Origin of the sequence: Arthrobacter sp. CAN_A214 (assembly GCF_015751955.1) — a bacterium.
In the GTDB taxonomy this organism is placed as follows: Bacteria; Actinomycetota; Actinomycetes; order Actinomycetales; family Micrococcaceae; genus Arthrobacter_D.
On sequence record NZ_JADOUU010000003.1, the window covers coordinates 170,972 to 226,057 of the forward strand.

A 55,086-nucleotide genomic window follows, 5' to 3' on the forward strand; every position below is an offset into this window, starting at 1 on the left:
CATGGACCTGGTGTCCAAGTTCCTGCCACCGGTAGCATTCGCGACTCTGGTGAGCGGGATTCTCGAGGCCCAACGCTACCTGCACTCGGTGGGTGTGACGGGGTGGCAGGAGGCAATCCTCGGCGACTATGCCGGTTATCCCGATGCCAGCCCGGCGTACCGCGAGCTCAGCGCGAACGGCCGGCTCACCGGCCGCGCGACCGGGGCGCTCTGGGTACCGCGGACGACGACGGCGGCAGAAGTGGGCGCCCTGGTCGAGGAGTTCCGGAAGCGACGCCGGGTCAACGCCGACGCGGGCTTCCGGACCTCCAGCGCCAAGATCATGGTGGACGGCGTACCCGAGAACCGCACGGCAGCGATGCTGGAGCCGTATTGTGATCGGCAGTCGGACGCTCATCCGGCTCCGCAAGCTCTCCCAAATCAGAATCAGAATCCGGATTCACGTTCCGCTGCCGGCCCGGCGTCCTGCGCGTGCAGCAGGAACGCCGGCCCCTCCTCCGACCGCGGCTTCCTCTACCTCTCCCCGGAAGTCCTCACGGTACTTGCGGTGGAGCTTACTGGCGCCGAGTTCGACCTCCACCTCCACGCCATCGGCGACCGCGCCGTACGCACAGCGCTCGACGCCGTAGGACAATCGCGCCGTGCCACGGAGTTCACCCACGCTGCCGGACCGCACTCCGCCTGGGAGCCGCGGCACCAGATGGCCCACCTGCAGGTGGTGCATCCCGACGACATCCCCCGTTTCGGCGCCCTCGACGTCACGGCGAACCTGCAGGCCCTCTGGGCCTGCAATGACGACCAGATGCTGGGCCTCACCGTGCCCCTGATCGGTGGCGAGCGGGCCGGCTGGCAGTACCCGTTCGCTGCGCTGGAACGCGCGGGGGCCCCGCTCGCCATGGGGTCGGACTGGCCCATCTCGAGCCCCGACCCATGGCAGGCCATCTCCGTTGCCGTCAACCGCGCGCACCCGGCCCACCCCGACGCCGGACCGCTCGTCGCAAACCAGGCACTCACCCTGCAGGAGGCCCTCCGCGCCTACACCTCGGGATCTGCCTCTGTGAACCGGCTCGACGACGGCGGGACGATCACGCCCGGCGCCCTGGCCGACGTCGTCGTTCTCAGCACTGATCCCTTCAAACTGGATCCGGCCGACCTGCACACGGTGCGGGCCGGGCTGACGATGGTGGGCGGCGTCGTGGTGCATGATGCCGGAGGCCCGTGAATCGAATGCTCAGCGTAGACGGAGAACGGTCACCGTCAAGCTGAACCTGGTGCCCCGCGAGCAGATTTTCCAGAATATCGACGACCAGCTCCAGGCGGGCACCGCGCCGGACCTGTTCCGGGTGGACTACGGAACCATCGGCGCCTACAGCAGCCAGGATCAGCTGCTCGACCTCAGCAGCTATTTTGACACCGCGGATGCCGAAGCTTTCCTCCCCGCCATGTGGCAGGCCATCCAGTACAACGGCATGCCCTACGGAGTGCCGCACCAGACGGATACCTCCGCGATCGTGTATCGCCGGGACCTGTTCGAGCAGGCCGGCATTTCAAGCGTTCCGGACAGCCTCGATTCCGCCTGAACCTGGGAGGAGTTCGAGGGCGTTGCCCAGCAGCTCGGTCGATCCACCCGCTGGCTGAGCTGGCTGTTCCAGGCAGGTGGACGGCTCTTCAACGAAGACCTCTCAGGGCCCGCCATCGAGTCCGAGGCCGGAACGAGGGCCCTCACTTCCACACAGAACCTGTTCCGGGAGAACCTGGCGCCGCCCAACCGCTCGGTGAAGTCCTCCACCTACGCCGATAGTGCCTTCGCGGCCGGCACCACGGCTCTGGCGTCCGTCGGTGATTTCGTGCTTCCCAGCCTGGACGAAACCATCACCGACTTCGAATGGGGCGCAACCTACCTGCCCCGCGACGAACGTGGGGCATGTGATCTCGGCGGGAACGCGCTTGTCGCCACCAAGAACGCGAGGAATCCGGAACTCGCAGCCGAGTTCCTCAAGTTCATAGTGCAGCCGGACCAGATGTCCGATTTCTGCGCACGCGCCATGGAACTGCCCACACTGCAGTTCCTGGTAGGAACCGATCTCGACTACCAGACACGCCCCGATATCGCCGGTATCTTCGTGGACCAGGCAACCACACTCCAGCCCGAGGATGTCCAGCAGCTGACGAACCCGGCGATGGCCGAGATCAACCCCAAACTGCGTGACCAGCTCGAAGCCGCCTTCACCCAGAACCAGTCGGCCGAGGAGACGCTGGCGAACATCGCAGCTGCGGTGGCCGAGGCCACCGGCTGATGTCCGCGGGCACCTCCGAGCGCGAGGGAGCCGCTGTCCCAGCGACCCCGGCTTCGACGTACGCCCCAGGTGCCGGGCGGTCCGGGAAGCGGTTCCGCTCCACCAGCACGGCCTACGGCTTCCTCACCCCCAACCTTGTTCTCCTCGGGCTGTTCCTCTTCCTCCCATTGGGCTGGGCCTTCCTCATCAGCTTCCAGGAGTCCAGTGGTTTCGGAGCCAGCGGATGGGTGGGCCTTGACAACTACCGGCGGCTGGTCACCGACCCCACGTTCTGGCAGTCCACGGCGAATACCGGATTATGAACCCTCATCACGGTGCCGCGGCAGGTGCCGCGCACGCGGCACGACTGGGAACCGCCGTCGTCGTCGGACTGGTGATGATGTTCCCGCTGTACTGGATGATCACGCTTGCGTTCTCACCGAACGTCGATGTCTTCAGCCGGGAACTGAACCTGTGGCCCTCGTCGTGGACCCTCGACAACTTCCGGCGCATCTTCACGAGCTTCCCCACCGCTCTCTGGTTCGGTAACTCGGTGGCCATCACGTCGATCGTCACTCTCCTCACCGTCACGGTGAACCTGCTGGCCGGGTATGCCTTCGCGAAACTCACCTTCCGCGGCAAGGGCGTCATCTTCCTGCTGGTCCTGAGTACCATGATGATTCCCGTCCAGGTGCTGATGGTGGCCCAGTTCCGGCTGGTCACGGAACTGGGGATCTATGGGACGTTCTGGGCCGTGATCCTGCCGGCGGCGGCGTCGGCCTTCGGAATCTTCCTGGCCCGCCAGTTCATCATCGCGATACCGGATGAACTCATGGAGGCCGAAAATGGACGGCGCCGGCAACGTCCGGATCTTTCTCCAGATCGTCCTCCCGCTCTGCAAACCCTTGATCGCGGTGCTGGTGCTGCTGACGGTGATGTACCAGTGGAACGATTTCGCCTGGCCGCTGATCGCGCTGAAGGACAGCGAGCTTTTCACCCTGCGGATCGGGCTGATCTTCCTGCGGGGCAGTACGGGGCGGACTGCGGGTCCATCATGGCCCTTGCCCTGATTTCGATCCTGCCCATCGTGTTGATGTTCCTGTTGTTCTGGAAGTACTTCGTCCAGGGCCTCGCCCGCAGTGGTATCCGTTGAAGTCCTGAGGGGTGCAGAGACGCAGCCCTCGAGGAACCGCAGTGCCCACCGAATAGGATGGGAGACCCATGGAACATTTTCGGCTTGTCCGCACAGCCGCAGGGATCCTGCTGGCCCTGCCGCTGCTGACCGCGTGCGGCGATGCGCCGGCCCTGGAAGTCTTCGAACAGGCACAGGCAGAGCACGACATCGTCACGATCCAACGGGATCTCGAGGGGATCGACCTGTCCTCCACCCGCTTCCTTGCCGACCGCGACGGCATCGAATATTTCGTGGCGGCACCCACGGATTCCGACGGGCGCAGCGCGTGCCTCCTGGTGGAGGAGGGCCTCGGGGTTGCACTCGAGTGCGGCCCGATCACTCCGGGTGAGCCCGGCGTGATCATCCGTGACAGCAGGGCCACGGTGGTGCTGCTCCCCGACGAGTACAACCGCGATCTACTTGACGCCGAGGGCTACCGGCTGCTGCACCCGAACCTGGCGATCCGGGAAGTCCCCGAAGTCTGAGAGCCCCTACGCCTGGATCTGCGGTTCAGCGACTATCACCCGGTGGTTCCCCTCACACTGGAAGACGCCGAGGGTCCCTTCGGGAACGGGCCCCTCGGCGGGCCACTGGCTTTCATCCAACTCCTGCAGCGGCTTTCCGCAGGACGGGCAGGATGCTTCCATGGTTTACCTCCTCGTTGAACGCACGTACTTCTTCAATTAGACCCCGCCCACCGATGGAGGAACAGGAATATCTCACCTCGCACAGCAGCAGTAAAGAGCAGGTTCGCGCTGTCCCGGCTGTTGAGGCCGGGGACAACCCTTCCTAGGCTTAGGCACATGAAATCCGCCACCGCACCGCGCAAAGCAGAATCCGGGGAGCTCACCCTCTCCAGCCTCGCTGAACTCGCGGATCTCGTGCCGTCCGGCGACTACCTCTACCTGCGGTACTCCAAGGGCTTCGAAGCCGATAGGGATTCCAATAGTCTCGACGCCGAGAGCGGGCTGACGCTGCCAGGATTGTCCGTCAACCCCCTCACACCGGAGTCGTGGTGGACCCGGCCGCTCAAGGACTGGCTTGCACGCCAGATCTGCCAGTACGAGCACCTTGCGGAGGACGAGGACCGCTACGCATGGGTACTCACCGGGGCGTGCGTGGGCCGGGGCCCGGACTGCGAGCCGCTGCTCGTCGACGTCCGTCCGCTCGGCCGGCTCGATCCAGAGGTGCTGCAGGAAGCAAAGCGGGTCTACGAGGAGCAATTCGATGCCGGCGAACGGCCGTCGCAGGACTGAACTCGATCCAGCCAGGACCGGATCGAGACTGAACCGCCAAAGCCGAGCCGGAATCGATCGGATTGAGCGTTCAGCGGCGGGTCCGCCGGGTGAGCGAGCGGAACACCAGCTCTCCCGCTACAGCTCCCCCGGCCGCGACAGCGACAACGCCCGCGACAGGAGGCCGGCGTCGTCCGCTCCCATCGGACCGTCGGCCCACCCTGCTCGTGGTTGGGTCCTCTCCGCGTGTCAGGAGCGGGAGGTGCTCGATCGAATGGGCTACCCGCGCCAGCAGGGTGCTCGTGCGATGGAGAACCGGTGAAACGGCTTTCGGCCTCTGCAGTATTGCGGTGTCGACCGCGTCGCGGATGCGGTCGATGAGTGAAAGCGGAACTGCCGCGACGGCGTTGCCTGGCGGCCGCCTTGCCACGACCGGATGAGCGCGGGTGGGGGCGGTTCTGCGGACCACCTCCCAGGAGATGCCCATCAGCTGAAGCAGGCGTTTGCTCACCACTTCCTGCAGCCGGGGGAAAAGCTTGTCCTCCTCGTCGCGTACGTCCTCCCCCAGCACCTCGACCAGCCGGTCGAGTACGCGTTCCCGCTCCGGGTCCCCCTCCTCGAGGGTTTCAAGCCGCGTCACCAGTTCATTGACCTCCTGGTGCTCCTGCTCCACCTCAAGGGTGAGTTGTTCACCATCGGGCAGGACCCGCCGCACCACGGGCCACAGCACCGCCTCCTCGGCGAAGGCGTGGGGAAACACCAGCCGGTAGATGCGCCGCAGCACATCGCCCTGCTCGGCTCCTCTCGATCCTTCCAGTTCCTTCAGCAAGGCGTTGAGCTTGACGTGGTCGTTCTTCTGCCGAACCAGGACGCTCGTGGGGCCACCCAGCTCCGCAACGGTCTGGTGTGCGACTGACGGGTACATGGGCGTCCTTTCGGAGGGAGTTTCCGGTATCAGTACCCCGGAGGACCCGATTCGAAACACTTGCCGCTACACCAGCGACGGCTCCGGCAGCCGGTGGAATTCGGAGGCGTGGAACACGAGCGGCACGGAGTCCTTGTCCTCGAACTGCAGGCCGTGCACCCGGAGGAGCACCACCTGGTGATCTCCGGCGGGATACTCCGCCTCGACCGAGCAGTCCAGCCACAGTACGGCGTCGGAGAGCAGTACGGCGCCGGCGGGCGTGACTTCGATGTCGAGTGCTGCGAACCGGTCGGCTGACTTCGACGCGATCTGCAGGCAGGCATCCTTCTGCCCGGAGGCCAGGACCGAAACACCGATACGGGGTTGCTTTCGCAGCTCCGGCCAGGTGCGCGAGGTGTTCTGGATGGCGAACATCACCAGTGGCGGATCGAGCGACACCCCGACGGTGAACGAGGAAGCAACAATGCCCTCGGGAACTCCGTCCACCCGGGCACAGAGCGCTGCGATCCCTGAGGGAAAGCGCCCGAAAGCCTGCCGTAGAACCGCCGGCTCCAGATTGACATTCAACGCCATGCCCACTTCCTTCGAAAAAGGCGTCGTCCCGCGTACCGAAAAGCAGAAGGCAGCGGGGGAAACGCCGTACTTGCCCCTCGGGCGAAAACTGCCCAGCGGCCGAATCATCACCTGGAGCACCCCGCTACGACGAGAGGGTTGCTGTCCAGCCGGCCAGGGCCTGTGGCTGGAACTCTTGATTGCGCCTCCCACGCTAGGGGCATCCCGAGCCCGCCGTCAACGCCGGGCACGACACAGAACGTAAGAAAGCTGCTGTCCGCCCTTTATGACCGTCTGTGACCTGACCCGACTGGACAGCGGAAAGATCCGGCATACAGTGGGGTCAGCTTCAAGAGATGCGGCCGTCAAGCTCCGACTTGGCCGCGCACCAACCCCATGCTTTCCGGGTGGTTCGGATGACGAAGTGGGCTGCACCCACCGCATCTGTTGCGGCGTCCGGTGCGGTCAAGAGCAATCGGAAGGATGACGCATGATGCGTTTCCACAGCTGTCCACTTCTCACCGCCTGACGCCACCCCGCCTGCGGCACCGGCCCTGCCGGCCACCGTCGCCGCCATTTCCCATTGCGCAGTCCCTGCCGCGATGACCCATGCCCGCTTCCTCGCACAGAAGGAACCTCATGTCCCTGTCTTTTCATGCCCGCTTCCGGGTCCGCCGCACCCTGACCCGCGGCGCAACCCTCGCCGTCGTCGCCGGCCTGCTCGCGTCCTGCGCCTCCCCTGCCGGGACACAGACCGTGCCCGCTGACGCCACGCCCGTGGACGGCGGGGTCCTCAATGTCTCGATCTCCGCCGAGCCCGGCTGCCTCGACGGCCACGGCATCTCGGCGACACAGCAGCAGTTCCTGGGCCGGCTGATCTACGACAACGTGGTCACGCTCGACGACGACGGCGAGATCGCCCCCTATCTCGCCGAGTCCTGGGACATCTCCGAGGACGGCAGGACGTACACGTTCCACCTGCGTCAGGACGTGACGTTCAGCGACGGGTCGCCATGGAACGCGACCGTGTTCCAGCAGAACCTCGAGCACATGCGGGACCCGGCCACGAAATCTCCGCTGGCCGCCGCCTACATCGCACCCTACGTCGATGGAACGGTGATCGACGACTACACCTTCGAAGCGCACCTCGAGTACGCCTACACCCCCTTCCTCTACACGCTCGCGCAGTCCTGGCTGGGCATGAACTCGGGCAAGGCCATCACCGAGTCGCCGGAAACCCTGTGCCAGAACCCGGTGGGATCCGGGCCCTACGTCCTCGAGGCCTACCAGCCGGGACAGAGCATCAGCTACGCCAAGCGGGAGGGATACGGCTGGGCTCCCGACTGGCTGGGCGGATCCGGCGAGGCCCACCTGGACGGCGTCGAAGTCACCGTGGTCGCCGAGCCCGTGATCCGCTACCAGTCCCTCGTGTCGGGCCAGTACGGGCTGACGGAGAACCTCGCGCCGCAGAACGCGGCCGCGGTGCAGGCGGACCCGGCGTTCACCTACGAGAACCTGCCGCGCACCGGCAGCCCGTACGTGCTCGGCTTCAACCTGAACCGGGAGCCCTTCAGCGACCCGGCCGTCCGGGAAGCCTTTACCACCGCCGTGGACACCAGGGCGGTCACGGAAAGCCTCGGCTTCGGCACCTACACCCCCATCGACTCGTACCTGTCGAAGGAGAGCAAATACTACGATCCCTCGGTGGAAGGCACACTGGCCCACGATCCCGAGCGCGCAGACCAGCTGCTCGACGACGCCGGTTGGGACTCCCGCGACGCCGAGGGCTTCCGCACCAAGGACGGCGAGCGGCTGACCGTCGAAGTTCCCACAGTGGAAGCCTCGGCTCCCAGTCCCCTCCTCGTCCAGCTGCAGGGCGAGGTCCGGAAGGTAGGGATCGAGCTGGAGATCATCCAGCTTCCCCAGGCACAACTCACGGAACTGAGGTACGCCGGAGACTATGACGCCCTGGCCGGAGTGTGGCACACCAACACCACGGACGTCCTGTTCATCCGGTACCACTCCTCGGAAATCACCGGCGAGCGCATCGGCCAGAATTCCTCCTACGTGAACGACCCGGAACTGGATGAGATCCTGCTGCGGGCTCGCGGCGCGGCCGATGGCCCGGACGCGGCGGAGGCCTACTCCCAGGCACAGCACCGGCTCACCGATCTGGTGCCGGGGCTGCCCCTCTACGAGAATCCGAGCCAGTTCGCCTACTCGAACTCGGTGCAGGGCGTAGCCACGGACACGTCCCACCCCGTTCCCGTCCTCACCTACGCCTGGCTTGCGCAGTGACGGCAACCTTGGCCCCGGGAAGCACGAGAAAGACCGGCCGGCCCGGTGCAATGGCCCGCCGCGTCGCACTCCGCCTCGTCGTGGGAGTCGGAGTGCTGTGGGGAGCCGCAACCCTCACCTTCCTGGCGGTGTACCTCATCCCGGGAGACACGGCGCTCCTGATCCTGGGCGGACCCGATGCCCGACTCACTCCGGAGGCGATCGACCGCGTGCGCCAGGACTACCTGCTCGATGAGCCCCTGGCCATCCAGTACCTGCACTACCTGGGCGGGCTGCTCCAGGGAGACCTCGGCCAGTCCTACCGGCTGCGCATCCCCGTCACGGAGGCCATCGGGCAACAGATCGGTTCGACGGCGCAGCTCGCCGGTGCCGCCGCTCTTCTCGCCCTGCCGCTCACGTTCGCCGTCGCCCTTGCCTCGGCACAGCGGCGCCCGTGGATCCGCTCGCTGGTATCCGGTGTGGAGGTGGTGTGCGCCGCGACCCCCACTTTCGTGATCGGCTTCGTCCTGCTGATGGTGTTCTCGTTCAGCCTGCACTGGTTCCCGATCGGCGGCAACCAGGGGCCGGCGTCGCTCGTGCTGCCCGCACTGACGCTCGCACTCGCGGTATTCGGTCCGCTCTCGCAGGTACTCCGCAACGAGCTCGACGACGTGCTGGAGCAGGCTTTCGTCCTCACCGCCAGGGCGCGTGGAATGCGCGACGCCCAGGTCCGCGTGATCCACGCGCTCCGGCATGCCGTCATCCCCGTCCTGACGATGTCCGGGTTCCTCATCGCCGCCCTCCTCGGCGGTTCGGTGATCGTGGAAACCCTCTTCAGCCGGCAGGGCGTGGGAAGCCTGGCGCTCGCGTCCGTGTATGAAAAGGACTTGCCGGTGATCATCGGCGTCGTCCTGCTCTCAGCAGCCGTGTACGTGGTGGTCAACCTCGCAGTCGACCTCCTCTACACGCTCATCGATCCTAGGGTGGTAACCGCATGAGCATCGACCTCCGACCAGGCACGGCCCCGGTGGTCCAGAGTCCCCCGGAGATCCCGGCTGCCGCCACACGGGACCGGGTACGCCCTCCCCGGAGGCGGCGGCGCTTCAGGCCCGGCCTCATCCTCGCCGTCGGATTCCTCGTCTGGCTCGCCCTCGCCGTCGCGGCCCCTAACGTCCTGGCTTCCACCGATCCCTATTCCGTGAACCCTGCCGAGAGCTTCCGCCCGCCGAGCGCTGCGCATTGGTTCGGAACCGACGAGTCCGGGGCCGACGTCTATAGCAGGATCGTTCATGGAGCCCGGACCTCCCTGTATATCGGAGTCGGCGCCACGGCGATCGGGCTCGTCGGCGGGACGCTCCTCGGACTCTTCGCGGGCCTGAGCAAACGGTTCGTCGAGGCCTCGGTGATGCGCTTCCTAGACGTCACGCTCGCGGTGCCGGAGATCATCCTCGCGCTGGTGGTCATCGGCATCATCGGCGGGGGTACCGAGAACGCCATCCTGGCGATCGGCGCGGGCAGCATCGCCTACTACGCCCGCATCACCCGGACCCAGGCGCACCTGGTGCGGCGGGCGGCATACGTGGAGGCGGCGGGCGTGCTGGGTTTTCCTCGCCGGCATGTCCTGCTGCACCACGTGCTGCCCAATGTCGTGAAACCGGTGCTCGTCCTGGCCACGATCGGGGTGGGGTCCGCCATCGGCGCGGGTGCCTCACTCAGTTTCCTGGGCCTCGGCACTCCCCCACCTGCACCTGAATGGGGAGCCATGCTCTCCATCGGACGGAACTTCATCTCCAACGCGCCCTGGCTCATCACGCTGCCGGCCACGTTCCTCGTCGGGACCGTCCTCGCGATCACCGTCGTCGGGCGTGAACTGCGCCACCGTTCCGAAGGAAGGACAACCTCATGACCAGCACACCCATCGTCGAGGTGAAGAACCTCAGCGTTTCCTTCGGTCCGCGACGCGCCCCGCGCACCGTCCTCCGGAACGTTTCCCTCGCCGTCCATGCCGGTGAATGCCTCGCCCTGGTCGGCGAGTCGGGCTCGGGGAAATCAGTGACGGCACGCACGCTCGTCGGGTTGACCGGGCCGCAGTCGCATCTCAGCGCCGATGCCGTCTCCTTCCGCGGGAAGGACACCCGTGGCTGGGGCGAGCGCGAGTGGAAGTCGGTGCGCGGCCGGCACATCGGCTTCGTCCTTCAGGATGCCCTGTCCTCGCTGGACTCACTGCGCCCGATCGGCGACGAGGTAGGCGAAGCGCTGAAACTCCACACCGACCTCGGAAAGGCCGCCCGGCAGGCGCGCGTCCTCGAACTGCTCACCGAGGTGGGTGTGCCGGAACCGGGGCTGAGGGCCCTTCAGTACTCGCATCAGTTGTCCGGCGGCCTCCGGCAACGGGCGCTGATCGCCTCGGCAATCGCCGCGGGCCCGGGATTCCTCATCGCGGACGAACCGACGACGGCGCTTGACGCCACGGTGGCGGCGCAGGTGATGCGCCTGCTGAACCGGCTGAAGAAAGGCTCCATGGGCATGCTCGTGGTGAGCCACGACCTGTCCGTCGTGGCCGGCCTCGCGGACCGGATCGCGGTGATGCGCGACGGCGAGATCGTCGAGCAGGGCCCTACCCAGCAAGTACTGCAGGATCCTCAGCACCCCTACACCCTCGAGCTCCTGGCTTCGATTCCCTCGGCCGCCTCACGCGGATCGCGGCTCGGCGGGCACCGGGCCGTCGTGCAGGGGCGCCCGGTAGCACCCGTTGCCGAGCCTCGATCCGCACCACACGCCGACGGGCAGATGGGCGGCAACAGGCACCGCACCATCCTGTCGGCTAAGGACATCACCAAGACCTTTCCCGGCCCGGACCGCGTGAACCGCACGGTCGTGGATCGGGTGTCGTTCTCGCTCGAGCGCGGTACCACGCTGGGCATCGTCGGTGAATCCGGCTCCGGAAAGAGCACTGCGGCCCGCATGGTCCTCGGGGTCGAGAAACCCGATTCGGGCAGCGTGCTTCTGCACGGTGCAACGTGGGAGGACCTGGGACGGTCCGGAAACCGCACCGCGCGCCGGTCCGTGCAGATGATCTACCAGGATCCCCTCAGTTCCTTCGACCCGCGGCACACCGTCGGCCGGATCATCGGCGAAGCACTCCTGGCCGCGGGTGTCCCCCGCGCCGCCCGTGCGGAACGAATCCGCGAGCTTCTCGGCCTGGTCCGGCTGGGGACCGACGAGCACCAGCGCCGGCCTATCGAGCTCTCGGGCGGCCAGCGTCAGCGCGTGGCCATCGCCCGTGCCCTGGCCGCCGAGCCTGAAGTCCTCATCTGCGACGAGCCGGTCTCCGCCCTGGATGTCTCGGTGCAGGCGCAGATCCTCGACCTCCTTGCCGACCTGCAGCAGGAGTTCTCCCTGAGTTACCTGTTCATCTCCCACGACCTCGGCGTCATCCACCACATCGCCGACACCGTGCTGGTGATGAAGGACGGTGCGGTGGTGGAATCCGGTCCCATCGACCGCGTCTTCCTGCAGCCCGAACAGGCGTACACGCGGGAGTTATTGAGCGCCATCCCGCAGCTTCCCTCCCCTCCACTCCCTTCCATCAAGGAGCAGATCCACTCATGACCAAGAAGATCGCCTTCAACCTCTTCGAAATGAACTGCGTGGGTCACATCTCGCACGGTTTGTGGGTCCATCCGGAGAACAACCGCCACCGCTTCAACGACCTCGACTTCTGGGTCGAGGAAGCCAAGCTCCTCGAGGCCGGGCTCTTCGACACCGTGTTCCTCGCCGACGTCGTCGGAACCTACGACGGCTACCGCGCCGGACCAGAGACGGCACTCCGCGAAGCCGTGCAGATTCCGAGCAACGACCCCCTGCTGATCATTCCTGCGATGGCGGCGGCCACGAAGCATCTCGGTTTCGCTGCGACCTTCTCCACCACCTATGAGCCGCCCTTCGCCTTCGCACGCCGCGCCTCGACGCTGGACCACCTCACGAAGGGGCGCTTCGGCTGGAACATCGTGACCTCCTACCTGCCCAACGCGGCCCGGAACTTCGGGCTGCCCGACGAGGTGGAACATGACCGCCGCTACGAGATCGCCGACGAATACCTCGATGTCCTCTACAAGCTGTGGGAGGGGTCGTGGGATGACGACGCCGTGGTGCAGGACCGCGAGCACCGCGTCTACACCGACCCCACGAAGGTCCGGTACATCAACCACCAGGGCCCCCATTTCTCGGTGGCCGGACCGCACCTGGCCCAGCCGTCCCTCCAGCGCACCCCCGTCCTCTTCCAGGCAGGCAGTTCGGTGGCGGGCAAGGCCTTCGCGGCCAAACACGCCGAGGCGGTCTTCGTGGGCGGTACCGACCTCGCGGCGTACCGCGACAACGTGGCCGACCTTCGACGCCTCGCCGAGGCGAACGGCCGCTCCCGGGACCACATCAAGACCTTCGCGAGTGCCGTCGTCATCGTGGGAAGAACCTCCAAGGACGCGCAGCGGAAGGCGGAGGAGTTCAGGAGACTCTCCAGCGCGGAGGGCTACCTCGCGCATGTGGGCGGAGGCGGCATCGACCTCGCGGCATACCATCCGAGCGAGCTCGTCGAGGATGTCCTCGCGCGCGAGAACCGGCCCGGCAGGGACCGACAGCCCAGCAACCGCCGCCTGCCGGCCGGCACCACGGTGGGTGAGGCGCTGGGGCGCGTGACGCGGTTCGACCGCGGGCCGTTCTTCGCGGTCGGCACGGCAGTCGAAGTGGTCAACGAGATCGAGCGGTGGGTCCGCGAGACCGACCTCGACGGCTTCAACCTGCGGCAGTTCCTCACCCCCGGTACGGCCGAGGACTTCGTGGAGCACGTGGTGCCCGAACTCCAGCGCCGCGGGCTCTACCGCACCTCCTATGAGGAGGGGACCCTGCGGGAACGGTTCTTCGGCGCCGGCAATGCTCGGCTCTTCGACTCCCACCCGGGCGCCCGGTACCGCGGAGGAGCGAACCTCGATTCACCGGCCCTTGCTTCGGCCTCGGTCTAGGAGAGCCTCGATGACAGCAACAGCAACCGCTGCAGCACTTCCGACAGACCAGGACCTGCTTGCCCGCTTCGGCCCGCTATTCGATCACATCGCCACAGGCTCGGCACTGCGTGAGGTACAGCGGAAACTTCCCTCCACCGAGGTCGAGTCCCTGAAGACGGCAGGATTCGGAGCGCTGCGGATACCGCAGGACCGTGGCGGACTCGGCGCCTCCCTCCCCCAGCTCTTCCTGCTCCTGACGAACCTCGCCGCTGCCGACTCGAACCTCGCCCAGCTTTGGCGGGGACACTTCGCCTTCGTGGAAGGGCTCCTGCTCGACGACGGCGGTCCTCGTGCCGAGCGTTGGTTTCCCGTCATTGCCGGCGGCGCGATGATCGGCAACGCCTCGAGTGAACTGACCGGGGCCTCGCTCAAGGACATCAGCACCACCATCTCAGCCGTGGACGGCGACCTCCTCCTGGAGGGGACGAAGTACTACAGCACCGGCAGCATCTACGCGGACTGGATTGCCGGAAGCGCGATTTCCGACGGCGAACGTGTCTCCTATGCCGTCGCTGCCGGCGCACCCGGCGTGGAGTGCCTCGATGACTGGAACGGGTTCGGCCAGAGACTGACGGGCAGTGGCACCACGGTGTTCCGGAGCGTCCGGGTGGATCCCGCCGACGTCCGGCCCTTCAACAAGAGCCAGCCGAGTCACGTGCACGCCTTTTTCCAGCTGGTCCTGGTGGCCTCTCTCGCAGGAATAGCACGGGCCGCGACGGACGACGTCGTTGCCTTCGTTGCGCCGCGCACCCGCACGTACGCGAATGCGACGTCGTCCGTGCCCGCCGGGGATCCGCAGGTGCAGCAGGTGATCGGTGAAGTTTCGAGCCTCGCCTTCTCCGCTGAAGCCTCGGTCAGCGCTGCGGCACGCGCGCTCGGGAAGGCATTCGGCGTCCTCACCGAGGCCACCGGTCCCGGTGTGAGGCGCGACGCCGTCGATGAAGCGGAGCTTGCTGTCTATCAGGCGCAGGTGACCGTCATCGACCAGGTACTCAGCGCGACGTCCCGGCTCTTCGAGGTGGGTGGGGCGTCGGCGGTGTCCATCGAGCGCGGCCTCGACCGCCATTGGCGCAACGCCCGGACCATCGCCTCGCACAATCCCGCCATCTACAAGGCTCGGTCTGTGGGCGGGTGGGAATTGACCGGGGAGCTTGACCGCTTCAATACCTGAAACCACCGGCGGGCCCGTTTCGGCGCGTCATCGGCCCGGCGAGTTATCTCCCGAGCGGTTGCCCTGCATACCTCGATGCCGGATTCGGAGGACCGTAACCGGAGACCACCACGAGGCCCCGCCGACCATTGAAGTACACGTCCCTCAGGGTCCAGTTATTGAGCGGGGCTCGCTCCCGCCGCGGAATGGAGACCGCTCGAAACGCTACTGCAGCGTGCGGTGCGCCAACCGCGTCAATATGGTGGCCTACCGCAAGCGGCAATCCGCTGACGTTGACGCTGACGCGTAACCCGACGGTACGCTGGGCATCTTCCAGTAGCCCGTTACCCCGTAGCGCCGACCGGCAGGATCTTATGGATTTCGGCACCGTTGCCACCGAACTGTATGCACTGCCGTTGGATCAGTTCACGGGCGCACGAAACGACCGCGCCAGGGAGGCCATAGGCACCGGGGACAAGGACCTTGCCGCCCTGCTGAAGAAGCTCCCGAAGGCTTCGACGGCGGCATGGCTGGTCAATCTGCTGGTGACCCATCGGCGCAGTGAGGTGGAACAGGTGCTCGAACTTGGCGGATCGCTCCGCGAGGCGCAGGAGGGCAGCGACCGCGCGCAGCTCCACGCACTGGGCCAGCAGCGGCAGCGCCTGTTGGCCGCAGTGGCCCGGCAGGGTCTCGACGTCGCCGGGGACCTCGGGTACGACGTCGGCCCGGCCGCCCTTGAAGGGGTGGAATCGACGCTGCGGGCGGCGATGACCGATCCCGCTGCGGCAGCCGCGGTCCTCACCGCGCGTCTGGTGCGTCCGCTGGAGGTCTCGGGTTGGGAGCCTGTTTCCCTCGACGGAGCAGTGGGTGGCCCCTTCGACGCACCCGGCGACGGCCCGGCCAGTCCGGAACGGAGTGAGGGGAGGAAGTCCGGCGCTGGCCGGTCCACTTCCCCGGAGCAGCTCCGCCTGCTGGAGCAGGCCCGCGTGGACCTCGGCCGGGCCGAAACGGAAGCGGAGCGGGCGGATGATGCCGCTCGACAGGCGGAGTCCCGCGCCGACCGGTTCGGCGGGAAGCGGGACGGACTCAAGGCGTTGATCGAGGACCTGCAGGAGCGCCTGGCGGCACTGCGCCGTGAGCTCGACGGCGTGGAGGGAGAAACCCGGGAGGCCGAACGCCAGCGCCGCAAGTCCGCCGAGCGAGCCGAGGAAGCACACGCCGCCGTTGAAGCGGCCAGGGAGAAGGTGGCTGATGCGGACTGACCTGCGGGAAAACAATAGCGGAGTCGGGCGTGCGACCGGTCAGCCCCAGAGCTCCCTAAAGACCGTTCATCGGTCCTTCGCCGTGCAGTTTGTCCGCACCGGGACCCGTCACAGTGACCCGGCAGCGCACCACAAGCATCTCTTCCTCATCTTCGGAGGTCGAGGGAAAAGCCGGCCGATGTGAGACAGCGAAGCTTTCGGAACCCGCTTCGACGTCGACGCCCTTGAAGGCGGCCTCCTCGGTGACGGAGCGGAGGGACTCTGCTTTCAACTGATCCAGGTAGCCGGGCTGGTGCTGATGACCGGGCTTGCCGAAAGCCCATCCGAGCAGCGTTCCTTGACTGTCCATAGTTCAGCATATTAGTGCCACGCCGTTGGCGTACGCCGTCCGCAGGGCGAGGAGCTTTCTCGGATCTTCCAGCCGCCGGAACAATTGCCGCGACGGAACCACTTCTGAAACTTCTGGTACAAACTCCACCGCAGGCTGTTGGACACAGTGTTGCGACCATGGCCGTTTCCTGCGGCGACCAGTGGACGAATATGATCCAGCCGTTCCGGGCCCTGCCCCTGCTGGCCATCGCAGGACTCAAGATGCGGGACATCCTTGGCTACACCATGGTGACCCTCATCGTGTCGGGCATCGCCTTCGCCGGAATCCTGCTGATCGTGGGCGTGGGCTGAGTTCCCGCACAGCAGCCGGAGCCGCTGCGGGTCCAGGCGCAGAGGAGTAGTTTTGTTGCATGACGAGCTCCCGGAATCGGACCTGGGCCGGAGAGTGGTCCGCGCATCCTGGACCGGTTCTGGTTGCAGCAGGGCTTCTTGCTGCCCTGATGCTGTCCGGGTGCACACCGGTGGGTGACGGTCCCCGGTCGACGGAGGAGACCCCGGCCCGGACGACGGCTGAGACCGCACCTCCCGGCGCTGCGTCTCCGCCCACCCCGGTGCTGGCCGCGCCGTCCTCGAGCCTGCCGTCGTCGAGCGCGCCGTCACTCCTGCCTTTGCCCACTGCACCGTCGTCGTCAGCCGTCCAGCGGCCGCTCCTTCCCGCGGAGGAACAATCGGACCTCGACCGCAGGCTGATCCTCGCTGCGAAGGCAAACGACCCGGCCCGCGTCGAGGAACTCATCGACGCCGGTGGGAGCGTCAATGCCAAGGATGCCCTCCAGGACTCAGCGTTCCTGTATGCCGGGGCGGAAGGATTCAACGAAGTCCTGCAACTGACCCTGGCCGGCGGAGCTGACGTGCGGAGCACCAACCGTTACGGAGGAACAGCCCTGATCCCGGCGAGCGAACATGGATATGTGGAGACGGTGCGGATCCTGATCGCCGCCGGAACCGATGTGAACCACGTCAACAACCTGGGCTGGACCGCCCTTCAGGAGGCCATCCTCCTCAATGATGGTGGCCCGAACCAGCTGGAGGTGGTGCGTCAGCTGCTGGATGCCGGAGCGGATCCAGGGATTCGGGACGCCGAAGGCAACACGGCACTGCAGAACGCCGAGCGCCTGGGCTTCACCACCATTGCCGATCTCCTTCGGCCCTTGAGTTGAGGCGTAGGAATTTCCGTAAGCTGTGGGGATGACAGAAACGAATGTCGGTGGTTCAGCTGCCGGCAAGTTGCAGCATCTCATCCTCGAGTCCGACAACCTCCATCTTTTCCTCGAGGCGTTCGCCGTGCATACGTCCAGGATTCTTGAGCCCACGGTAACCGTGATGTGCGGAATAACCTTGAAGCAGCGCAACCGGGCCACCACGGTCGCGAGCAGCAGCATGGAGGCGAAGGAGCTCGACGAGGTCCAGTACGGGTTCGGCGACGGCCCCTGCCTCGATGCCGTGAGAACCGGCAATATCAACGTCGTCCTGGATACGCGTACCGACCCCCGGTGGCGCGACTACCTGAGCGCCATCAGCGACCGCGGGTACTACTCGGCACTCGGCGTGCCGCTGATGAGGGACGACGACGGCGGGGCGGCAGTGAATCTGTACGCGATGGAGCCCGGGGCCTTCACGTCCGAGGTCGTCGAGCAGGTGAAGGAGTATGCCGCGGAAGCGTCGAGTGCCCTGCAACTGGCACTGCAGATGTCGAAGTACCAGGACGCGGCAGCGAACCTGAAAACGGCGATGGAATCACGAACGAACATCGACATCGCCGTCGGGATCATCATCGCGCAGAACCGGTGCACGCAGATCGAGGCCATCGACATCCTCCGGAAGGCGTCCAGCCACCGGAACGTGAAGCTCCGCGTCGTCGCCGAAAGCATCGTCCGGTCTGCCACCAGTGCAGCCGTCGAGACGCACTTCGGCGACTGACCGACGCGCGAGCAGCGGTTCGGACCAGACGCAATCTTCCCGCAACGGCTCCAGGACTAGGAAATCTGCAGCCCGCCATTGATGTCGTAGGTGGCCGCCGTGATGAACCCGGCATCCTCGCCCATCAGGAACACCAACAGGGCGGCGATGTCGCGCACGGTGCCTACCCGGCCCACCAGGATGTCCTGTGACATCGCCTCTTTCCGGTCGTCGCTGAGCGCGCCGCCCATGATGTCGGTATCCACCGGACCGGGGGCGACACAGTTCACCGTGATGCCGTGTTCTCCCATCTCGCGGGCAAGGGCCCGGGTGAAGCCGACGATGCCGGCCTTCGACGCGCTGTACGCGACCTTGGAGTAGGTGCCGCCGCCGCGCTGCGCGGAGATGGAGGAGATGCTGACCACGCGGCCGAGTTTGCGGTCGATCATGCCGGAAAGCACGCGCTGGGTCACCAGGAAGGTGCCGGTCATGTTGATGGCGAAGACGCGTTCCCACCCTTCCTTGGTCTCATCCATGAATTCCACGGGAGAACTGATCCCGGCGATGTTGGCCAGCCCTACCACGGGGGGCAGCGATTCCTCCACGCTGATGATGGCAGAATCCACGGACTCCTGATCGGAGACGTCGGCACGGACGCCGAGGGCCCGGACGCCGTGCTTGCCGGCGATCTCCTCGGCTGCCTTTGCAGCGGCGTCGCCGTCGATATCCAGGATGGCGATGCACCACCCCTGGGCCGCAAGAAGGTCCGCTGTGGCTCGTCCGATGCCGCGGGCTGAGGCAGCGCCGGTGAGTACCGCGGTGCGTTCGGTGGGGAATGCTGGAAGTTCGGTCATGTTATCCATCTCCTGGAGGGGTTTGGTCTTGCCTGCTGATGTAGTGCTCGAAATCTTCGTAGGTCTGGTTGATATGGGCGTCCATGGCCAGGCGTGCGGCTTCCGGGCTTCGGAAAGCGATGGCGTCCAGAATCAGGTCGTGATGCTTGATCGCGTGGCGCTGCACCTCGGGGAAGGCTGACGTTTCCCGCCGCATCACGTAGAGGAGCTGTGCCAATTGACCCAGCAGAACAGGAACGAACGGGTTGGCGGATGCGCGGAACACAGCATCATGGAACGCGAGGTCGGCGATCGTCACCGCGTCGAGGTCCTGCGCGGCATGGGCAGCTTTCAGGTCGCGGTTCGCGAATTCCATCTGCTGCAGATCGGCCGGGGTCGCATGCCGTGCAGCGAGCTCGGCGGCACCGGTCTCGACCATCCGCCGCACCTCGAGCAGACGCAGTGCAGCCTGATTCGAGGCGATGCCGCGCGACGCCGCTTTCAGGATCGCTTCCAGGCCGGTCCACTGATCCGGCGGGTTCACGAACGTGCCGAGGCCCCGCCGTACGTACACGATGTTCTGGGCCTGAAGGGTCTTCAGTGCCTCCCGGACGGTCAAGCGGCTGACGTCGAACGCTTGCGCCAGCTGTGCCTCCGGGGGTAACGGCTCATGCGGTGCGATCTCGGCCCCCAGGATGCGCTCGAAGAGGTCCTCGACCACTGACTCAACCAATGATTTCCGGCCCACGGCCATCCCCTCTCCGAGTGGCACGCTTCCCCGGAGCCACCACCCGGATGACCGCTGAATCGTCGGCCAGGCCGAGGCCCTGCGCCTGGCCCAGCAGAAACAGCTGTTCTGCGGCAGCCGCAACGGGCGCGGCGAGCCCCGTGGAACGGGCCGCATCCCCTACGATTCCCAGGTCCTTGACGAAGATATCGAGCCTGCTCAGGACCTCCGCGCCGTCGGCCGTGTAGGCCTCGAGGATACGTGGACCCCGGTTGGACAGCATGAAGGAGCCCGCAGCACCCGATTCCAGGGCTGCGAGGGCTTTGTCCTGGTCCAGGCCCAGCGCATCGGCCAGGGCCAGCGCTTCGGCAGCGGCCGCAATGTGCACGCCGCACAGCAACTGGTTGACCGTTTTCAACGCCTGTCCGTTCCCGGGCTTGTCGCCGACCACCGTGAGTGTGGAGGCGAGGTGATCGAGGACGGGGCGTACTTTGGCGAGCACCGCAGGCTCCGCACCCACCACGATGAGCAGGTCGCCGTTCCCGGCACGCTTCGGTCCGCCGGACAACGGCGCGTCCACCAGGTCCACCCCGAATTCGGACAGTTGTCCGACGACGTCCGGGATGGCCTCGCGTCCCACTGTGCTGGTCACGATGACGACGGCGCCCGCTTCCAGGACCGCGGCGACTCCGTCGTCGCCGAACAGCGACGCCCGCAACTGTTCAGCGTTCCGGACCGCGAGGAGGACGGCGTCGGCCCCCGCGGCCGCGCTGCGGGCCGACGGATGGGCGGTGACACCGGCGTCCGAGGCGAGTTGCCGCCGTCCGGCGTTGATGTCGTAGCCGGAAACGGTGAACCTGCCGGCGAGCCGTCCCGCGATGGGGAGGCCCATCGCACCGAGTCCGAGGACCGCGACGGTGTAGTTGCTGCTCTCCTTCGAGCCGTGCATGTGGAGCGTCCTTTTCTCGTGGCGGATTACGGCTGGAAAGTGGTGCTGAGTTTCCGGACGACGTCCACCAGGGAGTCGTCATCGCCCACGTTGCCCGCGAAGACCACATAGGGAATGCCCTGTGCCGGTCCGTCGACCGGTTCCCACAGCGAAACGATGCCGGGGAGCATGGGGCCGCGCACCACGGCATGCCGGATGGCGAGACCGTGCGCGGCAACGTCGGAGGAGGTGATGCCGCCCTTCGCGATCACGAATCGCGGCGGTGCCGCGGCGAGCGTCCGGCGGACGACCGCCACCACAGCGGCCGAAACCACCCTGGCGATCCGCAGGCTTTCGGCGGGATCGTCCGATTTCACGAGCAGCCTGCTGGTGTGCAGGATGACGTCCCCGGCACCAAGGGCCGCGACGACGGCGGCGACGGTCTCCTCGAGGTGAACTTCGGCGAGCGCGGCATCCAGCAGGTCCTCCACCAACAGCTCTACCGTCGTGGCGTTCGGATGCCGGCCGGTCAGTGCCGCAAGCTGCCGCGTGGTGACGCCCACATGGGAACCCACGACCACCAGCCCCCCGGCCCGGGACGCCGGGCTGCCGTCGGGGAACACGTCCTCCGCGGTGAGTGCTTCCCGCTCGCGTTGCCCGATCCTTGCGCGGACGAAGGGCGGCCCCACGCGGTACAGCAGCTTCTTCCCGCGGCTTTCGGACTCCGCCAGGCCGAGGGCGAGGGCGCGGAGGTCGTTCTCGGTCACGATGTCGGCCACGATCGGCACGGAATCGACAGCGTCAGCGAGTGCGTCCGCGATCCCGGCCGCCCCGCCGCGGACGATACCGAGATCAAGCACGATGACGTCGGCCGCGGGAATGCGCCCGGCGGACTTTTCCTCGACATAGCGGGCAAGCTCGGAATGGGAATAGCCGAACGTGGCATCGGCAGCGAATTCGGTCTCCGCCACGGGGGTCACCCCGCCTGTTCCATTCCTCATGTAGTGGATCCCCCCGATGGTGATCCGCCCCGCATCCGGAAAAGCCGGCACGATGACGACGCCGTCCGTGCCCTCCCCCAGAACCTCCTGCAGCGTCGCAGCGATCACATCCGGCTCCAGGGGATAGTGCCCGCGGAGCGTGGAATCGCTGCGGCTCACGAAGCCGAGGCTGATCCCGGCCTCCTGCGCTGCGGCCAGGGCGTTGGTCACGGCTTCCCGGTTGCGCGCTTCAGCCTCGCCCGGTCCGAGACTGCGGGTATTGGTGAGGACGTAGACCGCCGGGGCCGCGGCACCCGCGATGCGGAAGCGGAAGGCCCATGCGAAGTCCGCCGCTTCCCAGCGGGTGAGGACGGGCAGATCCGCCACGGACTGCGTGCCGGTGGGGTCGTCGTCGAGCACCACGAGGATGCGGCGCGATGCCGCCACCGATGCCGCGACCACTACCGGATCGACGGCGGTTTCGCCGGGGAAGCCCGCCACTAACTTCGATTCCACTTCCAAAGGTTGCCTCTTTGCTCAAAACACTTGTCAGATGTCTTATACCCGGTGTTAGTGTTTCAGCCAGCGCTAAACCCGTCAATGCTGACGGCGCTTGGAATGTCCGCGCAACGCCGCCCGGGCATCGGTTCCTTCCTCAAGGAGTAAATCACCGTGGATGTACAACTTTTGCTGGCGCTGGCTCTGGGGATCGTGACCATTGTCGTCCTGGTGCTCCGCACCCGGCTGGACGCCTTCGTGGCGTTGCTGATCGCCGCCCTGGTGACCGGGATCGTCGCCGGCCAGGCGCCCCTCGAAATCGTCACCGCCATCACCACAGGTTTCGGCAACACCCTCGCCTCCATCGGAATCGTCATCGGTCTCGGTGTCGGCATCGGCAAGATCCTCGAGGTGTCAGGGGCCGCCAACTCGCTGGCACTGGCCTTCCTCCGGATCTTCGGCAAGGGCCGCGAGCCGTGGGCGATGGGAAGTGTCGGGGCACTGGTCTCCATACCGGTCTTCTGCGACTCCGGCTACGTGATCATGAACCCGCTGGCGCGCTCCATCGCACGGGTGAAACGCGCAGGCTACGTCACCCTTGCCCTTGCACTCGGCTGCGGCATGACCCTGACGCACCATATGGTCCCTCCCACTCCCGGTCCACTTGCTGTCGCCGGCATCCTCGGAGCCGACCTCGGGGCTCTCATCCTCGGCGGCCTGATCTTCACGATCCTCCTCCTCCCGATCGTCATCTTCTATGCCAAGTGGATGGGCCCGAAGCTCGAGTCATCGGTTTCGGAAGAGGTCCGGCATGCCGTGTACGGCACGGTCGCCGTGGGCGGGGGCCGGAGCGGAACGGGCCACCTCGAGAGGGGCCCCGAGGGAAGTGGCTCGCATGAACTCTCCGGCGGTGCTCACACGAGTGACGCGGAGGATTTCACCCCCGACGATCCCGCCGTCGACCTCGGAACGCCTCCCGCCGGCGCGAAACCCCACCACGTCGGAGCCCTCCTCGGCTCACTTCCGCTGCTCATCCCGCTCCTGCTCATCGTGGTCAATACCGTTACCGGTGCCATCGACCAGAACGCGCAGGGCGTGCTCGGCGGTGAATACGAGCCGTCCGCCTGGGTGGTTCCCTTCGCGTTCGTCGGGAACCCCGTCGTCGCCCTGATCATCGGCGTCCTGCTCGCCGTCTACCTGCTCCTGCCACGCTGGACCCCGCGCACCAAGGTGCAGGGCTGGTTCGCTGAAGCCGCAGCCTCCGCAGGGCTCATCCTCCTCATCACGGGCGCGGGCGGCGCGCTGGGCCAGGTACTGCGCAGCTCGGGCGTCGGTGATGCCCTGGCCGAAGCGATCGCGGCCACTCCCCTCCCGGCGTTCCTCGTGCCGTTCCTGATCGCCACGCTCGTCCGTATTGCCCAGGGCTCAGGCACCGTCGCAATGATCACCGCGGCCTCCGTCACTGCCCCCCTGGTCACGACGCTGGGAATCGACCCGCTTGTCGCCGCCCTGGCCTGCACGGCCGGATCCATGGTGTTCAGCTACTTCAACGATTCCTATTTCTGGGTGGTCACCCGCTTCACGGGTCTCGAGGGCACCGCGGCGCTTCGCGGCTGGTCGGGCATCACGACGGCGGTGTGGGCCGGTTCCATCCCGCTGCTGTTCATCGCGAACTTCGTCCTCGGCTGACCGGACCGCGTCCGAGTCCAGTCGACGTTTCCGCCCCCGGCGGGGAGGGGCGGGACGACGCGGCGGTGGCGGCAACGGGCAGCGGCCGGAATAACGGACCGGGCACGCCGGTTGCCGCCACCATGACCGAAAACATCGATGTACTCCGCGAAGTGTCTCCGACCATCGACCTCAGGGACCTCGGCACCGTCCACCGCCTGGGCTTCGGTGCCATGCGGATCGTGGGCGACGGCGTCTGGGGCGAGCCCGCCAGCCGCGGCACCGCCCTCGACGTCGTCCGCCGTGCCGTCGAACTCGGCGTGGACTTCATCGACACCGCCGATTCCTACGGTCCGAACATCAGCGAGGAGATCCTCGCCGAGGCGCTGCATCCCTACCCCGACGGCGTGCGCATCGCGACCAAGGTGGGTTTCACCCGCACCGGCCCGAACCAGTGGATCCCCGTCGGCAGGCCTGAATACCTGCGCCAGCAGACGGAGCTGAGCCTTCGGAAGCTGAAGGTCGACTCGCTGGACCTGCTGCAGCTGCACCGCATCGACCCCAAGGTCGACGCCCACGAGCAGTTCGCAGTGCTCCGCGACCTCCAGCAGGAGGGCAAGGTGAAGGCGCTCGGCCTCTCGGAGGTCAGCGTCGACCAGCTCAAGGCCGCCGAGAAATTCTTTACGGTCTCCACCGTCCAGAACCGCTACAACCTGACCGACCGCACCTCCGAGGAAGTCCTTGACTACGCGACCGAGCAGGGCATCGGGTTCATCCCCTGGGCCCCTATCTCGGCGGGCGAACTCGCCCGGCCGGGCGGCCCTCTCGCCGAGGCCGCCGAACGGTTGAACGCGAGTACCTCACAGGTGGCCCTAGCGTGGTTGCTGCGCCGCTCCCCCGTGATGATGCCGATTCCTGGAACGGGCTCGATTGCCCACCTCGAGGACAACATGGGCGCGGGAAACATCAGCATTGACGACGCCACGTACGAGGAGCTTGAGAACGCGCGCTAGGATCCCTTCCGGAAAGGCCCGCTCCGGCAACGGGCGGGCCTTTTTCGTGCCCTCGACCCTTACGCACCTGCCGGTCAGCGCCCTAGAATTGACCCACCCAGCGACGAGGAGACCCACATGGACGCCAGCAGTTCTGCCGCGTTCCCGGCCGTGCCGATCGTCGTGACGGAAGTGGGCCCCCTGGAGGCGGACCCGGCCGTCCAGCTTCTTCCCGCGCTACCCACGGGCCCAGATCCGCAAGTGCCGACCAGCGCCGTCATTCCCTTCTCCGGAGAGCACGATCCCTCCTACTTCGAGAAGAATCTGATCGCGCTGCGGCCGGGTGACTCTTTGCCCGGGACAACCGTCATCGGCGTTGCCGAACCGCTGCCCCCAGGCGGTTGGGACAGCGTTCCCGGTGGTATCGACGGCGACGGGGACTGATGCCGGGTGCCTGCCGCACCGCTGGCGTACGGGTGTCCGTCGACCACCGGTCCCGATGAGCGTCGCGCGAGCCCGCAATACCCCTGAAACATTGCCGTGGCAAACTACACCGCATGTTCATTACACCTTCGGATGCTGAGAAGCTGCTCCTCAGCGTCGCGGGCATGGTCGCACGTGACCGGATGAGCCGCGGAGTGAAGCTCAACTATCCCGAAGCCGTGGCCATCATCTCCTGCTGGGCCATGGAACGCGCCCGGGAAGGTGCCCTGGTGGCAGACCTCATGAGGGCGGGGCGCCACGTGCTCTCCCGCAGCGATGTGATGGAAGGGGTTCCGGAAATGATCCCGGACCTGCAGATCGAGGCCACCTTCCGGGACGGCCGAAAGCTCGTTACGATCACGGACCCAATCTCGTGAGCCGGCCCCTGATCCCTGGTGAGATTTGCACAGCTGAGGGAACCCACCAGCTCAATGCCGGCCGTGAAACCCGGTCGCTCGTGGTCACGAATGACGGAGATCGCCCCATCCAGGTGGGATCCCACTTCCACTTTGCTGAGGTGAACCCGGCGCTGAGCTTCGACCGCGGGGACGCCGCCGGTTTCCGGCTTGACGTCGCAGCCGGAACCGCGGCCCGGTTCGAGCCGGGCGCCTCGCGCGAAGTACGACTGGTGCGCTTCGGCGGCGCAGGGCTGGTTCCCGGACTGCAGACGGGTAAGGATATGACCTGCTGCGAGGAACCACGCTGACATGGACATTTCCCGCTCTGCCTACTCGCACCTGTACGGCCCCACCGTGGGCGACCACGTGCGGCTGGCGGGCACCGACCTGTGGATTACTCCCGAGAAGGATTACACGTTCGGCGGTGACGAATCCGTCTTCGGCGGCGGTAAGAACATTCGCGAATCGATGTCCCAATCCACCCGTACCAGTGCGGCCGGCGCACCGGACCTGATCATCACAAATGCCTTGATCCTCGATCACTGGGGAATCGTACGTGCCGATGTCGGAGTGAAGAACGGGCGGATTGCCGGGATCGGCAAGTCCGGTAACCCGGACATCATGGACGGCGTGCACCCGGCTCTGGTCATCGGTCCGTCCACTGAGGTGATGGCCGGCGAGGGCAGGATTCTGACCCCCGGCGGTATCGACAGCCATGTGCATCTCCTCGGTCCTGACGCCCTGAGGGAGGCCCTTGCCTCCGGCATCACCACCGTGGGAGGCGGCGGCACCGGCCCCGCCGAGGGATCCAAGGCCACTACGGTCACCCCCGGCCCCTGGAACCTGCAGGTGATGCACCGCGCCCTCGACACCCTGCCGATGAATTTCCTGCTGTACGGGAAGGGTAATACCGTCAGTGCCGCAGCCCTCGAGGAGCAGGCCCTGGCCGGCGCGGCCGGCTACAAGGTCCACGAGGACTGGGGGTCCACGCCGGCAGCCATCGACGCCGCCCTCACCGCCGCGGACAGGTGGGGCATGCAGGTGGCTCTCCACGCCGACTCCCTCAACGAGGCAGGCTACGTGGAGCAGACACTGGCGGCGATCAACGGCCGGGGCATCCATATCTTCCACGCCGAGGGTGCGGGTGGCGGACACGCTCCGGACATCATCACCGTGGCAGCCTCAGCCAACGTGCTGCCGGCCTCCACCAATCCCACCCTGCCCTTCACGGTCAACACCGTGGCGGAGCACCTGGACATGCTGATGGTCTGCCACCACCTGAACCCCCGCATCCCTGAGGATCTCGCCTTCGCCGAGTCGCGCATCCGTGCCACGACCATGATGGCCGAGGACGTGCTGCAGGACCTCGGCGCCATGTCGATCACCTCCTCCGACGCGCAGGCAATGGGGCGGATCGGCGAAACCATCACCCGGACCTGGCAGGTGGCACACGTAATGAAGAACTACATGGGGGCAACCACCTCTACCCAGCCCGCGGACAACGAGCGCGCCCGCCGGTACATCGCCAAATACACCATCTGCCCCGCCGTGGCGCACGGTATAGACCACGAGGTCGGCTCGATCGAGGAGGGCAAGATGGCCGACCTTGTGCTCTGGAACCCCGCCTTCTTCGGCATCCGGCCCGCCGTCGTCCTCAAGGGAGGCGCCATCGTCGCGGCCCAGACCGGTGATCCGAACGCGTCTCTACCCACTCCCCAGCCCGTCTGGATGCGCGCATCCCTCGCGGGCCGGGCGTCCTCGGCGCCACACCTCGCCACCTCGTTCGTCACCCCCGCGGCCCTGGCGGACGGCCTCGAGGAACGCCTGGGGCTGACCCGCTCCCTGACCGCCATCCGCCCCACCCGGGACGTCACCAAGGCGTCCCTGCCCAACAACACTGCCCTGCCGCGCATCGAGGTGAACCCGGAGACCTTCCTGGTCAGCATCGACGGGCAGGTCGTAGAACCGGCGCCGGTCTCCGAACTGCCGCTGACCCAGCGCTACAGCCTGTTCTGATGCGCCGATGACCACGGCCCGGGTTGCCGCCTTCCTCCTCGCTGATTCCCGCCTGCCCTCCGGGGCCTACTCCCACTCCGCCGGTCTCGAGCCGGCGGTGCTCGCCGGGCTCGGCGTCGCCGGCGTGTACCCCTACCTGCTCTCCCGGCTGCGGACTGTCATGCGGGTCGAAACCGCAGCGGCCGTCCTGGCACTGCGCGCAGCGGTGGCCCCCGATCCGGCCGACGGATTCATCTCGATCGAGCACGCGCTCGACGCCCGTACCCCCTCCGCCGCCCAGCGGGAGGCCTCCCGGCGGCTGGGTCGCGGCCTGCTCCGCCTCGCCGCCAATGTGCGTGCGGAACACCCGGCCGTTCTTGCCCTCCAGCATGCCGTCCCGAAGCCCACCCGGCCGGTCGCCCTCGGTGTCTGGGCCGCCGCCTTCGGTATCGCCGAGCGGACGCTCGCGGACCTGTGCTGCTACGACGACGCACAGTCCGTGGTAGCAGCCGCGCAGAAGCTATTGCCCATCGACCCGATGGACGGCACGCGCTGGATTCTCGACGCCGCAGGCCACTTCGACGCCGTGGCCAGCGAGGCCTTGGCAGTGAGAGGCATCGATGACATTCCCGCTCCCAGTGCTCCCTGGATGGAGCACTGGGCCGAAGACCACACCACCCGAACAAGGAGGCTTTTCGTTGCCTGAGAACCAGAATCCCGCCCGCTCCTTCCGCCTGGGCATTGCCGGCCCGGTCGGAACCGGCAAGAGCTCACTGATCGCCACGATCTGTCGTGCCATGGCCGACGAACTGTCCATCGGCGTCATCACCAATGACATCTACACGGACGAGGACGCCCGCTTCCTCCGCTCCGCCGGGGTCCTCGCCGGAGAGCGGATCCGCGCCGTCGAGACCGGCGCCTGCCCGCACACGGCCATCCGTGACGACGTCACCACGAACCTGCTTGCCGTGGAGGATCTGGAAGCCGATTTCTCGCCGCTCGACCTCGTGATGGTCGAAAGTGGCGGTGACAACCTCACCGCCACCTTCTCCCCGGCCCTGGTCGACGCCCAGATCTTCGTGCTGGACGTTGCCGGCGGTGGGGACGTGGCGCGCAAGGGCGGGCCTGGAATCGCCCGGGCCGATCTGCTGGTCATCAACAAGATCGACCTGGCACCGTATGTGGAGGTCGACGTCGAACAGATGGTGCTCGATGCCAGGGGGGCCAGGGAAGGTGGTCCGGTGCTGGCGCTCTCACGCAAGCAGGATGCCACCATCCTCGAACTCAGCGCCTGGGTCCGGTGGATGCTCGAGAGGCACCGCGATGGCCAGCACACACCGCAGGACCCCGGACCGATGGCACCCCACTTCCATGCCGACGAGGACGGCGGGCACATTCACAGCCACGATGAGCCCGCCCCGCACCAGAGTTAGGTGAAGGGGTCGGCGCCCGAGGCCCGTGCAACGCTGGTCTCCTGCGAACTCGTCGGCGGCCGGGCCCGGATCAGCGTGCTCGACCAGGGGCAGTTTCTTGCCCCCCGTCCTGTCCACGCCTCTGGAGATCCTGCCCATTTGAAAGTGGCTCTCATCGGCATCGCGATGATGCTGCTGGGCGGTGACGAGGTGGCGTTGCACGTTGAGGTGGGTGCCGGTGTCGTCCTCGAAGTGGTGGAACCGGCCGGCATGGTGGCCTACGACGCTGACGGCGAGCGGTCCCGCTGGAAGCTCAAGGCACAGGTGGCCGACGGCGGCACGCTCATCTGGGACGGCGCGCCGATGGTTGCATCGTCCGGCTCGAACGTGCTGCGCGAAACGACGGTGTCGCTGGGCTTGAAGGCACGCGTGCTGATGCGTGAGACGTTGGTGCTGGGCCGTTCGGGAGAGGTCGGGGGGCAGGTCCGCTCGGTCTCCCGCTTTCGAGGACCTGAGGGCGATTACCTGTATGAGGACCTCGACCTGACCGGCTCCGGCCGCGCCGCCGTGGGCATTCTGGGCAATTCGAGAGTGATGGACGGGGTTACCGCTGTGGGTTGGCGGCCGGCAGTTCCGTCGACGGGTGGCACGGCTCACCTGGTGCTCGCCCGGCCGGGAGCGGTTCACCGGTCGCTGACTGCGGATGCGCACGTGGCGGACGCGCAGACGGCGCCGGTGTTCACCCAGTGGCGGTCCGGCTTGCTTCGACCCTAGATCGCCATGGCTGCACGGACATCGGAGGCAGCCGCAGCGCCGCCCGGTCCCTCGGACACCACGCGGCCCGAAGCGAGGACAGAGAAAGTATCCGCCGCCTGCAGGGCGAAGCCCACGTGCTGTTCCACCAGCAGCACCTGCATGCCTGCAGTTGCTGACAGGCTCAGGATGGTCTGCTGGATTTCCGCCACCACCGAGGGCTGGATGCCTTCGGTGGGCTCGTCAAGTATCAGCATCCTCGGCTGGGTGAGGAGGGCCCGGGCGATGGCGAGTTGCTGCCGCTGCCCGCCCGACAACAGCCCGGCCCTCCGTCGGAGCAGGGGCTTCAGGGCCGGAAACATGTCAAGCGCCGTGTTGATCCGGTTCTGAGCGTTGGAACGGCCGTCAGCCACGAGCTGGAGATTCTCCAGGGCCGTCAGCTGCCCGAAGGACTGTTGACCCTGGGGAACATACGCCATGCCGCGTGCCACCCGTTCATGCGCCTTCAGTCGGGTGATGTCCTCGCCATCAAGGAGGATCCTGCCACTGGTCACCCGAAGGATGCCCACGACGGCCCGGAGCAACGTGGTCTTCCCGGCGCCGTTGTGACCCAGCACCGAGGCAACCCCATCCCGGGGAATGACGAGGTCGACCCCGAACACCACCTGCGTGTGGCCGTAGCCCGTGGTCAGTCCCTGTAGTTCGAGCATCAGCTGTGTCCTCCCGGAAGGGGCGTGCCCAGATACACTTCCTGCACCTTCGGGTCAGCCTGTACCTGTGCGACGCTGCCCTCACTGAGGACCCTGCCCCCGGCGAGCACTGTCACCGACGAAGCGAACTGTCGCATGAACTCCATGTCATGCTCCACTACCAGGGTGATGCGGCCGGCCCCGATCCGCCTCAACAACTCCCCGGTCTTCTCCCGTTCCTCCTGACTCATTCCCGCCACGGGTTCGTCCAAGAGCAGCAACTGCGCCTGTTGGACCAGGAGCATCCCGATCTCGAGCCACTGCTTCTGGCCGTGGGAGAGGATTCCAGCCGTGCGGTCCCGCACTCCGGTGAGCCCCACGATGTCCAGTGCCTCCTCGACTTCCGGGAGCACGGCCCGGCGGCGTTTCACCAGGCTCAACCGGTTGCCGCGCGCCACCGCCGCAATATCGAGGTTCTGGAGCACGGTGAGGTTCTCAAAGACGCTGGCTGTCTGGAAGGTGCGCCCCACGCTCAGGTTCGAGATTTGGTGGACCTTCCGGCCGATTAGCTCTTTCCCCGCAAGGCGCACGCTTCCGGAGGCGGGGACCAGCCCCGTCACGGCGTCGATCAGCGTTGTCTTCCCCGCTCCGTTGGGTCCGATCAGGAACCGCAGGTCGCCCTGCGCCAGATCGAGGTCCACGCCGTCCACTGCCGGAAAACCGTCGAAGGAGACCCTGAGGTTGCGTATTTGGAAGTCCGGCGCCGGGCTGGTTCCGGCAGGACCGTCGGCGACCTGCGGGCGGGTCAGGATGCTCTGATCGTGTGTCATGCTGTTGCCCCTTGAGGCGTTCGCCCGGCCGGTTGCGGGTCTGCCCTGCGTCTGCGAAGCCGTTGCAGGGCACCGGGCAGTGACGCGATGCCGCCCGGCAGGAACCCGATGACGAGGATGAACAGCAGCCCCTGGAAGTACACCCAGAAGGATGGAAAGGATGAAGCAAGGGTGGTTTCGGCGAAGGCGACGCCGATTGTGCCGAGTACCGGTCCAAGCAGGGTGGCCCGGCCTCCGATGGCAACGCCGATCAGGAAGCTGATGGACGGCACCACGCCGACGTCGGCCGGTGAGATGATTCCGACGATGGGCACGAAGAGAGCGCCCGCGATCCCTGCCATTCCGGCTGCCATGACGTAGGCCACGACCTTGACCGAAGCGGGGTCGTAACCGAGGAACCGGACACGTTCTTCCTGGTCCCGAACGGCAATCAACAACTCGCCGTAGCGGCTCCGCGACAGCTGCCGAGCTACAGCGACCATCAGGAGAAGCATTGCGGCCGCGAGGTAGAAGAGCATCACCTTGTTGGCCGGATCATTGAGGTCGAAGCCGAAGAAGGAGCGGAAGCCGTTGAGCCCGTTGGAGCCCCCGGTGGTCCCCTGCTGGCCTATCAGCAGGACGGCGAATGCCGCCGCAAGTGCCTGGCTGAGGATCGCGAAATAGGCACCTTTCACCTTGCGCCGGAAGATGGCCAGGCCCAGTACCAGCGCCACCAGTCCGGGAAGGAGAACGACGGCGGCGACAGTGAACAGGGGGCTGCGGAACGGTTCCCACCACCAGGGCGCCACACCCGTACCGTAGAGCAGCATGAAGTCGGGCACTCCGCTCCCGCCGAACAGTGCGGCGTCCGCCAACTTCATGTGCATGGCCATGACGTATGCTCCGATACCGAAGAATACGCCTTGCCCGAGCGTGAGCATTCCTCCCCGCCCCCAGGCCAGTCCGATCCCGACGGCGACCATCGCAAAACACAGATACTTCGCCAGGAGGGCGAGGCTGAAGGCCGAGAGCACGGCGGGAGCCACCAAGAACAGGAGCACCGCGGACAGCGCGAATCCTGTCAGTGTCCGGGCCGGGCCCCTCACCGAAGGCATCCACGGGTGCTGGCCGGCCGTCGGTATCCGTAGCTTGTCCATCAGACCAGGCTCCTTGTCTTTACGCTGAAGATGCCCTGCGGACGCATCTGGAGGAACACCACGATCACGGCGAAGATCAGGACCTTCGCCACGCTGGCCGTCGTCGTGAATTCGAAAAGCGACTGCAGCACGCCCAGGGCAAACGCAGCGAAAACCGCTCCCCGAATCTGGCCGATCCCCCCGGCCACCACCACAAGGAAGGCATCCACGATGTAATTGGTGCCCACGTAGGGGCTGGTGGACCCGATGAGGGTCACGCCTACTCCCGCCACTCCTGCCATGCCGGAGCCGAGGAAGAAGGTCAGCTGATCGGTACGGCGTGACGAGATCCCACTGGTTTCCGCCAGGTCCCGGCTCAGGACGACCGCGCGGATCCTGCGGCCCAGCGGTGTCCGTGAGAGCAGGAGAGACAACCCGATCAGGGAGCAGATTGCCAGGGCCAGGAGAAACAGACGGGTGAGAGGGATCGGTGCCCCGAGAAGTTCGATATTGCCCTGCAGCCATGCCGGCACCCTCACATCGACGCTGGGTGCACCGAAGATGTCCCGGGCCGCCTGTTGGAGTACAAGGGAGACGCCGAAGGTCACGAGCAGCGTATCCAGCGGTCGGTGATATAGGTGCCTAAGCAGCAGCGACTCCAGGGCGAGGCCCATCAGGCCGCCCACCAGGAATCCTGCAGGGATGGACACCAGGAGAGACAACCCCGCACTGCCGATGACCTGCTGCACGGTGAACGCGGTGTAGGCGCCGGCCATGATGAATTCGCCGTGGGCGAGGTTGATCACCCCCATCTGGCCGAAGGTCAGCGCCAGCCCCAGCGCGGCCAACAGGAGGATCGAGCCGAGGCTCAGTCCCGCGAATAACTGTCCGATCAGGATTTCCATCCCGCTTACCTCCCTCCCTCGGCCTGTGAGACTACTGGCCCAGTTCGCTGGCCCAGTCGTAGGTCTCAAGGAAAGGATCAGGCTCCACTGCCTCGGGAGCCTCCCAGACCACGTCGATCAGGCCATCGGCATTGATCCTGCCGATGCGCGGAGTCTTGGTGATGTGGTTGTTCTCACCATTCACCGTCACCGTTCCCTCCGGAGCGTCGAAGGTCACGCCGCCAGCGGCTTCCTGTATATCGGCGACCTCGAAGGAGTCGGCTTTCTCGACCATCGCTCTCCACAGGTGAACCGAGGTATAGGCGGCTTCCATCGGATCGCTGGTCACGCGATCTTCACCGAAGCGCTCCTTGAACGCGGCAACGAAGGCGGCATTCTCGTCATTGTCGAGCGTCTGGTAGTAGTCCCAGGCCGTGAGCTGCCCCTCGATGTTGTCCACACCGATTCCGGGAACCTCCTCCTCGGCTATCGAGACGGAGACAACAGGCATGGTGTCGGCGCTGAGGCCCACTGACTTGTATTGCCGGAAGAAGGCGACGTTGCTGTCTCCGTTGAGCGTGTTGAACACCGCGTCGGCACCGGAATCCCGGACCTTGTTCACGATGGTGGAGAACTCGGTGGAGCCCAGTGGCGTGTACTCCTCACCCATCACTTCGATACCGTGCGCCTCGGCATAGGCCTTGATGACCTGGTTGGCAGTCCGGGGGAACACGTAGTCGCTTCCCACGAGGAAGATGCTCTTGGTCCCCTGCTCCACCAGGTAGTCAAGGGCAGGAACGATCTGCTGGTTGGTGGTGGCGCCGGTATAGAAGATGTTCTCCGAGGATTCGAGTCCCTCGTACTGCACCGGGTAGAACAGCAGTGAGTCGCTGGACTCGAAGACCGGAAGCATGGCCTTGCGGCTCGAGGAGGTCCAGCCGCCGAACACAGCGGCGACGCAGTCCTGCTGGATCAGTTTGCCGGCCCGCTCCGCGAAGACGGTGGGCTCGCTGGCGCCGTCCTCGCTGACGATATCAATCGTCTTCCCGAGGACTCCGCCTGCGTCATTGATTTCCTCAGCCGCCAGGGTGAGCGAGTCAAATACCGTGGATTCACTGATTGCCATTGTTCCCGAGAGCGAATTCAGGAAACCCACCTTCACCGAATCCCCGGACGTATCCACACAGGACGTCCCCGAACTTTCGGCGTCGGCTGCGCTCGTGGTGCTGATCTGGCTTCCGCAACCGGAAAGCACCAGCGCGCCGAGGGTGGTGGGAATAAGCGCCAGACGAATCCTGGAAGTGACGTTCATGAATCCTCCGTGGGAATGCAGGATGAAAGACGCCCGGCAGAGCGTCGAAATGAACACTAGGCAACCATTGTTTCGGGATCGGGCGAATGAGATTTCCGGGCCGTTTCGAGTGTTTCCGATGGGGTCCTGCTGAAGCGGCAGCCCCGTAATCAGACGCCGATCACCTACGTTTTCGGAATAGAGCCCTGCCTCGGTGCGTTCCAAACCTGGAAGGTTTTTCCCACTATCGGTGCGCCCGCAGTGCGCGCCCGAGAAGGAGCACACCCCTATGGCCAACATCCTGATGGTTGTTTCATCCGCCGATTCGCTCACCATGAAGGACGGCAGCTCGCACCCCACTGGCTACTGGGCCGAGGAACTCGTTGTCGCGCACCGGATCCTTCGCGAAGCCGGGCACACGGTCCAGCTCAGCTCACCAGGGGGCGTGAAGCCTACGGTCGACCAGGTGAGCCTCGATCCGCAGCAGGCCGGTGGCGAGGAAAAAGCGGCAGACTTCCGCGCGTACCTCGAGGAGATCGATGACGAGCTTTCCGCGCCGCGAATCCTCGCCCACATCGATCCCGCAGCCTATGACGCCGTCGTGATGCCCGGCGGCCATGGTCCCATGGCCGATCTGTACGCGAACAGGGACCTCGGCCGCGTCCTGATTGCCGCCAACAACGAGGGCAAGATCATCGCCCCGTTCTGCCACGGCCCGGCAGGGCTGTTGAGCGCGGTGGACGACGGCGGAACCTTCGCCTTCGAAGGCCGCCAACTCACGGTGTTCACCAACGAGGAAGAACTCTCCGGCGGAACCGGCGAGAACACCCCGTGGTTCGTAGAGACAGCACTCCGCGAGAAGGGCGCCGTGGTCGAAACGGGGGCCGCCTGGGAGAGCGTCGTCGTGCGCGACGGAAACCTCATCACCGGCCAGAACCCGCAGTCGAGCGAAGACGTCGCAAAGGAAGTCATCGCGGCCCTCGCCGGTTAGCCCCCGGTACGCGGACGACGTCGGGCGGCGAGGCGGTGGCCGCCCGACGCCGCTACCGCTATCGCGGCAGAACTGGAGGCGTCGTGCCTTGGCCGCTCGTCACGCTACCGGCTGCCCGGGCTGGCCGTGGCTCGACTGTTCGGCTACCGCCATCCCGCAGCGGGTGCCACGAGGGTCAGGATGTTCTCGAGCAGCTCGGCGTTGTACTCGACACCCAATTGGTTGGGTACCGTCACCAGGACGGTGTCGGCCTCCTGTACCGCGGCGTCCGAGGCAAGCTGTGCAGCGATGACATCGGGTTCCCCGATGTAGCTCTTGCCGAAACGTGACCGCATGCCCTCCAGGTTGCCTACCTGGTCCTTGCCGTCCCTTTGCGACCGGAGCCCGAAGTAGTGGCGGTCGGCATCGCTGACGATCGGCAGGACACTCCGGCTGACCGAGACCCTCGGTGTGCCGTTATGTCCGGCGTCGGCCCAGGCTTTCCGGAAGATTTCGATCTGCTCTGCCTGCAGCTCGTCGAACGGCACCCCGGTGTCCTCGGTCAGCAGGGTGGAACTCATCAGGTTCATGCCCTGCTCCCCCGCCCATCGAGCCGTCGCCCGTGTCCCCGAACCCCACCAGATGCGCTCTCCCAATCCGGGCGACTGCGGCTCGATCGCCAGGCGACCCGAGTGCCCGGTCATCCGCGGATTGGCATCGGCCATCCCCGAGCCCGAGATGGCCGCGCGGAAGATGGCGGCCTTGTGCCGGGCGTCGTCGGCATCGCTCCTGCCCTCCCCGGGCACATACCCGAAGGCCTCGTAACCGTTGAGCGCGGGTTCGGGTGAACCGCGGCTGATGCCGAGCTGCAACCTGCCGCCGCTGATGAGGTCGGTGACTGCCGCCTCCTCCGCCATGTACAGGGGGTTTTCGTAGCGCAGATCGATGACGCCGGTGCCCAACTCGATGGTGCTCGTTCGGGCTGCCATTGCGGCGAGCAGCGGGAAGGGCGAGGCAAGTTGCGGGGCGAAGTGGTGCACCCGCACGTAGGCACCGTCCACACCGAGTTCCTGAGCCGCTACCGCGAGCTCCACGGTCTGCAGGAGGGCGTCACCGGCAGTGCGCACGAAGGACCCTGGGACGTCCTGGTAGTGACCGAACGAAAGAAAACCGATGCGCTTCATGCCTGTCGCAGCGCTCGTGTGGAGCGCGATATTCCCCGCGGCTCCCGAATCCGCGGCGCAGAAGGCAGTGGTCGGCCGGCGCCTCCTTCCTCCCGGTCCAACCGGCGTGGCATCCTGCCCAGGTCTCAACGATCACTGCGTCGTGTTGCGGTCAACACGCTGCCTTTAAGGCTTCCCTTCCCGAAAGGTGTACAGGGCCCAACGCTCAGCTGCTGCGGGGGCGCTGTCAGTAGGTGCTGCTTCCACAGGCGGTGCGCCCGCTGCGGGAAGCAGGGCCAACGCGCGGCGCATCCGTCGCGCCCGCCGTCGCTGCCGGCGATCCAATCACGCCCGGGGATCCCGCAGCGCCTGCCCTCGAGCCGGTGATCCGGCCACGCCCGGAGGCTCCGCAGCGTCTGCCCTCGAGCCCGCCGCGCCGGGCCGTTCCTCACGGAGAAAGAAGGCGCCGAGCGATCCCGCAAGGGTCGCGAAGACCGCCACCGAGTAGACGGCGAGCAGCACCTGCAGGATGCGTGCGAACGCACTCGTGGGCGTCAGGCCACTGCCGGTGATCGTGGCCATCGCGGATTCGAACAGGGAATCGGCATACGTCTCGTGCGATCCCGTGGCATACAGCAGTTGGCTCGAGGCCAGGATGACGACGGCGGTCACCGCGATCAGCCAGCCGATGCGGCTCGAGAGCAGCCGTCCCGCCGACCGCGATCCGCGGACCCCCGCGGACACGATGCCGCCGAAGCGGGCGAACCGCGCCAAGCGCACGAAGCGAAGCGCCTGCAACGCCCGGAAGAACCGGAGGAAGGGGACGAGCAGGAAGATGACCTGCCACCAGTTCTTCTTCCAGAACTGTTTGCGGAACCCTGCGATATAGGCACGAAGGAGGAATTCCCCGACGAAGATCGCCCAGAAGATCCACCCGGCAATGGCGAAGGCCAACGCCATGCTGGGTTCCGTCGCCAGAAGCTGGCCGAGCACTACGAAAAGGAAGATGACGCCGAGGATCCCCATGGGTTTGTCGAGGCGGCGGGCCAGCAGCTCCGCGGTTCCCAGCTGCTCCGCCGTGCTGGCTTCCTTGGTGGCATCAGCCTGTTTTCCGGACATCTCCCACTTCTCCCTCGACTTCCCGACACTATCCTTTGAAGATGCATGCGACCACCTGCCGCTACCGAACCCGCGCGGTCCGTTCCGGGGAACCGCAATGAGGCGATCCGCCGACATCGGCTTGCTCAAGGATTCATTGCGCACCCAGTTGTGGCCGGTGCCGCTCCTGGCCGTCGTGCTGGCCGTCGCTCTCGGACAGTATCTGCCGTTCCTGGACGGGCTGATCGATCAAGACCTTCCGCCCGCTGTCTCGGGACTCCTGTTCGGTGGGGGGCCGGAGGCGGCGCGCTCACTGATGGAAACAATCGCAAGTTCGATGATTACCGTCACCTCGCTGACCTTTTCCCTGACCGTGGTCACGCTGCAGCTGGCGAGCAGCCAGTTCTCGCCCCGCCTGCTCCGCACGTTCACGCGCGACCGCTTCGTCCACAACACGCTCGCGCTCTTTCTCTCCACGTTCGTCTTCGCCCTGACCGTCCTGCGGAGTATTCGGGTGGAGACCAGTGAGGGTCAGGGTTTTGTGCCCGTGATCTCCGTCACTGTGGCCTTCCTCCTGGCCCTCGGAAGCGTCGTCGGCCTGGTGCTTTTCCTTGCCCACCTGGCACGCCAGATTCGCGTCGAGACCATGCTGCGCGATGTCCACCGCGAAGCCGACAAGGCGCTCATCCGGATTTTCCCCGACGACGACAAAGTTGCCGGCTCGCCGACGAAGCGCGATGCCGGAGCGACGCTCATCGAGAACGACACCTCCGGTTTCCTGCTGCGGCTCGACCCGGACGCCGCCCTCGCCACGGCGAAGGACACCGGAACATTCATCGTGGTCGATGTGATGCCCGGGGCGTCACTGGTGAAGGGCGTTCCCTTCGCCCGGGCCTGGTCGCTCGACGGGGGCAGCATCGACGCCGAACGGCGGAAAGCGATCAGCAAGGGACTGAACTCCGGGGTGGCCACCGGTTTTGAACGCACCTCGACACAGGATGCCGGCTTCGGACTCCAGCAACTGCTCGATGTCGCGAGCCGCGCACTGTCTCCGGGAATCAATGACCCGACAACCGCCATCCACGCGCTGAGCCATGTCGCGAGCGTGCTGTGCGGTCTTGCCGATCGGAAGACCGGCCCCAAAACCCTGCAGGACGACGACGGCGTGGACCGCGTGGTGCTGCAGTATCCGACCTTCCCCCACCTCCTGAACCTGACCATGGAACAGTTGCTCGAGTACGGTATGGCGGACCCCCGCATGGCCGCACGAATTGTTCAGATGCTGCGTGAGGTGGCGTGGGTGCACCACTCCGCGGAGGCCCGCTCCGCGGTGATCACCCAGCTGGGCAGGACCCGCACGGCTGCGGATGGCAGTGGCCTCGACTCACACGTCAAGGAGAAACTTGCGGCAGAATTCGCCGCTGTCGAAGCGGCCCTCGGTTCAGCGTGGCCCGTCGGCGGGGCCGGGACGTCGGGCAACGGCGTCATGGAATCGTAAGGGCAGCGGTCCGCAGGCTCTGCACATAATGGTTTGGTGGCCATTCCGGAGAACTCGCAACCGCCCAGGACAGCCCCGCATTCCGCTGCCGGGCCTTCCGCTGTCAACCGCCCGAGGAGGAAGCCGCGAGGGCGAGCCGCCATCGCCATTCTGCTGGGCGTTCTGCTGAGCGCCGTGCTCGCCACGATCAACGGTCTCCAGCTCGCATCGCTCCAACGTGCATTGAACGGCCTGGGCATGCCGGACACGCAGCTGGGGGGATATGACGCCGGCTATGTGGAGAGCGTCCAGGCCAGCATGACGGACGAGCTCTACGAGCGCTACGGTGCAACCCATTACCTGTGGGACATGCTCTTCCCCCTGGTCTTCGCTGCGACCCTGGTCCTGCTCATCCTGCGGGTGACCCGCGGGAGGAAGGTCGCATCGCTGCTGATGATCGTCCCGATCGTCTACGCGGCCGTGGACGTCGCGGAGAACCTTACCCTCGAGGCGGTCTTCGCCTCGGGAACGATCGATCCCGGCACCGTGGCGTTGGCCTCGGCCCTCACGGTGCTCAAAACCATCCTTTTCATCACAGCCCTCATCGCGGCACTCCTGGCCCTGCTGGTCAGGCCGAAGGGTTCCGACTCAGCCGAAGTGCGGCCGACCGGCTGACCCCTTCTGGAGGACCCACCTCCTGAGAATCCCATCCGCTCCAGTTCAGCGGAGCGCCTCATCCACCGCGGCGGTCGCATGAAGACGGGCGGTGGCGAAGACGGGTACCGGGCTGTCGTCCTGGCTGATCAGCAGCTCGAGCTCGGTGCAGCCGAGGATCACGCCCTGCGCTCCCCGGTCCACGAGCTCCCTGATGATTCCGACGAGCTCCTGACGGGACTCATCCCTGAGAACGCCCAGGATGAGCTCCTCGTAGATGATGCGGTGCAGGCTCGCCCGCTCGGCTTCCGGCGGCACCAGGACGTCGATTCCGTAGGCCGTGATGAAGTTGCGGTAGAACGGCTGTTCCATGGTGAAGGCCGTGCCGAGCAGCGCCACCGTTCCCAGCCCGGAGGTCAGCACCTCACGGGCCACGACGTCGCCGATGTGCAGCAATGGGATGCCGACCGCGTCGCGGATCTCCCTGGCTACCCGGTGCATCGTGTTGGTGCAGAGCACGAGGAAGTCGGCGCCCGCCGCTTCGAGACCCTGTGCCTCGAGGGCCAGCAGCCGGCCGGCCTCCTCCCAGTCCCCGGAGGACTGCAATGCTTCGATGTCAGCGAAATCGACCGAGGCCAGGAGGCACCTGGCGGAGTGCGTGCCGCCCAGCCGTTCCTTCACGAGCCCGTTGATGAGCGAGTAGTACAGTGCGGAGCTTTCCCAGCTCATGCCGCCGATCAGGCCGATTCGTTTCATGCGTCCAGCCTAGGGGCAGGAGCCCCTGAGCCGGGATCAGCAGTCCAGCGCCAATTTGCAACAGAGAACCTGGCCGCACGTGCACGACAAGTGCCGCCATCGACGACGAACCCGGCGTGTCGGACAACGACACGCCGGGTTTCCGCACGGCGACGGCGGCAAACACGCCTAATTCGACGCGCTCCCTCAAGAGGAACCGTCGAGGCGCCCTCCTACAGCTTCACCGCCAGCACGTTGCACTTCGCGGCGAGCAGGATGTTCTGCGCCGTCGAGCCCATGATCAGCTTGCCCACCGGCGTCCGGTGCCGCAATCCTAGAACGATGAGCTCCGCCCCCGTCTTCTGCGCCGCGTCGAGCACCTCTTCCGCCGCTGTCGCCTCGGAGATCCCGTGCTGGATCGTGTACGGGACACCGGAGTCCCGCAGGACGGCCTCGAGCTTCGAGACATCCTCCGAATCGGCATAGCCCGGGTCCACGAGTCGGTCCGCCCGCGTGGTGTTGACCACCAGCAGGGCGGCGGCCCGGCGTCGTGCCTCCCGAATCGCCTCCTCGACCGCCGCATCGCCCAGCGGATTGGGAACGTAACCGACCACGATCGTGCTCATGCCTTGACCTCGTCATTCGTCGTACCGGAAGGAGTTGCATCGACCACCATTGATTCGAACTGGCGCTGCCGCCGCCGGAGCCAGAAGGAGAGGGCGAAGATGACGATCAGCGCGACGTAGATGGTCGCGGCGACCGGCGAGCTGATGAGTGCCACGGGATCGCCCTGCGAGATCGCAAGTGACCTGCGCAGCTGGTTCTCGAAGATCGGCCCCAGGATGAGGCCCACCACCATGGGAGCGATCGGGTATCCGTAGCGGCGCATGAAGAAACCGAGCACACCGATGATGAGCAGGATGATGACGTCGATCGGCGTGAAGTTCACGGAGAACGCACCGAGGACGGCGAACATCAGGATGCCCGAGTACAGGTAGGGCCGTGGGATCTGCAGGATCTTGACCCAGATGCCCACGAGGGGCAGGTTCAGCACGAGCAGCATCAGGTTGCCCACGTAGAGGCTGGCAATCAGGGCCCACACGAGGGCACCGTTCGTCTCGAACAGCAGCGGGCCGGGCTGGATCTGGTAGCGCTGGAACGCGACGAGCATCATCGCCGCGGTCGCCGTCGTCGGGATGCCGAGCGTCAGCAGTGGCACCAGGACGCCGGCGGCAGCAGCGTTGTTCGCCGATTCCGGACCGGCAACGCCCTCGATGGCGCCCTTGCCGAACTGCTTCTTGTTCTCCCCCTTGGCGAGCTTGCGCTCGGAGGCGTAGGAAACGAAGGTGGCGACGTCGGCTCCACCGGCGGGGATGGTGCCGATCGGGAAGCCGATGAACGTGCCGCGCAGCCACGGTTTCCAGGACCGCTTCCAGTCCTCCTTCCGCATCCACTTGGTCCAGCCTCCGGTCACGGGGATCACCTTGATCGGCCCGTGGCGGAGCCGCGACGCGACGTAGAGCGCCTCGCCGACTGCGAAGAGCGCAACGGCCACCAGGACGACGTCGATCCCGTCCGCGAGGAACGGGCTGCCGAAGGTATAGCGCTGCTGTGCGGTGAGGGCGTCCACGCCCATGAGCGCGATGAACAGTCCGAGTCCCAGGGAGGCCAGTCCGCGCAGCATCGACGAGCCGAGCAGCGCACCGACCGTCAGGAAGGCGACGATCATCAGGGCCACGTACTCGACCGGCCCGATCTGGACAGCGAAGACGGCGACCACCGGTGCCAGGAAACTCAGCAGCACAGTGGCGATCGTGCCGGCGACGAATGATCCGATCGCCGCAGTCGCGAGGGCAGATGCACCGCGCCCGGCCTTCGCCATCTTGTTGCCCTCGAGCGCGGTGACGATCGAGGAGGATTCACCCGGAGTGTTGAGCAGGATCGAGGTGGTGGACCCGCCGTACATGCCGCCGTAGTAGATACCGGCGAACACGATGATCGCGGCCGTCGGCTCGAGGGTGTAGGTGATGGGCATGAGCAGCGCCAGCGACATCGCCGGGCCGATGCCCGGGAGCACACCCACGGCGGTGCCGAGGAGCACCCCGCCGAGCGCGTAGAGCAGGTAGATGGGCTGCATGGCGACGGCGAAGCCGTCCATCAGCGCCAGGAAGTTATCCACCGAAGACACCGAACCTTTCGAGGAAACCGGGTGGAAGGGAAACGCCGAGCAGCTCCGCGAAGGCGAACTGCAGGATCAGGGCGAGAACGACGGCGACTACCAGGTTGCGCCACCAGGGGCGGGCTCCCAGCGACCACGCGGCGCCGAAGAAGAGGAGCGCGGCCGCAACGGGCCAGCCCAGCGGGACGATGAGGAACGCGTGGAGCAGCACGAAGCCGCACAGCTTGGCGAACGTCAGCCAGTCCGTCTTCACGTTCGGGTCAACGTCCTCGCCCTCCTCAGGTGCGCCGGTCGCCCCGCGGAGCACCTGGACCACGAGGCACGCGCCGAGCAGCACAAGGCCGCCCGAGACCACGAAGGGGAAGGCCCGCGGCCCGATGTCGCTGGCCGAGGGAGGAGTCTGGATTCCTGCGCCGGCCACGAAGCCGACGATTCCTACGCTGAGGATCAGGAGGGCGAAGATCAGCTCCCCGATCCGCCTGCCGGGAGCGGCAGTCGCGCTCCCGGCGGTTGATTCAGTTGCGGTGCTCATCGGTTAGAGCAGACCGATCTCGGTGAGGGTCTGCTTGACGGTGGTGATGTCCTCGTCGAGGAAGGCATCGAACTCGTCCCCGGCGAGGAACGCATCCCCCCAGTTGTTCTGTTCGAGGGTCGCCTTCCAGGCGTCGGTCTCGTGGAGTTCGGTGACGAGCTCGGTGAGCTCCTCGGCCTTCGCCTCGTCGATCGATCCGGGCGCCACGACGCCGCGCCAGTTCGTCAGGACCACGTCGATGCCCTGGTCGCTGAGCGTCTCTACCTCGGGGATCTGCGGCGCGGCCTCGGAACCCGAGACGGCGAGGGCGCGGAGCTGGCCGGCCTTGATCTGCTCGGCGTATTCACCGACGCCCGAGATGCCCGCGTTGACCTTGTTGCCCAGCAGCGCCGCGAGTGATTCTCCGCCACCGGAGTAGGGGATGTAGTTGAGGCTGTCCGGGGCGATTCCGGCTTCCTTCAGAACCATGCCCGCGAGGATGTGGTCTGCTCCCCCGGCGGATCCACCGGTGATCGAGACGCCCTGCCCGTTTGCTTCGATGTCGTCGAGAAGATCCTGGGTGGTCTGGTAGGGCGACTCGGCGGGAACCACGATCACGAGAGGTTCGTCGGTGAGGCGCGCGATCGGGGTGGTGTCCTCGATGCGGCTGGCCGCGTTGTTGGTTTCGACGGCTCCCACCATCACGTAACCCATGACCATGAGCGTGTTCGGATCCGTTTCGGTGGCGAGCTGCGCCAGGCCGTTGGTGCCACCGGCGCCGCCGACGTTGACCACCGAGGCGCTGCCGACGAGCTCGGTGTCCTTGAGGTCCTTTTCCATGGCCCGTCCGGTCTGGTCCCAGCCTCCGCCGGGATCGGCGGGAACCACGATGTTCAGCTTTTCGATGCCGCCTTCCGCGCTGCCGGCCTCGGTGCTTTCCGTCATCGAGCCGCAGGCGGTGAGGGCCAGTGCCGAGACGAGGGCGAGGGAGGTCAGGGTCGAACGGCGCGCCGTTGTGCTGTCGATTTTCATGATGGGAAGTCTCTTCCTTGAGATGTGATGCCGATCACCACGCTTGTTTCAGGGTAGGAAGAGTGCCGCAAGGTGGGAAGTATGTGGTCGTAACGCTCGTATTGGTCTTTGTGGTCTCGCGCGGTCCCTGCCGTTCTGGGACCCGCCGGAACGGTGCGTGTCACAATAAAAGGATGATCAGGTCACTGTCGCTCCGATCGCAGCTGTTCCTCCTGCAGCTTTTCATCGTGCTGATCATCGTCCTCGTGGCGGGTTCCACCGCCGTCGCCATGCAGCGCCAGCAGATCCGCGACCAGTACGAGGACCGCATGGTGGGCGTAGCGCAATCGGTCGCCCAGCTTCCCTCCATCGTCGAAGCCTTCGGCCAGCCCGATCCCAGTGAGATCATTCAGCCGATCGCCGACCTCATCGCCCAAGCCACCGGCGTCACCTACGTGGTGGTTACGGACGACCGCGGCGTGCGGTACTCCCATCCGAACCCTGACCTGATCGGTCTCATGGTCTCCACCGATCCGTCGGTACCCCTCTCGGGTGAAACATATGTGGGCACGCAGACCGGCACGCTCGGTGAATCCTGGCGGGTCAAGGTACCGATCTACGGGGGCGACGGCGGCATCATCGGCACCGCATCTGTGGGGACCCTCGAGTCGGAGCTCGACGCCGACCTCTACGAGGATCTCCCCCGGCTCCTGGTGTGGCTCATCATCGCGGCCCTCGTGGGATCGGCCGGATCCATCTACATCTCACGCCTCATCTGGCGGCGCATCTACCGGCTGGAGCCCGAGCAGATCGCATCACTCCTCGAGACCAGGGACGCGATGATCCACGGCATCAGCGAGGGCATGGTGGCCGTCGATGCGGCAGGAAAGATCGCGCTGCTCAACGATGAGGCGAAACGGCTCCTCGAGCTCGACGACGACGCCACCGGCCGGCATGTCTCGGACGTGCTGGAGCCCGCCCTGGCGCGGCTCGTGACGTCGTCGGGCGACGCCGATGAGACCGTGCTGGTGGGTGAGCGCGTGTTGCTCGTGCGCACCACCGACGCCCTGGTGGAGGAAAAGCGGGTGGGCCACGTCATGATCCTGCGCGACCGCACGGAACTGCACCAGCTCCTGACGGACCTCGACGGCGAGCGCGACGTCACGCAGGCCCTCCGCGCCCAGGCCCATGAGTTCGCGAACCGGATGCACACCATCTCCGGTCTCCTCGAACTCGGCCGCACCTCGCAGGCGGTCGACTTCATCTCCCGCTCCGGCCACGGCGGGTCGCTGGTTTCCGGTGATATCGCCCCGGGCATCACCGACCCCGACGCCGCGAGCCTCCTGATGACCAAGAGCACCATCTGCTCCGAGAAGGGTATTCGCCTCACCATCAGCGAATCGTCCGTCCTCGAACCAGACGGAACCACCGACGTCGTCACCATCCTCGGGATCCTCATCGACAATGCGGTGGAGGCCATCGGAGCCAACGGGAACATCGAGGTCGAAGTGCACTCCGACCCCGGTTCGGTGCGAATCGCCGTGTCCGACGACGGCTCCGGAATCGCCGAGGCCGCAGTCGAGGAGATCTTCTCCTCGGGGTTCTCCACGAAGGACGGCGGCCGCTCCGGCACCCGCGGATTCGGCCTCGCCCTCGTGGACCGGATAGCTCGGCGGCGGGACGGTTCCGCCGTCGTCGAGGAGTCGCTCCTGGGTGGGGCCGAATTCACTGTGTGGCTGAGCCCGCTCCCCTCCTCTGCACGGACTGCGCTGCAGGTTCCATGAGTTCCGAATCAGCGCAGATCCGTGCCGTCGTGGTGGACGACGACCACGAGGTTGCCGGCGTCCATACCGGTTTCCTGCTGGCGCACGGTGGTTTCGACGTCGTCGGGGTGGCGCACACGGGTGCACGGGCCCTTGAACTCGTCGCCACGCTGAAGCCGCAGCTTGTGCTGCTCGACATCCATCTGCCGGACATGACGGGCATCGAGGTGCTGCGCGCCATCCGGAACCTGGCGGGTGATCCCACCGACGTCGTCGCAATCACCGCGGCCCGCGAGCTCGAGACCGTGCGCGCCGCGGTGGCGGGCGGCGTGCTGCACTACCTCGTGAAGCCGTTCAACTCGTCGGTGCTCAACCAGCGGCTGGACCAGTATGTCGCCTATCGTCACTCCCTCGAGGGACACGGCTCCGGAGGTGCCGGGACCCTGGACCAGAGCCGGATCGACGAGATCCTGCGGCCCACACCGATATCCCCGGCCGGTGGTCCGGGCAGTTCGACGGCGGCGGCAGGAGTGGACGCCTCGCACGGTCCAGGGTCGTCGGCCGCGTCCCCGTCGTTTTCAGGCCGTTCCTCCGGGCCGGCCTTACCGACGCCCAAGGGGCTGTCGGCGCCGACGCTCGAAGCTGTCAGCAACGACCTCCAGGCTCACCGTGCCGGGACGTCGGCGTCGGAGGTGGCGGCGCGCGTAGGCCTGGCGAGGGTCAGCGCACGACGGTATCTCGAATACCTCGTCACGCGGGGCCAAGCTCGGATCGTCCCGCAGTACGGGAGTGCCGGACGGCCGGAGAAACACTATGTGTGGACGGCCCCGGGAGTGGCGCATGCCGGGAAATCCGGCCTGCACCGCCCCGGGCTCACGTAGCAGTCGAGGCGTCGCCGGGACGGGCAAGCTACTCCTTTCCATTCACTCCCCCCCTGATTAAGCACCTGCGGCGGTCAACCCGCCCGCGGGGCGACCACAAGTGCTCAGTCAGCGGGGGGTTCGCGCCGCCACATCCGCCGCCACCAGGGGCCGGAATCAATGACGACGGCGGGCGCTGCCTCCGCTGCATGCTCCATGCGCCGCTCTCGCCACCGCTGCACTTCGGCCTCGATGTCGCGGAGCTTCGTGATGACAGGAGGCCCGCCCAGCAACTGCCGCCGTGCGTCGATGATCCGGTGGTTGAAGTCTTCCAGGACCTCGCGCACCTGCCGCTCGGAGTACAGCCCATCAAGCCGCTCATCCAGCTCGGCGTCCTCCTTCCGCAGCAGGATTGCCGCAGGCCCCAGCCCGGAGATGTTCTCGCGCTGGATGAGTCCCTTGACCCACCAGTCGGGGTCGTAGCTGTCGCCGAGGCCCGGGATCGGCTTACCCGCCAGCGGCAGGTTCTCGAACTCTCCGCGCCGCACCGCATCGTCGACGATGAGCCGTGCCCGCGCGGATTCGTCATCGGTCGAGCGGAGCGCGCGGGGGCCGGCGTTGTCGGGTTCCTCGGCATCGAACCCATTCTCGGCCTGCCCCTGCGACTGCTGTGCCGCTCGGACCTGAGCCGCCCTCCGCAGGCGTTCTTCGTGCTGCTCGCGTTCACTCATCGGTTTCCGTTGCCTCTCGGGCGTTCGACTGCCGGTCGATTAACCAGTATCCCGAGCCGTGAGGGGACGCGGCAATGGAAAACTTCGGACGGCAACGAGCCTCGAAACGCTACGGGCCGCCTCCCGGTGGGAAGCGGCCCGTTGCGATGAACTAAGTACTCAGTCGACCTGCGGGAACCCGAGGTCGATCTTCGACGTCGACGGATCCGGCCACCGCGTGGTGACCACCTTGCCGCGCGTGTAGAACCGGATGCTGTCCGGTCCGTACATGTGGGTGTCGCCGAAGAGCGAATTCTTCCAGCCGCCGAAGGAGTACGTGCCGACGGGAACGGGGATCGGTACGTTGACGCCCACCATGCCGGCCTCGGCCTCGAACTCGAACTGCCGCGCGGCGCCGCCGTCGCGCGTGAAGATCGCCACACCGTTGCCGAACTCGTTCTCGTTGACGAGTTTCACGGCGTCCGCGTAGGTCTCCACCCGGACCACGGAGAGCACGGGACCGAAGATTTCATCGTCGTACACCTTCATGCCCGGCTTGACGTGGTCCACGAGCGATACCCCGATGAAGAAGCCGTCCGAATCGAACTGCTGGGAGGTTCCGTCGACCACCACGGTTGCGCCCTCTGCCTCTGCTCCGGCGACGTAGGACGCCACACGGTCGCGGTGCTCACCGGTGATGAGCGGCCCCATCTCCGACGTCGGATCTGTTCCGGCACCGATCTTCAGCGACACCATGCGGGAGCGGACCTTTTCCACGAGGTCGTCGGCGATGTCGCCCACGGCCACCATGACGCTGATGGCCATGCACCGCTCACCGGCGGAGCCGTACGCCGCGGAGATAGCGGCGTCGGCGGCCATGTTGAGGTCGGCGTCGGGCAGGACCACCATGTGGTTCTTCGCGCCGCCCAGGGCCTGGACGCGCTTGCCGTGCCCCGCTGCGCGTTGGTAGATGGACTTCGCGATGGGCGTGGAACCGACGAAGCTCACGGCCTTCACACCGGGGTGGTCGAGGATCGTCTCCACGGCCTCACGATCACCCTGCACCACGTTGAACACGCCGTCGGGCAGCCCGGCCTCGGAGAAGATCTCCGCGATGAACACCGCGCAGGAGGGATCCTTCTCGCTCGGCTTGAGGAGCACGGTGTTGCCGCAGGCAATGGCGCTGCCGATCATCCAGAGCGGCACCATGGCCGGGAAGTTGAACGGTGTGATACAGGCCACCACTCCCACGGGCTGGCGGATCGAGTGGACGTCGACGCCGGTGGAAACCTGCTCCGACCTCTCGCCCTTGAGCATGTGGGACAGCCCGGTGGCGAACTCGATGTTCTCGAGACCGCGAGCAATCTCTCCCTCGGCGTCGGACAGGACCTTGCCGTGCTCGCTCGTGAGGATGGCCGCGAGCTCGGACCTCCGCTCGGTGAGCAGTTCCCGGACGCGGTAGAAGACGTTGGCGCGCTTGGCGAGGCTTGCCGAACGCCACGCCGGGAGTGCGGCCTCGGCGGCGGCCACCGCTTCGTCGACGCGCGACGGCGACGCGAACGCCACCTCCTTCTCCTGCTCACCGGTGGCCGGATTGAAGACGGGTCCGTAGCGATCGGCGTCGGCGACGCGCTGCCCGTTGATGTAGTGCGGAATCTGCTGCATGGAAGTGCCTTTCAAAGAGCCGTAAAAGAAAAAGTCAGTTGGAAAGCGAACCGTCGACGAGCTTGATGATCATCGAGCAGTCCTTGCCGCCCTGCCCGGAATCGACGAGGCGCTGGAACAGCTGCTGGACGTGCTCGCCGATCTCCAGCGGGGTTCCGGTGTCCTTCGCTGCCGAGATGGCAAGCCCAATGTCCTTGTTCGCGAGCTCGGTGGTGAAGGTGGGCGCGAAGTCGTTGTTCGAAGCCGCAGTGTCCACGACGCCCGGCACTGGATACCAGGTGCGCAGCGCCCAGCTGTCCCCCGACGACACGGAGGCGATGTCCCAGAACACCTGCTTGTCGAGGCCCAGGCGATCCGCCAGAACGGCACCCTCGGCGGTCGACGCCAGATTGATGAACAACATCAGGTTGTTGCAGATCTTGGCGGCCTGGCCGGTAGTGGCCCCGCCGGTGGGAATGATGTTCTTGGCCATCGGCTCGATGAAGGCGCTCGCGTCCTTCACGGCTCCCTCCTCGCCACCCACCATGAACGTGAGCGTCGCCGCCTTCGCGCCGCTCATTCCACCCGAAACCGGTGCATCGACGAAGCGGAATCCTGCCTCCGATGCCGCTGCGTGCAGCGCCCCGGCGGACTCGATGTCGATCGTCGAGGAGTCAACGAGCAGGGTGCTGGTATCGGCGTGCGCCAGGACGCCGTCGTCCCCCAGGTACACAGCCCGCGCGTGCTCACCCTTGGGCAGCATGGTGAAGACGACGTCGGCGCCTCCCACCGCGTCCGCAATGCTCGACGCCCGCTTCACTCCCAAGGCTTCCGCTGCGGCGACGGCATCCGGATTGAGGTCGAAACCCCGCACCTCATGCCCTGCCTTGACGAGGTTCCCGGACATTGACCCGCCCATATTTCCGAGACCGATCCAGCCGATTTGTGCCATGGGAAAAGCTCCTTTGCTTTGGTGTTCGAACGCTTGGTCGTCATCTCCAGCATGCACCGCTGGTAGAGTGCGATCAAGAGGAAATATCACAGACACCGTGCTCGTTTTTGCACACGACTCCGAAAACGCACTTCGACTGTCAGGAGGAACCGTGGTCGACTTCAAGCGTTTGCCCAGCCCCGACGACCTCCTGATCCTGCTGACCGTCGCACGGCTCGGCCGCTTCAACGCTGTCGCCGAATCACTCGGAACCACCCACACCACCATTTCGCGGCGCATCCTCGCCCTCGACAGGCAATTGGGCGGGAGGACCCTCGAACGAACCCCGCAGGGATGGGAACTGACGGTGCTCGGTAGCGAGGCCGTCGAGGCTGCGGAGGCGATCGAGGCGAGCCTCGGCGCGCTGGGTTCGAGGATTGCGCACGACGACGCCCTGTCTGGTCTTGCACGGGTCAGCACCCCCGACGGATTCGGAAGCAAGTTCGTGACACCCGCGCTGATCCGGCTGCAGCGGGATCATCCACGGCTCAACATCGAGATGTTCAGTGCCACCCGCAAGGTGAGCCAGAACCGCTCGGGCGTCGACCTCGAAGTGGTGGTGGGCCGGACGGAGATCACGAATGCCGACCCCATCTTCCTCACCAACTACTTCCTCCGCCTCTACGCCAGCCCCGGGTACCTGGCCGAGCGGGGCATGCCCGGTGGATTGGAGGACATCCGCCATCACAGCTTCGTGTCCTACGTGGAGTCCGCCCTGCAGGTCAGCGAACTGGGACACCGCTCCTCCCAGTTGCCCATGCCCGTGAGCACTTTCCAGTCGACAAGCATTTTCGCGCAGGTCGAGGCCGTAGCCGGCGGCGCAGGGATCGGATTGCTTCCGAGCTTCATGGTTGCCGATGCCTCCGGGTTCGTCCCGGTGCTACCGGCCGAGTTTCACCGTCAATTGCCCATCTGGGCCGTCGCCCGACCGGAATCGCTGCGTTCGGCGGCGGTGCAGGCCGTGGTCGGAGCGATTCGCAGGGAAGTCGGCGAGCGGGCCGCCGCGCTGGCCGCCTGACACCGGACAAAGCAACGGCGGGACCCGCCAAGCGGGCCCCGCCGTCGTCGTACTGTTACTTCTTCAGTGCTACTTCCTTGTTACCGCTACTTCTTTGATGCCGCCAGCAGGTCGGCTGTGCCCTTGGCGTCGGCTTCGTCGACGTCGTGCAGTGAGATGCCACGGGTTTCCTTGAGCATCAGCACGGCAAACGCAGTGACCATGCAGGCACAGAGCAGGTAAATGGCGATCGGCGTCGAGGAGCCGTATTCCTGCAGCAGGGCCGTCGCGATGATCGGTGCCAGCGAGCCGGCGACGATCGAGGTCACCTGGTAGCCGAGGGACACCCCTGAGTACCGCATGCGGGTGGGGAACATCTCGGCCATGATGGACGGCTGCCCCGCGTACATCAGTGCGTGGAAGATCAGTCCGATGGTCACCGCCGCGAGGATGATGAGCTCGTTCCCGGTGTCCATCATGGGGAAGGCGAAGAATCCCCACGTAGCTCCGAGCAGGGCGCCGGTCATGTAGACGGGTCGGCGTCCGAAACGGTCGGACATCTTGCCCACCAGGGGCACCGTGCAGAAGTGGAGGAAGTGGGCGATCAGCAGCAGGAGGAGGATCCGTGAGGTATCGGTTTCAACCACCAGTCGCAGGTAGGTGATGCTGAAGGTGACCACCAGGTAGTACAGGATGTTCTCCGCGAAGCGCAGGCCCATTGCGGTGAAGACGCCGCGGGGGTAGCGCTTGAAGACCTCGAGGACTCCGTAGCCCTTCTCCTCCTCGACTACTTCCTTGCGTGCCTCGAGGAAGATCGGTGCATCGTTCACCTTGGTGCGGATGTAGTACCCCACGATCACGATCACGGCGGACAGCCAGAACGCGATGCGCCAGCCCCAGCCGAGGAAGTCCTCGGAGGAAAGGGTGGACGAGAGGATGAAGAGCACGCCGGTGGCGAGCAGGTTCCCCATGGGGACCGCGGACTGGGGCCAGCTGGACCAGAAGCCGCGCGACTTGCTGGGGCTGTGCTCGGCCACGAGCAGGACGGCGCCTCCCCATTCACCGCCGACGGCGAAGCCCTGGATGAAGCGGAGCACCACGAGGAGCCCGGGAGCCCAGTAGCCGATCTGGTCGAACGTCGGCAGGCAGCCCATGGCGAAAGTCGAGACGCCCACGAGGATGATGCTCAGCTGCAGCAGCTGCTTGCGGCCGTACTTGTCGCCGAAGTGCCCGAAGACGATGCCGCCGATGGGTCGCGCCACGAAACCGACGGCGTACGTCAGGAATCCGGCGATGATCGCATCGAACTCCGTTTCGGCGTTCGGGAAGAACACCGTGGCGAACACGAGCGTGGCTGCTGCGGCGTAGAGGAAGAACTCGTACCATTCGACGACGGTGCCCGCCATGGAGGCGACAACGACCTTCTTGAGCCCGGACGCTTCGACGTCGGGTTCCTCGCGCCTCGCGGGATTGGACTGGGTGGAACTCATGCGTGCTACTCCTTCGGTGTCTCCGTTGACACGGTTCGCCTTGACCATGCTGTGGTTTCCGGGGTGTCTGCTCTTGTGACGCCGAGCACACCGGAGGCAGTACCGAGTATTACCCTTGATGGCAGCCAGTTCAACTCCAATTAGTGCAGAGCCGTTCTGCGAAAACGCACACTCCCGAAGGAATTCGTGAACCAGATCATTCACGACCGTCCCGAGCAGCTCCAGATGATTGTCGATGGCCTGCTGCAGGGCGCAGGTTATTGCGGTGTACGACTCTGCGATGACGAGAAAGCCGGGCATGCCCACGACGTCATCCTGTGGCACATGTTGAACCGCGGAGGCGTCTGCAGGTCATCACCCACCCGGTGCATGCCGCGTATATCGTGGGCAGTATGGCTAATCCTGAGACTCCCGGCCCTGACGCCGATCACCAGAGACCCGACGGCGTAACCGACGGCACCGTCGAAGCCCTCGGGAAGCTGTCAGAGGCCCTTGAGGTGGTTGAACACGCAAGGGGCTACCTCTATGGCTTCCACCGGCTCACGGGCAAGGCGGACCTCAACCTCGGCGAAGCGGTCGAGCTGCTGCGCAAGGCAGGGCACACCGAACTTGCCGACACCGTGGATCGGGACATCATCGGACGCAATGTGATCGAGGGCCGTTGGACGTTCCAGATCGTCGAGGATTACGACGACCACTACTACACGGAGTTGAAGGCGTTCGAGAAGCGTGCCCGCGAGGAACTCGTGGAGGGCAAGCGCCACCTCTTCGAAGCGGAAATGAAGGAAGACCGCCGCACGAAGGGCCGCGAACACCACGAAGCGCTGCCCCCGGAAGCCTGAATGGAAACCCTCAACACTGAAAAGACAGGCTCGGGAAAGCCCCTGGTCCTGGTGCACGGACTGGGCTCGAGCGTCCGCAACTGGGACCCCGTCGTGCCCTTGCTCAGCCGGCACCGGAAAGTCGTCGCCATTGATCTGCCGGGCTTCGGTTCCAGCACACCCCCTTCCCGGTGAGGTGAGCATCGCGACACTCACCGACGCGCTGCAGCGTTACCTGGAGGAGCAGGGCCTTGCCGACACGGACCTCGTACTGACGGAACTGCGGGGATTCAACACCTCGAGAGGTCTGGATGAAGCACGCAAATCCCTCGCCCATGGTCCCCGCCAGGCAGGTGCTCCGAGACCCGCCGAAACGGTGAGGTTCATCCTCGACTCGACGTCGTAGCTGCGTTCTGCTCCACGAGGTGCCCCTGCCCAATGTCGCCTACCGGTGCTCGCCCCATGCCTAGGCGGAGGACGGGCAGGGATCACGAATCGGCTGTTTGCTACCAGTCGTGGATCGTGCCGTCCTTGAGCCGGTTGAACGGCAAGTAAGCCGGGTTGTAGGGGTGGGCCGCAGCTGCCTCCATATTGAGCTCGACGCCGAGGCCCGGCTGGTTCCCGGGGTGCAGGTGCCCGTCGGTGAAGCTGAAGGACTGCTCGAAGACCTCGTTGGTGAGGTCGCCGTGCCGCATGTACTCCTGGATTCCGAAGTTGTGGATGGCCATGTCCAGGTGCAGCGCCGCCGCCATGCCGACGGGTGAGATGTCAGTGGGCCCGTGGATGCCGGACTTGATCTGGTACTGCGCCGCGAAGTCGAGGATCTTCTTCATGGCGCTGATGCCGCCCGTGTGGGTCACGGCGGAGCGCACATAGTCGATGAGCTGTTCCTGGATGAGCGTCTGGTAGTCCCAGACCGTGTTGAAGACCTCACCGATGGCGAGAGGCGTGGTGGTGTGCTGGCGAACCAACCGCAGCGCATCCTGGTTTTCGGCGGGGGTGCAGTCCTCGAGCCAGAACAGGTCGTAGGGCTCGAGCGACTTGCCCAGTTTCGCGGCCTCGATGGGCGTCATGCGGTGATGCCCGTCGTGGAGCAGGGGCAGTTCCGGCCCGAATTCGTTGCGGACAGCTTCGAACACGGTGGGGATGTGCCGCAGGTAGGCACGGGTGTCCCAGTCCTCCTCCGCAGGGAGGGCGGCCCGCTGCGCCGGCTCGTAGTCGTAGCGGGTCCCACCGGCGCTGGGCTGCGCGGCAACACCGTAGACGGCGTCGATCCCCGGCACGGCTGTCTGGATGCGGATGGACTTGTAGCCGAGGGCGAGGTGCTCGTGCACGG

58 protein-coding genes, 1 pseudogene and 2 riboswitches (2 of these 61 only partly in view) are annotated in these 55,086 nt (G+C 66.1%); of the genes and pseudogenes, 34 read left to right on the top strand and 25 right to left on the bottom strand.

Going from position 1 to position 55,086, the window contains the following annotated elements; translation table 11 throughout:
- The 5 genes and pseudogenes from IWX65_RS04380 to IWX65_RS04410 all read left to right on the top strand — a co-directional run.
- Window positions 1–1,222, top strand: partial view of an amidohydrolase gene (locus IWX65_RS04380; protein ID WP_196881215.1) — the 3' portion only. The gene continues 605 nt to the left of window position 1, outside the view; the window shows 1,222 of its 1,827 coding nt (coding positions 606–1,827); its start codon lies off the left edge, out of view; its stop codon occupies window positions 1,220–1,222.
- Window positions 1,206–2,297 (top strand): annotated as a pseudogene (locus tag IWX65_RS17695) (ABC transporter substrate-binding protein). Before IWX65_RS04380 ends, IWX65_RS17695 begins: the two are co-directional and overlap by 17 nt.
- Entirely contained in the window at window positions 2,297–2,599 is a 303-nt protein-coding gene (locus tag IWX65_RS04395; protein WP_196881217.1) for a sugar ABC transporter permease, read from the top strand. The pseudogene IWX65_RS17695 and the gene IWX65_RS04395 overlap by 1 nt, the downstream one beginning before the upstream one ends.
- On the top strand, window positions 2,596–3,429 hold the full coding sequence (locus IWX65_RS17700; RefSeq protein WP_334683647.1) for a carbohydrate ABC transporter permease: 834 nt from the start codon (window positions 2,596–2,598) through the stop codon (window positions 3,427–3,429). Before IWX65_RS04395 ends, IWX65_RS17700 begins: the two co-directional genes overlap by 4 nt.
- A gap of 68 nt (window positions 3,430–3,497) precedes the next feature.
- Window positions 3,498–3,935, top strand: coding sequence for a hypothetical protein (locus tag IWX65_RS04410; RefSeq protein WP_196881220.1), 438 nt, complete (start codon window positions 3,498–3,500; stop codon window positions 3,933–3,935).
- Between the two features lie 6 nt (window positions 3,936–3,941).
- Here the strand turns inward: IWX65_RS04410 and IWX65_RS04415 are convergent, their stop codons facing one another.
- Window positions 3,942–4,097 (bottom strand): hypothetical protein, encoded by a 156-nt coding sequence (locus IWX65_RS04415; protein ID WP_196821650.1) that lies wholly within the window; start codon window positions 4,095–4,097, stop codon window positions 3,942–3,944.
- Between the two features lie 156 nt (window positions 4,098–4,253).
- On the opposite strand from IWX65_RS04415, the gene IWX65_RS04420 reads away from it, so the two are divergent.
- On the top strand, window positions 4,254–4,706 hold the full coding sequence (locus IWX65_RS04420; RefSeq protein ID WP_196881221.1) for a DUF6098 family protein: 453 nt from the start codon (window positions 4,254–4,256) through the stop codon (window positions 4,704–4,706).
- A 70-nt stretch (window positions 4,707–4,776) separates the two neighbouring features.
- On the opposite strand, the gene IWX65_RS04425 is transcribed toward IWX65_RS04420, so the two are convergent.
- Entirely contained in the window at window positions 4,777–5,610 is an 834-nt protein-coding gene (locus IWX65_RS04425) for a hemerythrin domain-containing protein (protein WP_196881222.1), read from the bottom strand.
- A gap of 66 nt (window positions 5,611–5,676) precedes the next feature.
- Window positions 5,677–6,183, bottom strand: a complete 507-nt coding sequence (locus IWX65_RS04430) for a flavin reductase family protein (protein ID WP_196881223.1) — start codon at window positions 6,181–6,183, stop codon at window positions 5,677–5,679.
- A 61-nt stretch (window positions 6,184–6,244) separates the two neighbouring features.
- Window positions 6,245–6,364, bottom strand: a riboswitch (SAM riboswitch).
- 145 nt (window positions 6,365–6,509) lie between these two features.
- Window positions 6,510–6,640, top strand: a riboswitch (SAM riboswitch).
- A gap of 161 nt (window positions 6,641–6,801) precedes the next feature.
- Here IWX65_RS04430 and IWX65_RS04435 point away from each other — a divergent pair.
- The 7 genes from IWX65_RS04435 to IWX65_RS04465 all read left to right on the top strand — a co-directional run bounded on the left by IWX65_RS04435 (window position 6,802) and on the right by IWX65_RS04465 (window position 15,911).
- Window positions 6,802–8,460, top strand: coding sequence for an ABC transporter substrate-binding protein (locus IWX65_RS04435; RefSeq protein ID WP_196881224.1), 1,659 nt, complete (start codon window positions 6,802–6,804; stop codon window positions 8,458–8,460).
- Window positions 8,457–9,437 (top strand): ABC transporter permease, encoded by a 981-nt coding sequence (locus tag IWX65_RS04440; protein ID WP_334683648.1) that lies wholly within the window; start codon window positions 8,457–8,459, stop codon window positions 9,435–9,437. Before IWX65_RS04435 ends, IWX65_RS04440 begins: the two co-directional genes overlap by 4 nt.
- Window positions 9,434–10,345: an ABC transporter permease gene (locus IWX65_RS04445; RefSeq protein ID WP_196881225.1), complete on the top strand. Its 912-nt coding sequence runs from the start codon at window positions 9,434–9,436 to the stop codon at window positions 10,343–10,345. Before IWX65_RS04440 ends, IWX65_RS04445 begins: the two co-directional genes overlap by 4 nt.
- Complete coding sequence (locus IWX65_RS04450; RefSeq protein WP_196881226.1) at window positions 10,342–12,051, top strand: dipeptide ABC transporter ATP-binding protein; 1,710 nt, start codon at window positions 10,342–10,344, stop codon at window positions 12,049–12,051. The genes IWX65_RS04445 and IWX65_RS04450 overlap by 4 nt, the downstream gene beginning before the upstream one ends.
- Entirely contained in the window at window positions 12,048–13,457 is a 1,410-nt protein-coding gene (locus IWX65_RS04455) for an LLM class flavin-dependent oxidoreductase (RefSeq protein WP_196881227.1), read from the top strand. The genes IWX65_RS04450 and IWX65_RS04455 overlap by 4 nt, the downstream gene beginning before the upstream one ends.
- 10 nt (window positions 13,458–13,467) lie before the next feature.
- Window positions 13,468–14,670: an acyl-CoA dehydrogenase gene (locus IWX65_RS04460; protein ID WP_196881228.1), complete on the top strand. Its 1,203-nt coding sequence runs from the start codon at window positions 13,468–13,470 to the stop codon at window positions 14,668–14,670.
- Between the two features lie 353 nt (window positions 14,671–15,023).
- Complete coding sequence (locus IWX65_RS04465) at window positions 15,024–15,911, top strand: transposase (RefSeq protein ID WP_196881229.1); 888 nt, start codon at window positions 15,024–15,026, stop codon at window positions 15,909–15,911.
- A gap of 55 nt (window positions 15,912–15,966) precedes the next feature.
- Here the strand turns inward: IWX65_RS04465 and IWX65_RS04470 are convergent, their stop codons facing one another.
- On the bottom strand, window positions 15,967–16,260 hold the full coding sequence (locus tag IWX65_RS04470; RefSeq protein ID WP_196881230.1) for a hypothetical protein: 294 nt from the start codon (window positions 16,258–16,260) through the stop codon (window positions 15,967–15,969).
- A 14-nt stretch (window positions 16,261–16,274) separates the two neighbouring features.
- Here IWX65_RS04470 and IWX65_RS17705 point away from each other — a divergent pair, with 14 nt between their 5' ends.
- Genes IWX65_RS17705 through IWX65_RS04485 form a run of 3 tightly spaced genes read left to right on the top strand, consistent with a single transcriptional unit; the run spans window position 16,275 to window position 18,221 of the window.
- A complete protein-coding gene (locus tag IWX65_RS17705) occupies window positions 16,275–16,592 on the top strand; it encodes a TIGR00366 family protein (RefSeq protein ID WP_334683649.1) in 318 nt (105 codons plus the stop codon).
- A gap of 59 nt (window positions 16,593–16,651) precedes the next feature.
- Entirely contained in the window at window positions 16,652–17,461 is an 810-nt protein-coding gene (locus tag IWX65_RS04480) for an ankyrin repeat domain-containing protein (protein ID WP_334683650.1), read from the top strand.
- A gap of 28 nt (window positions 17,462–17,489) precedes the next feature.
- Window positions 17,490–18,221 (top strand): GAF and ANTAR domain-containing protein, encoded by a 732-nt coding sequence (locus IWX65_RS04485; protein ID WP_196881231.1) that lies wholly within the window; start codon window positions 17,490–17,492, stop codon window positions 18,219–18,221.
- A gap of 56 nt (window positions 18,222–18,277) precedes the next feature.
- On the opposite strand, the gene IWX65_RS04490 is transcribed toward IWX65_RS04485, so the two are convergent.
- The 4 genes from IWX65_RS04490 to IWX65_RS04505 are packed head-to-tail and all read right to left on the bottom strand — an operon-like array spanning window position 18,278 to window position 22,190.
- Entirely contained in the window at window positions 18,278–19,054 is a 777-nt protein-coding gene (locus IWX65_RS04490) for an SDR family NAD(P)-dependent oxidoreductase (RefSeq protein WP_196881232.1), read from the bottom strand.
- Between the two features lies 1 nt (window position 19,055).
- The gene (locus IWX65_RS04495; RefSeq protein WP_334683651.1) at window positions 19,056–19,787 is read right to left on the bottom strand and encodes a FadR/GntR family transcriptional regulator; all 732 of its coding nucleotides are present in this window, start codon (window positions 19,785–19,787) and stop codon (window positions 19,056–19,058) included.
- On the bottom strand, window positions 19,759–20,709 hold the full coding sequence (locus tag IWX65_RS04500; protein ID WP_196881234.1) for an NAD(P)-dependent oxidoreductase: 951 nt from the start codon (window positions 20,707–20,709) through the stop codon (window positions 19,759–19,761). Before IWX65_RS04500 ends, IWX65_RS04495 begins: the two co-directional genes overlap by 29 nt.
- A gap of 26 nt (window positions 20,710–20,735) precedes the next feature.
- Window positions 20,736–22,190, bottom strand: a complete 1,455-nt coding sequence (locus tag IWX65_RS04505) for a four-carbon acid sugar kinase family protein (protein ID WP_196881235.1) — start codon at window positions 22,188–22,190, stop codon at window positions 20,736–20,738.
- A gap of 150 nt (window positions 22,191–22,340) precedes the next feature.
- Between IWX65_RS04505 and IWX65_RS04510 the strand changes: the two genes are divergently transcribed.
- The 9 genes from IWX65_RS04510 (at window position 22,341) to IWX65_RS04550 (ending at window position 29,888) form a co-directional block, all read left to right on the top strand.
- Entirely contained in the window at window positions 22,341–23,855 is a 1,515-nt protein-coding gene (locus IWX65_RS04510) for a GntP family permease (RefSeq protein ID WP_196881236.1), read from the top strand.
- A 122-nt stretch (window positions 23,856–23,977) separates the two neighbouring features.
- Window positions 23,978–24,847, top strand: coding sequence for an aldo/keto reductase (locus IWX65_RS04515; RefSeq protein WP_196881237.1), 870 nt, complete (start codon window positions 23,978–23,980; stop codon window positions 24,845–24,847).
- A gap of 117 nt (window positions 24,848–24,964) precedes the next feature.
- The gene (locus IWX65_RS04520; protein ID WP_196881238.1) at window positions 24,965–25,270 is read left to right on the top strand and encodes a hypothetical protein; all 306 of its coding nucleotides are present in this window, start codon (window positions 24,965–24,967) and stop codon (window positions 25,268–25,270) included.
- Window positions 25,271–25,383: 113 nt separating this feature from the next.
- On the top strand, window positions 25,384–25,686 hold the full coding sequence (locus IWX65_RS04525; protein WP_196881239.1) for an urease subunit gamma: 303 nt from the start codon (window positions 25,384–25,386) through the stop codon (window positions 25,684–25,686).
- Window positions 25,683–26,015: an urease subunit beta gene (locus IWX65_RS04530; protein ID WP_334683652.1), complete on the top strand. Its 333-nt coding sequence runs from the start codon at window positions 25,683–25,685 to the stop codon at window positions 26,013–26,015. The genes IWX65_RS04525 and IWX65_RS04530 overlap by 4 nt, the downstream gene beginning before the upstream one ends.
- A gap of 1 nt (window position 26,016) precedes the next feature.
- Window positions 26,017–27,723 (top strand): urease subunit alpha, encoded by a 1,707-nt coding sequence (locus IWX65_RS04535; RefSeq protein ID WP_196881240.1) that lies wholly within the window; start codon window positions 26,017–26,019, stop codon window positions 27,721–27,723.
- A gap of 7 nt (window positions 27,724–27,730) precedes the next feature.
- Entirely contained in the window at window positions 27,731–28,408 is a 678-nt protein-coding gene (locus IWX65_RS04540; RefSeq protein ID WP_196881241.1) for an urease accessory UreF family protein, read from the top strand.
- Complete coding sequence (gene ureG / locus IWX65_RS04545; protein ID WP_334683653.1) at window positions 28,401–29,135, top strand: urease accessory protein UreG; 735 nt, start codon at window positions 28,401–28,403, stop codon at window positions 29,133–29,135. The genes IWX65_RS04540 and ureG overlap by 8 nt, the downstream gene beginning before the upstream one ends.
- Entirely contained in the window at window positions 29,136–29,888 is a 753-nt protein-coding gene (locus IWX65_RS04550; protein ID WP_196881243.1) for an urease accessory protein UreD, read from the top strand. It abuts the gene before it with no gap.
- On the opposite strand, the gene urtE is transcribed toward IWX65_RS04550, so the two are convergent.
- Genes urtE through urtA form a run of 5 tightly spaced genes read right to left on the bottom strand, consistent with a single transcriptional unit; the run spans window position 29,885 to window position 34,697 of the window.
- Window positions 29,885–30,577: an urea ABC transporter ATP-binding subunit UrtE gene (gene urtE / locus IWX65_RS04555; RefSeq protein ID WP_196881244.1), complete on the bottom strand. Its 693-nt coding sequence runs from the start codon at window positions 30,575–30,577 to the stop codon at window positions 29,885–29,887. The genes IWX65_RS04550 and urtE overlap by 4 nt on opposite strands.
- Window positions 30,577–31,386, bottom strand: coding sequence for an urea ABC transporter ATP-binding protein UrtD (gene urtD / locus IWX65_RS04560; protein WP_196881245.1), 810 nt, complete (start codon window positions 31,384–31,386; stop codon window positions 30,577–30,579). The genes urtE and urtD overlap by 1 nt, the downstream gene beginning before the upstream one ends.
- Window positions 31,383–32,522 (bottom strand): urea ABC transporter permease subunit UrtC, encoded by a 1,140-nt coding sequence (gene urtC / locus IWX65_RS04565; protein WP_334683654.1) that lies wholly within the window; start codon window positions 32,520–32,522, stop codon window positions 31,383–31,385. The genes urtD and urtC overlap by 4 nt, the downstream gene beginning before the upstream one ends.
- On the bottom strand, window positions 32,522–33,406 hold the full coding sequence (gene urtB / locus IWX65_RS04570; protein WP_196881246.1) for an urea ABC transporter permease subunit UrtB: 885 nt from the start codon (window positions 33,404–33,406) through the stop codon (window positions 32,522–32,524). Before urtB ends, urtC begins: the two co-directional genes overlap by 1 nt.
- Before the next feature lie 31 nt (window positions 33,407–33,437).
- Window positions 33,438–34,697 (bottom strand): urea ABC transporter substrate-binding protein, encoded by a 1,260-nt coding sequence (urtA, locus tag IWX65_RS04575; protein ID WP_196881247.1) that lies wholly within the window; start codon window positions 34,695–34,697, stop codon window positions 33,438–33,440.
- A 268-nt stretch (window positions 34,698–34,965) separates the two neighbouring features.
- On the opposite strand from urtA, the gene IWX65_RS04580 reads away from it, so the two are divergent.
- Complete coding sequence (locus IWX65_RS04580) at window positions 34,966–35,667, top strand: type 1 glutamine amidotransferase domain-containing protein (RefSeq protein WP_196881248.1); 702 nt, start codon at window positions 34,966–34,968, stop codon at window positions 35,665–35,667.
- Between the two features lie 143 nt (window positions 35,668–35,810).
- Here the strand turns inward: IWX65_RS04580 and IWX65_RS04585 are convergent, their stop codons facing one another.
- Window positions 35,811–36,830 carry an LLM class flavin-dependent oxidoreductase gene (locus tag IWX65_RS04585; protein WP_196881249.1) on the bottom strand — a complete coding sequence of 340 codons (1,020 nt, stop codon included), beginning with the start codon at window positions 36,828–36,830 and terminating at the stop codon, window positions 35,811–35,813.
- 324 nt (window positions 36,831–37,154) lie between these two features.
- Window positions 37,155–37,928 (bottom strand): hypothetical protein, encoded by a 774-nt coding sequence (locus tag IWX65_RS04590; protein ID WP_334683655.1) that lies wholly within the window; start codon window positions 37,926–37,928, stop codon window positions 37,155–37,157.
- Window positions 37,929–38,025: 97 nt separating this feature from the next.
- Between IWX65_RS04590 and IWX65_RS04595 the strand changes: the two genes are divergently transcribed.
- Together IWX65_RS04595 and IWX65_RS04600 are read left to right on the top strand one after the other, a co-directional pair.
- Window positions 38,026–39,405: a DUF2254 domain-containing protein gene (locus IWX65_RS04595; RefSeq protein WP_196881250.1), complete on the top strand. Its 1,380-nt coding sequence runs from the start codon at window positions 38,026–38,028 to the stop codon at window positions 39,403–39,405.
- Window positions 39,406–39,441: 36 nt separating this feature from the next.
- Window positions 39,442–40,059 (top strand): hypothetical protein, encoded by a 618-nt coding sequence (locus IWX65_RS04600; protein ID WP_196881251.1) that lies wholly within the window; start codon window positions 39,442–39,444, stop codon window positions 40,057–40,059.
- A gap of 45 nt (window positions 40,060–40,104) precedes the next feature.
- Here the strand turns inward: IWX65_RS04600 and IWX65_RS04605 are convergent, their stop codons facing one another.
- The 5 genes from IWX65_RS04605 to IWX65_RS04625 all read right to left on the bottom strand — a co-directional run bounded on the left by IWX65_RS04605 (window position 40,105) and on the right by IWX65_RS04625 (window position 44,495).
- Window positions 40,105–40,794, bottom strand: coding sequence for an aspartate/glutamate racemase family protein (locus IWX65_RS04605; RefSeq protein WP_196881252.1), 690 nt, complete (start codon window positions 40,792–40,794; stop codon window positions 40,105–40,107).
- Between the two features lie 212 nt (window positions 40,795–41,006).
- The gene (locus tag IWX65_RS04610; protein ID WP_196881253.1) at window positions 41,007–41,399 is read right to left on the bottom strand and encodes a universal stress protein; all 393 of its coding nucleotides are present in this window, start codon (window positions 41,397–41,399) and stop codon (window positions 41,007–41,009) included.
- Entirely contained in the window at window positions 41,396–42,952 is a 1,557-nt protein-coding gene (locus tag IWX65_RS04615; RefSeq protein ID WP_196881372.1) for a tripartite tricarboxylate transporter permease, read from the bottom strand. Before IWX65_RS04615 ends, IWX65_RS04610 begins: the two co-directional genes overlap by 4 nt.
- Window positions 42,945–43,484: a tripartite tricarboxylate transporter TctB family protein gene (locus IWX65_RS04620; RefSeq protein ID WP_196881254.1), complete on the bottom strand. Its 540-nt coding sequence runs from the start codon at window positions 43,482–43,484 to the stop codon at window positions 42,945–42,947. Before IWX65_RS04620 ends, IWX65_RS04615 begins: the two co-directional genes overlap by 8 nt.
- A gap of 3 nt (window positions 43,485–43,487) precedes the next feature.
- Window positions 43,488–44,495 carry a Bug family tripartite tricarboxylate transporter substrate binding protein gene (locus IWX65_RS04625; RefSeq protein ID WP_196881255.1) on the bottom strand — a complete coding sequence of 336 codons (1,008 nt, stop codon included), beginning with the start codon at window positions 44,493–44,495 and terminating at the stop codon, window positions 43,488–43,490.
- 173 nt (window positions 44,496–44,668) lie between these two features.
- On the opposite strand from IWX65_RS04625, the gene IWX65_RS04630 reads away from it, so the two are divergent.
- Window positions 44,669–46,258 carry an ATP-binding protein gene (locus IWX65_RS04630; RefSeq protein ID WP_196881256.1) on the top strand — a complete coding sequence of 530 codons (1,590 nt, stop codon included), beginning with the start codon at window positions 44,669–44,671 and terminating at the stop codon, window positions 46,256–46,258.
- Window positions 46,255–47,118: a response regulator transcription factor gene (locus tag IWX65_RS04635; RefSeq protein ID WP_196881257.1), complete on the top strand. Its 864-nt coding sequence runs from the start codon at window positions 46,255–46,257 to the stop codon at window positions 47,116–47,118. Before IWX65_RS04630 ends, IWX65_RS04635 begins: the two co-directional genes overlap by 4 nt.
- Before the next feature lie 104 nt (window positions 47,119–47,222).
- Here IWX65_RS04635 and IWX65_RS04640 read toward each other — a convergent pair whose 3' ends face one another.
- The 3 genes from IWX65_RS04640 to mmsB form a co-directional block, all read right to left on the bottom strand.
- Window positions 47,223–47,828, bottom strand: coding sequence for a J-domain-containing protein (locus tag IWX65_RS04640; protein WP_196881258.1), 606 nt, complete (start codon window positions 47,826–47,828; stop codon window positions 47,223–47,225).
- Between the two features lie 159 nt (window positions 47,829–47,987).
- Entirely contained in the window at window positions 47,988–49,472 is a 1,485-nt protein-coding gene (locus tag IWX65_RS04645; RefSeq protein ID WP_196881259.1) for a CoA-acylating methylmalonate-semialdehyde dehydrogenase, read from the bottom strand.
- 34 nt (window positions 49,473–49,506) lie between these two features.
- Window positions 49,507–50,403: a 3-hydroxyisobutyrate dehydrogenase gene (gene mmsB, locus IWX65_RS04650; protein ID WP_196881260.1), complete on the bottom strand. Its 897-nt coding sequence runs from the start codon at window positions 50,401–50,403 to the stop codon at window positions 49,507–49,509.
- A gap of 151 nt (window positions 50,404–50,554) precedes the next feature.
- Between mmsB and IWX65_RS04655 the strand changes: the two genes are divergently transcribed.
- Window positions 50,555–51,460 (top strand): LysR family transcriptional regulator, encoded by a 906-nt coding sequence (locus IWX65_RS04655; protein WP_334683656.1) that lies wholly within the window; start codon window positions 50,555–50,557, stop codon window positions 51,458–51,460.
- An 86-nt stretch (window positions 51,461–51,546) separates the two neighbouring features.
- Here the strand turns inward: IWX65_RS04655 and IWX65_RS04660 are convergent, their stop codons facing one another.
- Window positions 51,547–52,929 (bottom strand): MFS transporter, encoded by a 1,383-nt coding sequence (locus IWX65_RS04660; RefSeq protein ID WP_196881262.1) that lies wholly within the window; start codon window positions 52,927–52,929, stop codon window positions 51,547–51,549.
- 392 nt (window positions 52,930–53,321) lie between these two features.
- Here IWX65_RS04660 and IWX65_RS04665 point away from each other — a divergent pair, with 392 nt between their 5' ends.
- Genes IWX65_RS04665 through IWX65_RS04675 form a run of 3 tightly spaced genes read left to right on the top strand, consistent with a single transcriptional unit; the run spans window position 53,322 to window position 54,156 of the window.
- Entirely contained in the window at window positions 53,322–53,771 is a 450-nt protein-coding gene (locus tag IWX65_RS04665; RefSeq protein WP_196881373.1) for a hypothetical protein, read from the top strand.
- Window positions 53,772–53,945 carry an alpha/beta fold hydrolase gene (locus IWX65_RS04670; protein ID WP_196881263.1) on the top strand — a complete coding sequence of 58 codons (174 nt, stop codon included), beginning with the start codon at window positions 53,772–53,774 and terminating at the stop codon, window positions 53,943–53,945.
- Window position 53,946: 1 nt separating this feature from the next.
- Complete coding sequence (locus tag IWX65_RS04675; protein ID WP_196881264.1) at window positions 53,947–54,156, top strand: hypothetical protein; 210 nt, start codon at window positions 53,947–53,949, stop codon at window positions 54,154–54,156.
- A gap of 100 nt (window positions 54,157–54,256) precedes the next feature.
- On the opposite strand, the gene manD is transcribed toward IWX65_RS04675, so the two are convergent.
- Window positions 54,257–55,086, bottom strand: partial view of a D-mannonate dehydratase ManD gene (gene manD, locus IWX65_RS04680; protein WP_196881265.1) — the 3' portion only. It continues 400 nt past the right edge of the window; 830 of the gene's 1,230 nt are visible here — the last part of the coding sequence; the start codon falls outside the window, past its right edge; the stop codon is at window positions 54,257–54,259.

Bases quoted from the DNA above. Each gene is read 5' to 3' on its own strand.
- IWX65_RS04635 (WP_196881257.1), top strand. From the start codon at position 46,255: ATGAGTTCCGAATCAGCGCAGATCCGTGCCGTCGTGGTGGACGACGAC.
- IWX65_RS04435 (WP_196881224.1), top strand. From the start codon at position 6,802: ATGTCCCTGTCTTTTCATGCCCGCTTCCGGGTCCGCCGCACCCTGACC.
- IWX65_RS04470 (WP_196881230.1), bottom strand. From the start codon at position 16,260: ATGGACAGTCAAGGAACGCTGCTCGGATGGGCTTTCGGCAAGCCCGGT.
- IWX65_RS04595 (WP_196881250.1), top strand. From the start codon at position 38,026: ATGAGGCGATCCGCCGACATCGGCTTGCTCAAGGATTCATTGCGCACC.
- IWX65_RS04625 (WP_196881255.1), bottom strand. From the start codon at position 44,495: ATGAAAATCGACAGCACAACGGCGCGCCGTTCGACCCTGACCTCCCTC.
- IWX65_RS04460 (WP_196881228.1), top strand. From the start codon at position 13,468: ATGACAGCAACAGCAACCGCTGCAGCACTTCCGACAGACCAGGACCTG.
- IWX65_RS04465 (WP_196881229.1), top strand. From the start codon at position 15,024: ATGGATTTCGGCACCGTTGCCACCGAACTGTATGCACTGCCGTTGGAT.
- IWX65_RS04640 (WP_196881258.1), bottom strand. From the start codon at position 47,828: ATGAGTGAACGCGAGCAGCACGAAGAACGCCTGCGGAGGGCGGCTCAG.
- IWX65_RS04455 (WP_196881227.1), top strand. From the start codon at position 12,048: ATGACCAAGAAGATCGCCTTCAACCTCTTCGAAATGAACTGCGTGGGT.
- IWX65_RS04485 (WP_196881231.1), top strand. From the start codon at position 17,490: ATGACAGAAACGAATGTCGGTGGTTCAGCTGCCGGCAAGTTGCAGCAT.
- IWX65_RS04425 (WP_196881222.1), bottom strand. From the start codon at position 5,610: ATGTACCCGTCAGTCGCACACCAGACCGTTGCGGAGCTGGGTGGCCCC.
- IWX65_RS04605 (WP_196881252.1), bottom strand. From the start codon at position 40,794: ATGAAACGAATCGGCCTGATCGGCGGCATGAGCTGGGAAAGCTCCGCA.
- IWX65_RS04540 (WP_196881241.1), top strand. From the start codon at position 27,731: ATGACCACGGCCCGGGTTGCCGCCTTCCTCCTCGCTGATTCCCGCCTG.
- urtB (WP_196881246.1), bottom strand. From the start codon at position 33,406: ATGGAAATCCTGATCGGACAGTTATTCGCGGGACTGAGCCTCGGCTCG.
- IWX65_RS04490 (WP_196881232.1), bottom strand. From the start codon at position 19,054: ATGACCGAACTTCCAGCATTCCCCACCGAACGCACCGCGGTACTCACC.
- IWX65_RS04620 (WP_196881254.1), bottom strand. From the start codon at position 43,484: ATGAGCACCGCAACTGAATCAACCGCCGGGAGCGCGACTGCCGCTCCC.
- IWX65_RS04580 (WP_196881248.1), top strand. From the start codon at position 34,966: ATGGCCAACATCCTGATGGTTGTTTCATCCGCCGATTCGCTCACCATG.
- urtA (WP_196881247.1), bottom strand. From the start codon at position 34,697: ATGAACGTCACTTCCAGGATTCGTCTGGCGCTTATTCCCACCACCCTC.
- IWX65_RS04525 (WP_196881239.1), top strand. From the start codon at position 25,384: ATGTTCATTACACCTTCGGATGCTGAGAAGCTGCTCCTCAGCGTCGCG.
- IWX65_RS04410 (WP_196881220.1), top strand. From the start codon at position 3,498: ATGGAACATTTTCGGCTTGTCCGCACAGCCGCAGGGATCCTGCTGGCC.
- IWX65_RS04535 (WP_196881240.1), top strand. From the start codon at position 26,017: ATGGACATTTCCCGCTCTGCCTACTCGCACCTGTACGGCCCCACCGTG.
- IWX65_RS04520 (WP_196881238.1), top strand. From the start codon at position 24,965: ATGGACGCCAGCAGTTCTGCCGCGTTCCCGGCCGTGCCGATCGTCGTG.
- IWX65_RS04590 (WP_334683655.1), bottom strand. From the start codon at position 37,928: ATGTCCGGAAAACAGGCTGATGCCACCAAGGAAGCCAGCACGGCGGAG.
- IWX65_RS04495 (WP_334683651.1), bottom strand. From the start codon at position 19,787: ATGGCCGTGGGCCGGAAATCATTGGTTGAGTCAGTGGTCGAGGACCTC.
- urtE (WP_196881244.1), bottom strand. From the start codon at position 30,577: ATGCTCGAACTACAGGGACTGACCACGGGCTACGGCCACACGCAGGTG.
- IWX65_RS04450 (WP_196881226.1), top strand. From the start codon at position 10,342: ATGACCAGCACACCCATCGTCGAGGTGAAGAACCTCAGCGTTTCCTTC.
- IWX65_RS04515 (WP_196881237.1), top strand. From the start codon at position 23,978: ATGACCGAAAACATCGATGTACTCCGCGAAGTGTCTCCGACCATCGAC.
- IWX65_RS04670 (WP_196881263.1), top strand. From the start codon at position 53,772: ATGGAAACCCTCAACACTGAAAAGACAGGCTCGGGAAAGCCCCTGGTC.
- urtD (WP_196881245.1), bottom strand. From the start codon at position 31,386: ATGACACACGATCAGAGCATCCTGACCCGCCCGCAGGTCGCCGACGGT.
- IWX65_RS04610 (WP_196881253.1), bottom strand. From the start codon at position 41,399: ATGAGCACGATCGTGGTCGGTTACGTTCCCAATCCGCTGGGCGATGCG.
- IWX65_RS17700 (WP_334683647.1), top strand. From the start codon at position 2,596: ATGAACCCTCATCACGGTGCCGCGGCAGGTGCCGCGCACGCGGCACGA.
- IWX65_RS04630 (WP_196881256.1), top strand. From the start codon at position 44,669: ATGATCAGGTCACTGTCGCTCCGATCGCAGCTGTTCCTCCTGCAGCTT.
- mmsB (WP_196881260.1), bottom strand. From the start codon at position 50,403: ATGGCACAAATCGGCTGGATCGGTCTCGGAAATATGGGCGGGTCAATG.
- IWX65_RS04445 (WP_196881225.1), top strand. From the start codon at position 9,434: ATGAGCATCGACCTCCGACCAGGCACGGCCCCGGTGGTCCAGAGTCCC.
- IWX65_RS04480 (WP_334683650.1), top strand. From the start codon at position 16,652: ATGACGAGCTCCCGGAATCGGACCTGGGCCGGAGAGTGGTCCGCGCAT.
- IWX65_RS04395 (WP_196881217.1), top strand. From the start codon at position 2,297: ATGTCCGCGGGCACCTCCGAGCGCGAGGGAGCCGCTGTCCCAGCGACC.
- IWX65_RS04500 (WP_196881234.1), bottom strand. From the start codon at position 20,709: ATGCACGGCTCGAAGGAGAGCAGCAACTACACCGTCGCGGTCCTCGGA.
- IWX65_RS04665 (WP_196881373.1), top strand. From the start codon at position 53,322: ATGGCTAATCCTGAGACTCCCGGCCCTGACGCCGATCACCAGAGACCC.
- IWX65_RS04415 (WP_196821650.1), bottom strand. From the start codon at position 4,097: ATGGAAGCATCCTGCCCGTCCTGCGGAAAGCCGCTGCAGGAGTTGGAT.
- IWX65_RS04645 (WP_196881259.1), bottom strand. From the start codon at position 49,472: ATGCAGCAGATTCCGCACTACATCAACGGGCAGCGCGTCGCCGACGCC.
- IWX65_RS04430 (WP_196881223.1), bottom strand. From the start codon at position 6,183: ATGGCGTTGAATGTCAATCTGGAGCCGGCGGTTCTACGGCAGGCTTTC.
- IWX65_RS04660 (WP_196881262.1), bottom strand. From the start codon at position 52,929: ATGAGTTCCACCCAGTCCAATCCCGCGAGGCGCGAGGAACCCGACGTC.
- urtC (WP_334683654.1), bottom strand. From the start codon at position 32,522: ATGGACAAGCTACGGATACCGACGGCCGGCCAGCACCCGTGGATGCCT.
- IWX65_RS04420 (WP_196881221.1), top strand. From the start codon at position 4,254: ATGAAATCCGCCACCGCACCGCGCAAAGCAGAATCCGGGGAGCTCACC.
- IWX65_RS04585 (WP_196881249.1), bottom strand. From the start codon at position 36,830: ATGAAGCGCATCGGTTTTCTTTCGTTCGGTCACTACCAGGACGTCCCA.